The following is a 57,671-nucleotide window of genomic DNA, read 5'->3' as shown; positions in this document are numbered from 1 at the left end:
CCGCCGAACTGGGCCTGCTCACCACCGGTTCGTCGGACTACCACGGCACGAACAAGACCATCCGGCTCGGCGAGTTCACCACCGATCCGGCGCAGTTCGAGAAGCTGGTGGGCAAAGCCTCCGGCGTACCGGTGATCACCCCGTGAGACCGGTGCGCGGACTCAGCGGCATCGTCGCCGGGGGCATGGTGGTGGGCATGCTGGTGGTGGTCGGCGCCGCGGTGCTCGCCGACCGGCGCGGTTTTCCCGGCCCCGGCGGCGAATCGGTGGCCTGGCACGTGGCGGCCGCGGCGGTAGCCCTCGCGGCGCAGATCTATTCGGATCGCCATCGCGGTGCGGCCGCCTTTTCCGGGTCCATGGTGGTTTTCCTGGCTGCTGGACTATTGCTGTGGACGCAATGGTGGAGCTAGTCCCTCGCTTTGGTTGCGGGCGAATGAATTGTGCCCGAACATTTTTCTTTATGACCGAACTCGAGACGGATGTACTGGTTATCGGCGGTGGTCCCGCCGGTATCTGGGCGGCCGTCTCGGCCGCCGCGGCGGGCGTCGCCGTCGTGCTGGTCGACAAGGCGCGATGCGGGTCGAACGGGCCGACCGCGCACGGCGCGATCTCGCTGTGGCACATCCCGCCGGGCCCCGCGCGGGACGAGGCGGTCCGGCGTGGGCACGCGCACGGCGGCGGGCTGAGCGATCCGGACCTGATGCACCGCGTGCTGGAGGAGACCCATCAGCGGATCGAGCAGGTGGCGCGGTGGGGACATCGGATCGACACCGATCCGGCGGGTCCGGCCACGCGGCGGATGCACCTGGACGGCGCCGGTTACCTGCGGCGGATGCGCCGCGTGCTGAGGGATGCGGGCGTGCGCGTGCTCGATCATCATCCCGCGTTGCAGTTGCTCACCGACCGGGACGGCGTGGTGGCGGGCGCCACCGGCTTGCGTCACGACGCCGGGTTCCGGCGCTGGACCGTGCGCGCGGGCGCGGTCGTAGTGGCCACGGGCGGCTGCGCGTTCCTGTCCGGTGGCGCGGGCACCGACGTGGACACCGGCGACGGTCTGTTGTTCGCCGCGGAAGCGGGCGCCGAACTGTCCGGGATGGAGTTCTCCTGCGCCTACAGCCTGGTTCCGCAGGGGACCGCGAAGACGGCCGCACCGCGGAGTCCGGCCCTGCGGTTCGCCGCGATCTACGACGAGTCCGGCGCCGAGTTGCCGGGGCATCGCTCGGCGGCGCTGGCCGCCATCGCCGCCGGCCGCCTGGTCTTCGCCGCCTTGGACGACGGGCCTGCGGCGCCGCGCTCCCGGCCCGCGCGCCAAAGCATCGCCGACCGCGCGAAGCGGGTGCCGCTGCGTGCGGTGCTGGACGGCACCGTGCGCGGTACGGGTGGCCTGCGCGTCACCGGGCCGGAATGCGCGACGACCGTCGCGGGCCTGTTCGCCGCGGGTGATGTCGTCAGCCGCGAGCTGGTCACCGGCGCGGTGAGCGGCGTCGATGGCCTGGGCGGGGCGTGGGCGATCGCGTCCGGCGTCTGGGCGGGAGCGGGCGCGGCGAAATTCGCCCGCACGGCCGATCGCCGCGCCCCCGCGCACTCGGTGCCGGGCGCCGGGCTCAACGCGGTGGCGCGGATCGATCCGCGGGCGGTGGTCGGTCTGGTGCAGGAGCACACTCTGCCGCTGCGGCGCAGCTACTGGCGCAGCGCGGGCAGTCTGCGCGACAGCATCGGCGAACTCGACGGGATGTGGCCGGGCGCGGAATTCGACCTCGGCGGCCGGGGCACGGACCTGCTGCGGGCCCGGCAGGCCGCCGCGCTACTGGCGGTGGCGCGATGGACGAAATACAGCGCTCTGACGCGCACGGAGAGCCGGGGCATGCATCGCCGGACCGATCATCCCGGCGCGACCGACACCTGGCGGGTGCGGTTGACCTCGGGGGGAGTCCGTAGCGTGTGGGTGCGCCCGGAAGCGCCGCGCACCATGCCGCAGCAGCCTCGCGATATCGTCGCGTGACGCGGATGGCCGGACCCCGCCTCGGCCGCGCGGGCAGGTCTCACACCGGCGCCGCCCCGCGCGGTGCGACTACTCACCGCGTCCGGGCCGGAAACGGCGAGTTTCCGCTTACTTGAAGGTAATTCCCGGCCCCTAACGTTGGGTGATGGAGCGCGACACGGCCCAGAGCGTAACCGGTTTGGCAACTCGCCCACCGGACTGGCAGAATGTGTCGGATTCCTTACCTCCGCCACCGCCGGGTGAGGGAATCACGGAGGTCTCCGCCTCGCCGACGTACCGTCGCGACCCGCGAGATCGCACCGCATGTTCTGTCCGGGCCCACCCGTCCGGTTCCGCTTCGCGGATGAGTGCCGCGCCCGTCGTCGAGATACCGGTAAGCCGTGTTCGCTCGCTCGCGGCCGCCTCGAAACACAGCAGTCAGCGCACTCGATGAGCGTAGTGAAACGACTTATACCCATTACCCGGTGGTAACCGTCCCCCGGTTTAGCCCGACCTGAGCAGGAGTGAAATCGTGTCACCTGTGACTGATGCACCGAATTCCACCGCAAGCCTGTCTGAAATCACAAACGACGAAATCTTCGCGGGACATCTCGGCGGCAAGCTCTCGGTCGAACTCAGTGCTCCCCTGGAGACCCAGCGCGACCTCTCGATCGCCTACACGCCGGGTGTCGCCCAGGTCAGCCGCGCGATCGCGGAGGACGAGGCGCTGGCCAAGCGCTACACCTGGACCGATCGGCTCGTGGTCGTGGTCAGCGACGGCACCGCCGTGCTCGGCCTCGGTGACATCGGTCCGCGCGCCTCGCTGCCGGTGATGGAGGGCAAGGCGGCGCTGTTCAAGAAGTTCGCCGGGCTGGATTCGATCCCGATCGTGTTGGACACCAAGGATGTCGACGAGATCGTCGAGACGCTGATCCGCCTGCGCCCGAGCTTCGGCGCGGTGAACCTGGAGGACATCTCCGCGCCGCGCTGCTTCGAGATCGAGAAGCGCGTGATCGAGGCGCTCGACTGCCCGGTGATGCACGACGACCAGCACGGCACCGCGATCGTGGTGCTCGCGGCCCTCAACGGCGCGGCCAAGGTGCAGGGCCGCGGCATCGAAGGGCTGAAGGTCGTGGTGTCCGGCGCTGGCGCGGCCGGGGTCGCGTGCACGAACATCCTGCTCGCCGCCGGTGTCCGCGACGTCACCGTGCTCGATTCCAAGGGCATCGTCAACCGGGAGCGCGGCGACCTCAACGAGGTGAAGGCCGAGCTGGCCACCCGCACCAACCCGCGCGGCCTCACCGGCGGCGCGGCCGAGGCGCTGGCGGGCGCCGACGTGTTCCTCGGTCTGTCCGCGGGTCTGATCGCCGAGGAGCTCATCGCATCGATGGCGCCGGAGTCGATCGTGTTCGCCATGTCCAACCCGGACCCGGAGATCCACCCCGAGGTGGCACGCAAGTACGCCGCGATCGTGGCCACCGGCCGCAGCGACTTCCCGAACCAGATCAACAACGTGCTGGCGTTCCCCGGCGTCTTCAAGGGCGCGCTGGACGCGGGCGCCCGGCGGATCACCGAGGGCATGAAGATCGCCGCCGCCGACGCGATCCTCAGCGTGGTGGCCGACGAACTCGACCCGGACAAGATCGTCCCCAGCCCGCTGGACCCGCGGGTCGCGCCGGCCGTTGCCGAGGCGGTCGCGGCCGCCGCTCGCGCCGAGGGTGTCGCGTAACTTCCCACGCAGCGACGAAGGCGCCCCCGTTCGAAGTGAACGGGGGCGCCTTCGTCGTAGCACCCGATCAATGGTCTGCGCTCGCGGGCGGACCCGTCCGGCAGCAGCGGGATCAAGCCGGGGTTCGGGAGGCGCGCAACACCTCCGCGTACCCGTTGGCGACGGTCTCGGGCTTCGGGAGGTTCGCCGAACCGACGATCGAACTCTCGCCCGAGCAGGCGCCGCCTGCGGCGAGCGGGTCGGAAGCGCCGCACGCCGACAAAATCATCGCGACGGCGAGCGCCGTGGCGGCGGCGAGGACGCGGGTGGCGTGCAGCGCGAGGCGCACCACGGGGCGCCGGGGGGCGGCGGCGTCGAGAGTGCGGGTGGGTTTCACGACAGTCCTTCCGGCATGACGGCGGTGCGCGGTCTCGGCTGCGAGCGGCCGCCGGTACATTCTGGGTGTCCATACTGCCCGCTGACGGGTTTTCCCGTTGGTGTGTCGATTCGACGGAGAGTTGGTGTCGCCGGATGGTGTTGGCCGCGTCACAGCGGATGCTGGCTCGGTTGCTGGTCGTCGCTTCCGCCGCGCTGGTCGTCTCCTGCGGGAACGACGCGCAGGGGCCGTCGATCACCGTCGGCGCGGGTGATTCGGTGGAGTCGTCGGTGCTCGCCGAGATCTACGCGGGCGCCCTGGCGCGTACCGGAACACGCACCGCGGTCGCCGCGCGTCTGGGCGGCCGGGCGGACTACCTCGCCGCCCTGGACGCCGATCGGGTCCAAGTGGTCGCCGAGCACACCGGCGCGTTGTTGGCCCATTTCGACGTACCCGCGGCGGAGCAACTGCCGAAGAGGGTGGCCGAGGCGGTGAGCGCCGCACTGCCCGAGGGGCTGGTGATCTCCGACTTCGCCGACGGCGCCGATCTGCGTCCGCGGGTGCTGCTCACCGCGCAGGCGGCGGACCGGGACAAGGTGCGTTCGGTGGGCGATCTCGCGCCGCGCTGCGGCGAGTTGACCGTCGGCGTGGCGGTCACGCCCGGGCTGATTCCGTCGGGCGGGAGCGATCGCGTCCGCGGGTGCGACTTCGCCGCCACGGTGGCGTTCCCGGATCCGGCCGCGCTGCGGAAGGCGTTGCTGGACGGTCGAGTTCAGGCCGGTCTGCTGAGCGGTCCGCCCGAGTTGGCGCCCGGCGCGACCGGTGGTCTGGCGGTGCTGTCCGACGACGACTATGCGGTGCGCCCCGAGAACGTGTTGCCGCTGTTCCGGAAAGGGCTGCTGGACCAGCGCCAGATCAAGAAGCTGAACTATGTCGCGGGTGAACTGACGACGGACGAGCTGGCGGTCATGATCCGGCGCGTCCGGGACGAGGGCGCCGCGCCGGGCGACATCGCGCGCGACTGGTTGGATCAGCACGCCCTGTAGGTGGTCGCGGCCGGTCTGCCGCGCCGAGCCCGAAGTCGACCGACGACTGTGTCGCAAATCGAGCGATAGATGTCGCATCCGACACTGCCGCTGGGTGGACCCCGGGCATAGTGTTTTTGTCGAGCCCCCTGGCGAGCTTCGCGAACAGAACAGCAATACATGATCCCGTATCAGCAAAGGCGCTGGACCCGGGTCGCCGACGACGCCGACCTGGCGGCGGGAGATGGCGCAAGGCCGTCGAGAGTCACACTTCTCGGCGGCCTTTCGTCGTCTGTGCGGCAGACCATCGCGCATACGCCGAGGAGAACGCTGTGTCGCCTATCACCTGTCACGCACCCTTGCCGCGGGGTTGTTCCACGCCGTATATTCCACGTGGAATATTTAGTGTGGAGCATGTCGGCACCGGGCGATACCGTGCCGAGGCGAGCGTGGCTCGGCGTGTAATCGGCCGATGATCGAAATTCATCCAGCAAACGGAGGTCGACAGGCATGGGAGAAGGGCAGGCGCATTCATCGGTGACGCCGCTGGCCATCGCCGTGCTCGCGCTGCTCGAGGAGCGGCCCATGCACCCGTACGAGATGTTCCAGACGTTGATCGCCCGGCGGGAGGACAAGTTGGTCAAGGTGCGGCCCGGTTCGCTGTACCACACCGTGTCCCGGCTGGCCGACCAGGAATTGGTCCGCGCCGAGGGCGTCGACCGTGCGGGCAACCGGCCCGAACGCACCACCTACCGGATCACCGGGCGCGGCAGGGACGCATTGCGCAACCGGATCGCCGAGATCGTGCGACGACCCGTTCCGGAGTATCCGATTTTCCCGGTGGCGCTGGGCGAGCTGCACAACCTGCCCAAGCCGGAGGCGCTAACGCTGCTGCGCGAGCGGATCGGCGTATTGAAAGCCGAGTTGGCCGACACCGACATGTTGAGCGCATGGGCAGGCGAGCACGCCGTCCCCCGCCGCTACTGGATCGCCCTGCCCTACCTGCGGACGATGCTGGCCGCCGAACTCGCCTGGGTCGAGCAGTTCGCAGCCGAATTGGACAGCGGCGCACTCGAATGGGAGGACTTCGATCCCGAGACCGGCGCGCCCACCGGCTCCGGCGACGGGCCACCGACGGCCGCCGACCCCAGCACGACGCCACCGCTGCCGCGCGGCCGCGTGGCGAACCCCGACGCGAGTTCTACGGATAGTCCGAGTTAGGAACGAAACACATGTCCACACCACGCAATCCGTGGCCCGCGCTACTCGCGCTGGTCGTCGGCTTCTTCATGATCCTGCTGGACATGACGATCGTCGCGGTCGCCAATCCCGCGATCATGACCAGCCTGCACGCCGACATCTCCCAGGTGATCTGGGTGACCAGCGCCTACCTGCTCACCTACGCGGTGCCGCTGCTCGTCACCGGAAGGCTGGGCGACCGGTTCGGCCCCAAGAACATCTACCTGATCGGCTTGGCGGTGTTCACCGCCGCGTCGCTGTGGTGCGGCCTGTCCGGCAGTATCGGCATGCTGATCGCGGCGCGCGCCGCGCAGGGTGTCGGCGCCGCGCTGATGACGCCGCAGACCATGGCCGTGATCACCAGGACTTTCCCGCCGGACCGGCGCGGCGCCGCCATGGGCCTGTGGGGTGGCGTCGCGGGATTGGCGACGCTGGTCGGACCGATTCTCGGCGGTGTGCTGGTGGACGGTCTCGGCTGGGAGTGGATCTTCATCGTGAACGTCCCGGTCGGGGTGGTCGCGTTCGCGCTGGCGGTCTGGCTGGTGCCCGCGCTGCCGACCCACGAGCACAAGTTCGACATCCCCGGCGTACTGCTCAGCGGCGTCGGCATGTTCCTGCTGGTGTTCGGCATCCAGGAGGGCAACAGCTACGACTGGTCGTTGCGGATCTGGCTGCTGATCGGTGCGGGCCTGGTGGTGCTCGCCGTGTTCCTGGTCAACCAAGCCAGGAACAAGGGGGAGCCGTTGCTGCCGTTGAGCCTGTTCCGCGACCGCAACTTCGCGCTGTCCAATGCCGCGATCGCCGCGATGGGTGCGGCGGTGACCTCGCTGATGGTGCCGACGTACTTCTACCTGCAGGCCGTGCGGGAGATGTCGCCGACCGAGTCCGCCTTGGTCTTCGCGCCCATGGCGGTGGTGACCGGTTTCGCGGCCCCGCTGGTCGGCAAGTTCGCCGATCGGTTGCACCCGAGGATCGTGCCCACCGTCGGCTTCGGGCTGTTCGCGCTGTCGGTGTTCTGGTTCTCGGTGCTGATGGATCCGCACTCGTCGCTGGCCTGGTTCCTGGTGGCCGCCGCGCTGGCCGGTTTCGCCAACGCCTGCATCTGGGCTCCGCTGGCGGCCACCGCGACCCACAACCTGCCGGTCCAGCAGGCCGGCGCCGGCGCAGGCGTCTACAACACCACCCGCCAGGTGGGCTCGGTGCTCGGCAGTGCGGCGATCAGCGCGCTGGTGGCGGCCAGGATGACGGCCAACGGGCTGGGCGGCGGTCAGGTCGCCGAGGGCGGCGCGGGCCAAGGGCCGATACCGGAGTTCGTCAAGGATTCGTTCAGCCACGCGCTGAGCCAGTCCACGCTACTCCCCGCCGCCATCCTGGGCCTCGGCGTCGCCGCCTCGGCGATGTTCATCCGCCACGGCAAAGCCGCTCCCGTCGGCGCATCGGCTCCGGTGGAACCGGTCAAGGCCGATCTGAGCGGCTGAACCCGCGCCGATGCCCGTCCGAGAAGGTTGCCGGGCGGGCATCAGCGTGCCAGCACGCCTACCCGGGTCGATATGGGTTTACTGCCTGCCGACGCGCGACCGTTCGGAATGCCGGTCAGGCGACCTGAACGGTGACTGAGGGGTGGCCGGTGGCGCCGTCGGGAATCACGTCGCGGCGTTCGGCGGTTTGGGTTTCGCCGGTCGCGTCGGTGGCGCGGGCGCGGATGGTGTGCGGGCCGGAGGCGGCGTCCCAGTCGAAGACCCACTGGCGCCAGGTGTCGATGGACAGTTCTTCGGACAGGCGGGCCTGCTGCCAGGGACCGTTGTCGATCTGGACTTCCACGGCGCGAATGCCGCGGTGCTGCGCCCAGGCGACACCGGCGACGGTGATGCGGCCGGGTTGCAGCCGGTTGCGGGCGCGGGGTGTGTCGATGCGGGTGCCGGTCTTGATCGGGCCCAGTGCCGACCAGCCGCGGCGCGTCCAGTACGCGGTGGCACGGTCGAAGCGGGTGACCTCCAGTTCGGTCACCCATTTGGTGGCCGAGACGTAGCCGTAGAGACCTGGGACGACCAGCCGGGCGGGGTAGCCGTGCCGCACCGGCAGGGGTTCGCCGTTCATGCCGATCGCGAGCAGGGCGTCGCGTCCGTCGGTGAGCACCGCCAGGGGGGTGCCCGCGGTCCAGCCGTCGGCGCTGCGCGAGAGCACCATGTCGGCGTCGGGATGCGGTCCCGCTTCGGCGAGCAGCTGATCCATTCGGTAGCCGAGCCAGCGCGCGTTGCCGATCAGGTCGCCGCCGACCGGATTCGACACACAGGCCAGCGTGACCAAGTGTTCCTCCGCCGGACGATGCGCCAGATCCGCCCAGCTGAGCCGGATTTCGCGGTCGACCATGCCGTGGATGCGCAGCGACCAACTGTCCTTGGACACCTGGGGAACGATCAGCGCGGTATCGATCCGGTAGAAGTCGTCGTTCGGGGTGAGGTACGGCGTCAGACCGGGGACGCGAAGATCCACGCCGGGCGGGAGCGCTTCGGCGGGGGCGGACGGTTCCGGCAATCGCACCGCGGCTCGCTCACCGGAAACGTCGCTGCGCCGGGCGCCCAGCAGCCGTCCGCCGACTCCGGTGACCACGGCCAGCCCGCCTGCCACCAGCAATCCCTGCAAGACCTGCCTGCGCTCGGGAGTCGAGGATGCGCGCTCCGCGTCCGCCGAAGCCGAGCCGGTGTCGCTCTCGGCGGAGGTGCCGGACGTTTCACCGCCGCCGGTCGCGTCTCCCGAATGGCCGAAACCCTTATCGGCTCTGGGGGACGCCGAACTCTCGGTCAGGGGCACCCTCTCGGAGTCGCCGCCCGGCAGCGTCTCGCCGGTCCGACTCTCGGCAGAAGACTTTTCGATCGCGGCGTCGATGCGCCGGGTCAGTGCTCGGAGCGCGTAGATCCCCGCGGCGACGCCGACGACCGTCGCCAATGCGGCGGACAGCCCGGACCGCGACACCGCTACCCATGCCGTGATCACCCCGAACACCACGAACACCCACGACCCGGCGGCGCGGCCGGTCCGTTCGATCGCTCCGGCCGCTCCGGCGACCAGCGCGGCGATCACACCCATGATCAGGTACAACGCAGCTTTGTCGTTGGTGCCGAAAGTGGTGATCGCCCACTCCCGCAGCCAGTCGGGCGTGTGGTCGACCACGGCCGATCCGAGGACGTGCAGCGGCGCGTTGCCGGGGCCGAGGAAGGCCGCGAGCAGTTCGGCCACGCCCAGTGTCAGACCCGCCGAGACGATCCCGGCCACCACGCGCAGTCGCAGATCGGCCATGGCATCGAGACTACTGCCGGTCGGCCGCCGTGGCCGGTGACCGAGCGACGACGATCACGCCGGTTCCCCTTCGAGCGTCCCCGGCGGTGCCGATGACGAGCGCTGGACACGCGAAAGGCGCTGTCCGCGAACCACTCGCGAACAGCGCCTTTCAGCGATCAGCTCAGTTGTAGATGCCCGCCACGTCGCCGGCGTGCTGCTTCATCACGACCGCGCGCTTGAGCGACATCTTCGGAGTGAGTTCGCCGGTCTCCTGGGTCCAGTCGATGGTCAGCAGACGGATCTTCTTGATCTGCTCGGCGTGCGAGACCTTCTTGTTGGTCTCCGCCACCGCCGCGTCCACCTCGGCGATCAGGTCCGGGTTCTCGATCAGCTTCTCGATCGGGGTGTCGGCGGGCAGGTTGTTGCGGTCCTTCCAGCCGGGCAGCGCCTCCGGGTCCAGCGTGATCAGCGCGCCGATGAACGGCTGGCCGTCGCCGACCACCATCACCTGGCTGATCAGCGGGTGCGCCCGCAGCGAGTCCTCCAGCAGCGCGGGGGAGACGTTCTTGCCACCGGCGGTGACGATGATCTCCTTCTTGCGGCCGGTGATGGTGATGAAGCCGTCGCCGTCGATGGCGCCGAGGTCACCGGTCTTGAACCAGCCGTCCTCGAACGCGTCCTCGGTGGCCTCCGCGTTGCCCCAGTAACCGCTGAACACGACCGAGCCGCGCAGCAGCAGCTCGCCGTCCTCGGCGATCTTGGCGGCGTGGCCCTCGATCGGGCGGCCGACCGAGCCGACCCGGATGTGCTCCGGGGTGTTGACCGAGACGGCCGCGGTGGTCTCGGTGAGACCGTAGCCCTCGTAGATGGTCACGCCGACGCCGCGGAAGAAGTGGCCCAGCCGCGCGCCGAGCGGACCGCCGCCGGAGACGGCCGCCTCGCACTGGCCGCCGAGCGCCGCGCGCAACTTGCTGTAGACCAGCTTGTCGAACAGCGCGTGCTTGAGCTTCAGTCCGATGCCGGGGCCGCCGTTGTCGAGCGCCTCGCTCCACGCGATCGCGGTATCGGCGGCGGCGTCGAAGATCTTGCCCTTGCCGCCGTCGTGCGCCTTCTGCTTGGCGCTGTTGAACACCTTCTCGAACACCCGGGGCACCGAGAGGATGAAGTGCGGGCGGTAGCTGCCGAACTGCTCGACCAGGGTGGACCAGTCGGCGGTGTGCGCGACGATCACCTTCGCGTCGAACGCGGCGAGCGCGACGGCGCGGGCGAAGACGTGCGCCAGCGGCAGGAACATGAGGGTCTTTTTGCCCTCGGTGACGTACTTGTGCAGCGCGATCCGGTCGGACTTCGACTCCGCGTACAGGTTCGCGTGGGTCAGCATGACGCCCTTGGGGCGGCCGGTGGTGCCCGAGGTGTAGATCAGGGTGGCCGGCGACTGCGCGCCGACCTGGGCGCGGCGGTCGTGCACGACCTGGTCGTCCAAGTCGGCGCCGCGACCGGTCAGCTCGTCCAGCGCGCCCTTGTCGATCTGCAGGGTCTCCCGCAGGTCCGGCAGCGACCCGGCTTCGATCTCGTCGATCACCTTGCGGTGCTTGTCGCTGTCCACGATCAGCAGCTTGGTGGCCGAGTCCTGCAGGATCCACTTGGCCTGCTCGGCGGCCGAACTGTCGTAGATCGCGACGGTGCAGCCGCCCGCGGCCCAGATGGCGAAATCGAGGACGGCCCACTCGTAGCGCGTGGGAGCCATGATGGCGACGCGATCACCGAAGTCGAGGCCCGAGGCGATCAAGCCTTTCGCCACGCCCGTAACGGTCTTCGCGAACTCCGCGGCCGTGACGTCCTGCCAGCCGCCACTGCCGTTCGGCACGTTGAACAGCACGGTGTTCGGCGCCTGCTCGGCGTGGCGGAAGACGTTGTCGGAATTGTTCGCGTCGTCCGGAATGGTGTAGGAAGCCGGGACTTCGAACTCTCGCATCAGTGCCCTTCCACGTGGGTTTACTCGCCAGTAATCTACGACACCTGCGCCGGGGCCGTGAGGTCGACCACCGAAATCGCCTCCGTACATCACCGCAGGGTAGGGACCCGCTCGGATCTCATCCTAGTTCGCGCAGGTCCGCCGGTTGAATCGCTTCGCGCAGGAACTCCGCGAGTTCGCGCAGCGCGGCCGCCGCGGGCGCGGCCAGCGCGGCCTGCAACTGTGCGACGTGCCACAAGCCCTTGCTCTCGGTGAACCGGACGTGCACGCCCGCCGCGCGCAGCGCCGCGACCAGCACGACGCACTGGCGGTGCAGCAGTTCGCTGACGTCCACCTGCACGTAGGTCGGCGGCAGTCCGCGCAGTTCACCGGTCAGCGGGGCATAGGACGGATCGGTCGCGTCGCCGTCCCCCAGGTACGCGGCCGCGCAGGCGCGTGACCACGGCTTGTTGATCACCAGGTCGCGTTCCCGGTCCGGGATCTCGTTGGGATCGACCCATGGCGCGATCAGCCCGAGTGCCGCCGGAGTCTGCCCGTGCCGGGCGATCAGGCGTTGCGCCAGCGCGAGGGACAGACCGCCTCCCGCCGAATCACCCGAGACGGCGATCCGGCCCGGATGGAGTCCCTCGCTGGTCACGAGTTCCAGGAACGCGGCCTCGGCGTCCTCCAGCGCCGCGGGGAACGGGTGTTCCGGTGCGAGGCGGTAGTCCAGCACGTAGACCGGGTAGCCGGTGTGCCGGGCCAGCCGGGCCGCCAGCGAGCGGTGCGTCGCCAGGGAGCCGACCGCGTAGCCGCCCCCGTGGAGGTAGAGGACGGCGCCGTCGTCGGAGGTGTCCGCGAAGCCGATCCGCTCGGCGGGCCTGCCGCCGAGCCGCGCCGGCCGCACGAGCGCGCCCGCGGGCAGCAGCTGCAACCGCGAACTCACGTCGAGCAGCCTGCGCTGCGCAGCGAACGGCAACCGCTTGTTCAGCGTCACCCGGAAGATCGGATTCAGTACCGCCCGCGCGAGGGGCAGCGGAAGGTCGATGTCCCGCATCGTCGTCTCTCGAATCCCGGGATCAGGGCAGGAAGCGGCGTTCGACGTTGGCCGCGATCCGCTGGTAGCCCGACGCGGTCACCCGGACGAACAGATCCAGCAGTTTGGCCTCCCAGCCGATCAGCACCCGGCCGTGCCCCTTGCGCACGCCCTCGGTGATGGTCTGCGCCGCCATCTCCGGGGTGTGGATGGCCAGCTTCTTGTCGAACATCGACGCGGCCGACTTGCTGTCGATGCCTTCGGCGTAGGTGGCGTTGCGGGCCACCGCGGTCTTGATGCCGCCGGGATGCACGCAGGTGACCTTGACCGGATGCCGCGCGACCAGCATCTCTTGGCGCAGCGACTCGGTGAAGCCGCGCACCGCGAACTTGGCCGCGTTGTAGGCGCTCTGGCCGGGGATCGCGATCAGCCCGAACAGGCTGGAGACGTTGACGATGTGGCCGTCGCCGGACTCGATCACCATCGGCAGGAACGCTTTGGTGCCGTTGACCACGCCCCAGAAGTCGACGTCCATCACGCGCTCGAAGTCCTTGTACTCCGAGCGGATGACCTCGCCGTGGTGGGCGATGCCCGCGTTGTTGTACACCTGGTGCACGGTGCCGAAGTGCTCCTTCACCGCGTCGGCGTAGAGGATCACCGCTTCGCGTTCCACCACGTTCAGGCGGTCGGACTTCACCTGCGCGCCGAGCTGTTCGCAGCGGCGCACGGTCTCGGCCAGGCCCTCGACGTCGATATCGGACAGCGCCAGCTTGGCGCCGCGCCGGGCCAGGTTCACCGCCAGCGCACGGCCGATCCCGGAGCCCGCTCCGGTGATCACACAAACCTTGTTCTCGAAGTAAGCGTCACTGCTCACGATGCCACTGCTTTCAGATCTTCTCGGGATATGGAGATGTCGTACGCCGCCACGTCGAATTTCCTGGTCAGCCTACGGAATTCGAAGGTCCAGTCCGGCCACAGCGTGGTGTTGTTGCCGTGCTTGTCCAGGTACCAGCTCGAGCACCCGCCGGTGAGCCAGACGCTGCCGGCGAGCTTCGCCTGCAGCTCGGAGTTGTAGGCATCCTGCACGTCGCGGCGCACTTCCACGGTACGCAGGTCCAGGCGGTCGAAGGTGGCCAGCGCGTCGGCGATGTAGTTGATCTGCGACTCGATCATGTACACCATCGAGGTGTGCCCGAGGCCCACGTTCGGCCCCAGCAGGAAGAACATATTGGGGAAGTTGGCGATCGAGGAGCCCTTGTACCCCTGCTGGCCGATCTCGTCGAACACTTCCGACAGGGTGCGGCCGTCGCGGCCCGCGATGGTGTCGTAGACCGGCGAGTCGGTGACGTGAAAGCCGGTCGCCACGATCAGCGCGTCGATCTCGCGCTCGGTGCCGTCCTCGGTGACGATCGAGTTCGCGCGCACCTCGGCGATGCCGTCGGTGACCACGTCGACGTTGGGGCGCGACAGCGCGGGGTAGTAGTCGTTGGAGATCAGCATGCGCTTGCAGCCGATCCGGAAGTTCGGCGAAACCTTGGCGCGCAACTGCGGATCACGGATCTCGTAGCGCAATTTGGCTTTCGCGATGGCCTCGAACAGCTGCATCAGGGCGGGTGCCTTGGCCAGCCCGATCACCTGGGTCTCGCGCGCGGCGTAGATGGCCGCGCGGGATAGCCGCTGTAGACCGGGCACGTGCTTGAAGGCGAGTCGCTCCGCCTTCGTGTACGGGCGGTCCAGGCGCGGCAGCAGCCACGGCGCGGTGCGCTGGTAGACGTCGAGGTGGCCGACCTTCGGGGCGATGGCGGGCACGATCTGGATGGCCGAGGCTCCGGTGCCGATGATGGCGACCCGCTTGCCGGTGAGGTCGGCGTCGTGGTTCCAGCGGGCGGAGTGGAAGATCTCGCCCTCGAACTCGCCGATGCCTTTGATGTCCGGCAACGCGGGCTCGCACAGCGCGCCGACCGCCGACACCACCGTGTCGGCGGTGAAGCTGCCCTTGCTCGACTCGATCTCCCAGAGCGCCGTCTCGTTGTTCCAGCGGGCGCTGGTCACGTCGCAGTCGAAGATGTGCTTGTCGCGCACGTCGTAGCGCCGGGACACGTCCTGGATGTACTGCTGGATCTCGCCCTGCCGGGAGAACGACCGCGACCAGTTCGGGTTCAGCGCGAACGAGTACGAGTACAGGTGCGAAGGAACGTCGCAGGCCGCGCCGGGGTAGGTGTTGTCGCGCCAGGTGCCGCCGACGTCGCTGCCGCGCTCGAGCACGAGGAAATCGTTGCGACCCTGCTGGGTCAGCCGGATGGCCAGACCCAGACCCGCGAACCCGCTGCCGATGATGATCGTCCTGGCGTGGCGCGTGGGTCGGCCGGCGACAGCTTTGTCTGTAACCTTGCGACTCATGTAATCGAGCCTACGGTCCTATTGAGCGTCAGTCAACAGTGTATTGACTTCCGTTCAGTAGGATGTGGCCGTGACCAGAACGCAGGGAGACGCCCCCAAGCGCACGCGGCTCAGCCCCGACGAGCGCCGCGAGCAGCTGATCACCCTGGGCGCCAAGATGCTCGGCGAGCGCTCGATCGAGGACATCTCCGTCAGCGAGATCGCTGCCCAGGCCGGCATCTCGCGCGGCCTGCTGTTCCACTATTTCCCGACCAAGCAGGATTTCCAGTTGGCGATCGTGCACCACGCCAACGCCGAACTGCTCGAGCGCGTGGCTCCGGACCGCAGCCTCGGCCTGTTCGAGATGCTGCGCGACTCCATCGAGCGCTACATCGATTACGTCACCGAGAACCGCACCTCGTATCTGGCGCTGCTGCGCGGGCCGACCAGCGTCAGCCCTGAGCTGGCTCCGCTGGTGGACCAGACCCGCGACGCCATCATCGGCATCATCCTGGCCGAAACGCCCGCTCCGGTCGCCGAATCCGATCACCCCCGGCTGATGCTCGCCATGCGCGGGTGGATCGCGTTCGTCGAGGAATCCACGCTGACTTGGCTGCGCACCGAACCGGTGTCCCGCGAACAACTCGTCGACCTACTGGTCGAATCGTTGATCGCCATAGCCTTCTCCGTTGATCCGGCTCTGGCTTCGGCGCTGCGCGGGTGAGGTATTTCCTGCCGGGTTGGTCAAGGGAGGCGGCTCCACCGGCTTCGTCCGCTGAGGGCAGCTCATCTGTCATCCGATCGCACGTTGGGCGTCCCATGGGGTAGTCGATTGTGGCGCTGCCCACACGCCGCCCTCCATATGCCCCTGCGCTGCCAATACCCTGCTCCTACAGTGCCTTTCGATTTTGTGACGGCGAATCCGGCGCATACCGTTGTGTCGTCCATGGTGTGGGACGGCGATGGAGGCCGCCGATGTTGGTCATCAACGAACGAACGACGGCGCCGCGATCCGAACAGCGCGTGCTCGATTGGATGCGGACCTGGACCGGTCAATACGTCATTGTGGGACTGGCGGTTTCGGGGTGTTACCTACCCGATCGCGAGCGCAAGGACGAAACGCAGGAAGCCGATCTGGTCGTGCTCACGCCCAGGGCCGCGGTCGTGGTCGAGGTAAAGGGCACTGTTGCGGAAGCCACGAGCGGCGTCCTCTCCGTCCAGGCCAACGGCCGCTGGCGGCTGTCCGGTTACGCGGGCGACCCGATCCAGGTACCCGATCACGACAGCAGCCCGTTCGACCAGGTGACGCACAACGTCTCCAATCTGACCGCGCTGGTGCGCAAGCACAATGCCGAGGCGGTCGTGGACGGCCTGATCGTCGTGGTGCCGCCCGACGATTCGAACCTCACCCTGAACATCGAGTCACGCAGACGCGGTTGCGCGGTGGTGCTCGGAGCCGGGCAAGCCGACCTGCGCGCCTGGTTCCACCGCACCGCGAGCCGCAAGCTCGTCTGGACCGCCGAACGCACTCACGCCCTGCTCACCGACTTGAACCTGGGCGATCAGGTCACTATCGACGACCTGGTGGCGGATGGCTTCCCGCCGGAGCGGAAATTGCGGGCCGGGACGCTCGCGGCGCTGGAGAGCGTCACGCGAAAGGTCCCTGAACTCGAGGACAGGACGCCTGCCGAGGACTTCGACGCCGACGACGTGCCGGACGCACCAGTGGTGGATGCCGTGCCCGAGCCACCGAACGCGGTGCGACTCGCCGCGTCCGACTCGACGGGAACCGCCGGAAGCGGTGACGAGGCGCTGGTCGCGGAGGTTCAGCCGACCGCGTTGCCGTCTGCGATGCCTGCGCCGAAGCGGGCCGACGCCTCGGAACCTGATCTCGGAGAGCATGAGGGTGCGGAACCCGTGTCGTTGATGCGGTCCGACGCTGGAAGCGCAACGCAAGCCGACGGGTCGTCGTCGGCTGGGCAGCCGATCGCTGTACCGGACGGCAGCCAGGACGTGCCCGGGTTCGATTCCTCGCAGCCACCCGTTGCCGGGCCCGCCCCGGCCGAAGACCCTTTCGCGCCGGAATTCCTTGCGCCGGAGCCCATATCAAGGCTCGCGTCGTCGGGCGCGACAGCTCATTCGGATGCCCGCGAAGAAGAGCGCGGGTCGACCTCCTCCCGCGCGGACGCGCGGCCGCTCGAGCCCGGCAGCGAGGACGATCATCCGCAGCCGCCTCGCTTCGAAGGCCGACTCTCGGCGAGGTCCGCACCGGAAGAGCTCGCCGAGCCGTACTCCTACGCGACAGAACGCTTCGCTACCGGATACGTGGCATCGATACGGCCCGTCGCAGCCGAGTCCACCACGCCGGAACGAACCGAATCCGAGCCCTCGCCCGCCGAGGACGAATTCGCTTCGGCCGCACCATCGGCACCCACACCTTCTTCCTTCACGGACAATTGGTCGTCCTGGATCGAGCCTTCCCCCGACCGGCCATTGCGCCCACGTCCGCCGCAGGCCCCTTTGCCGAACCGGACCGCATCATGGTCCACACCCAGCCCCGAACCCCAGCCGGCGCGCCGAATCACGCCGACCGCTGTCCTGGAGCGCCGCCCACGGATCGCGGTTCGCGACCAGATCACCGCACTGTCCGCGCGCATCCCCGGCCGCACCGCCGAGAAATCGAAGCCACGCGGCCACCGCTCACAACAGATCGCCGCGGTGGCACTGATCGTCCTCGTCACCGGCATGCTCTGGATACTGGCGGCCTCCTGCTCGACCCCGAGCGGCGGCGCCGTCCGACCGTCCCCAGCTCCCGTGCCCACCACCGAGGCAGTTCCGCCACCGCCGGCCGCCACGGAAACCCCGGGCCGAATGAACCTGCTGCCGCTGTGCACTCCGCTGACGCCGAAGTGCTGACAATGTGCTCGGAGGCGCGGGGCCGAACCGGCCCCGCGACACCGGCGCTCCTCGTGCCCCCACCCCCGCGAGGCATCCGGACCTTCTCGGGTTGACCACGGAATCGGACGTAGCCGCGTTTCGGTGAAGTCCTTCGGCACCATCCGCCGTCCATAACGGTTGTGCGGCACGATGCAAATGAAGTGATTCACGAAGGAGTGCGATCCCGCCTGCGCGGGCCGTGCTCTACGCGCTCGTCTCGTCGCTGGTAATCGCGCGCTGATAGCCCGCGTGAATGCCCACGTCCAGACCTTGCTGTTCGGCAACGCGCACCAGCAACGACGCAAGTTGATCGCGTTCGGCGGGGGACAGCGCCGCGGTGAGGTCGGCCTCATGGCTCTGGAGCACTGGCCAGAGTTCGCCCATCAACTGGTAGGCGGCAGGGGTCGGGTGCAGTTCGTGGTTCCGGCGGTCGGTGGTGCTGCGACGCCGCTCGACCAGGCCTTTACGGTCGAGGTTGTCCAAGAGGGCGACGACGCGGCTGGGGACTACGCCGAGTTCTTCGGCCAGGGAGCGCTGGCTGCGGCCGGGGGACATGGCGATCATGCGCAGCACACCGATATCGGGGGGAGTCAGCCCCCGCGGGGCGATGCGGTCGGTGAACCGCTGGGTGGCGTGCGTGTCGATGAACAGGCGCGCTGGGCGGCCGCTGTGCTGCTGGACGACGGCGCGGTGGCTGCCGCAGTTGACCGGCTGCCATTTCGGCCCGGACAGCACGTGGTCGCCCTGGGCGAAAGCTCGACCGCCGATCGGGTCTCGTGGTTCGGGATCCTGCGCCATCTGCTCGACCTGCGCAGGCTCGTCGCCGCCATCCGGCTCACCTATCTCGCCGTCTCGGGCGCGACCACCACCCAAACGCTGACCTCGCTCCCGTTCTCGGCTTCCAGCGTCCCGACTGGGTGTTCTGCCAGCTCGGCGCCAACTACACCCAGATGCATCGGCGGCCCCGGCGGACCGCGCCTGGTCGGCCTGTCCGAGACCGAACGCAACCTGCGTATCCTCCGATCCCGCGCACCTGAATCAGCGCAGTGGATCTGGCTCACACCGACCACGGTGGACGAAGCCCGCATCGCCGCGTTCGAACCGTTCCAGCGCATCGGCATCGCCTGGGCCCGAGCCAACATCGCCGCACCTCGACCGTGCTGCACGACCTGGCCGAGTTGACCGTCGACGTGGAGAACGAAACGCTCCCCGACGGCGAGGACCCGCTACGACGGCGTCCACGCCACATTGGTAGGTCAGCAGGCCGTTGCCGCCTCGTTCGTCGCCGCGATGGCGGAATTGTGAGAGCCGCGGGGGCTTTTCGGGGTCACGGCGGTGTTGGGATCGTGGCGAGCGCAGTGTTGGCGCTAGCGTGGACCGCTATCGCTGCGGCTCCCGCTGGCGAAGAAACCGGGTCAGGGCGTTTCGCAGGCGGACAGGTAATCCAGAGTGTCCCGGCCGATGGCGGCGTGTTCCGAGCGGGGCGGTCGCCGATCAGTTCCCCCCGAGCAATTCGGATCGCCGGCCACTCCAGGTCACAACAAGCTGGTCGCGTGCGCGGCTCGCCGCGACGTACAACAGCGATCTCTCGCGCAGGTTCGCCTCATCCCGCTCCTCCTCGGGCACGCCGTGCAGGCTTGCCTTCGACGGAACATGGGCTTCATCGATTCCCGCCAGAATCACCCGCGCGAACTCCATACCCTTCGAGCGGTGCATCGTCAGCACTTGAACATGGCCAGGGACAGCCGAGCTGTCTTCGAGCGCACGGGCACTGACACCGCGTTCGGCCAGCGCTCGCACCAGTTGGCCCCGGTCGTTGACACTGCGAGTCAGCACAGCGATGGTCGACGGTTCGACGTCGGGATCGGCCAGCCATTCGTTGATCTGGCTCGCCACGACCTCGAGTTCGGCGGTAGTGGACTCACACTGCCGCAGAACGGGTTTCGGACCGCTGCGCGCGGACCGATAGTCGAGCGCGAATTCCCGGCCTTCTTCCAGGTCGTGATAGTCAGCGCCCCTCAGGACACCGACGGCGAATTCGAGGTTCTGCGCGGTAGTGCGGTAGTTGAGCGTCAATCGGCGGGAGCGGCCGACTATCTTGATGCCGAGACGGCCGAGCACCACGGGTTGGCCATAGATTCGCTGGTGGGAGTCCTCGGCGATGAACAAGTCGTTGGGGCCTTCGGCGACGAGAGCGCGCAGCATTGTCCAGTGCGTGGCATGCAGATCCTGCGCTTCATCGACAACGACGTGATCGACCAGATGCTGCAGACCGGAATCGGCTCGCTGCCGCAAGTATTCGGCCGCGATGGCCAGCACCTCGGGGAAGCTGAGCGACTCGTCCATCCGGCTGCGCCGCCGGAACGCTTCCACGAGCTTCCATACCGCGATCCGCTGCGGCCGCGACAATCGGACGCCACGACCCGGACGGGCGACCCTCGCGTACTGCTCCAGCGTGGTGAGCTGATTCGCGAGAACGACCGCGGTGTACTCATTGTCAAGGAACCACGCGCCGGCCAACCGCCGATCGAGACCGCTGTCGATGGTTTCCGCCAGCTCGCGCCATACTTTGTCTTTGTTCGTCCGCGCGGCCGGTACATCCACGCGGACTCCCAGCACGGCTTCGGTCGCGTCGCCGAGATCGTCCGCTTGGCGAAGGACGTCGTTGGCCAGTTTGTCGATGCCTTCGACGTAGACGCCCGGGTCTCCCAGTTTCTCGGCGAGCTTGATCCGCGGGTCGAGCGACAAGAGATCGGCTTCCAGATTCCTGGCCAGGATTCTGTTGAACGTCGTCAGGACGATGCGGGCCTGCGGATCGCGGGCGAGCAGGTGCCTGGCGCGGTGGATGGCCACCACGGTCTTGCCGGTGCCCGCGCCACCGGACAGGCGAAACGGCCCGCTGTAGTCCTTCTCGACATAGGTGCGCTGCTCGGGATGCAGGAAGACACGCCACGCGGCGAAGTCGCCGCCTTCGATGACCCGGCGCAGTTCCTCGCTGCCGTCGACGTAGGTGAACTGCATCTTCGAGGCGGGGCGGTCGAGTGCCTCGATGATGCGGTCGTCTTCATCGACGGTCGTATCGATCGGTGCGTCGGTGAACCGGTATTTGTCCCGGATCAGCGCGACAACCTCGTCGATGTCGGTACCGCAGGCCAGGTCCAGCAGCGCTTCGGCTTGCCAGCTGTCGATCGTCGCGGCGAGGTCGTTGAGGGCGTAGTCGTCGGCGGCGATCAAGGCTTGTTCGGCGATGGCGACATCGATGCCGAGTCGTTCGGTGAGATCGGCGAGCGTGAAACCCGCGTGCGCGAGGAAGCCGGTGGGCGCCTCGGCGGCATTCTCGACCGTTTCGGGCGCAGTGGCCGCGGCGGGGTGCGCGACGGTCTCGCTGATGATGCCTTCGAGAATGCCGTTGATCGGGTTGACGCGCAGCGTAGCGCGCTCGGCGAGGGAATTGGCGACATCGTGCGTCCAGGTCCCCATATAGACGTATGTGGTGGCACCGTCTTTCGGGTCGACGCGGAAGAGCACCGCGCGGTGGTTGAGGTCGACGCGTCCCGTCCGCACCCGGGGATCCACGGCGCCCTTGATGGGCTCGATGTGCAGACCCGGCGCGGTATCGTCGGTCTGGAGTTTGTCGAGGAAGCTGAAGACGCGTTGCACGATCGAACCGTCCAGGCCGCGTAGCGCCTTGCTCTTGTTCGCCATGACGACATTGGCCATCACATCACCCCGTTCGAGGTCAGAGCCGCGACGATCGGCGCGAGCTCGGGCGGGCAGATCGTCCACCCCTGGTCGATTATCGTTTCGGCGGCTTCCGCTCCGCCGTCGAACAGCACGCCGACCTGCGCCGCGGGCCAGGCGATGTCGATGACATCGCCGTCGTCGGTCTCCAAGCCCTGCTGCGGGAGCGGCGCGCCCGCCGACGCCAGCGCGAGGACGAGCGCACGTTCGGCCTCGGAGACGGTGTCGGCGTAGACGGCTTGCCATTCCGGCGACAGGCCGTCCAGGGAGCCGTCGGCGACGGGTTCCGGCGCCTGGCTGCCTGCGCCGAGCAGGGCCCTGGTCGTGACGAGATGAGCGTCGTGGAAACCGAACCAATTCGACAACCGCAGCCACTCCCGCCAAGAGGCTCCGTTGTCGATGCCGATGCTGTCGTCGCGATCGTCCAGGGCGAGGACCGCGGTGCTGGCGCCGGAATCAGGCCGCAGGGCTGCCGTGATTGTCAGCGCGCCGTGGTTGTAGGACCAGCAGGCGTATTCGCCTTCGGGGAGTGCGCCGGCCTTGCCGTCGAGGAGATCGAGGGCCCAGCTCGCGATGGCGGAACCATCGCCCTTGGCGCGCTTGTTCCGCAGGAACATCATCGGCAGCCATCGGCCGACGGCCGACCAGGCTTCCAGGTCGGGATCGAGAACGAATTCCAGCAGCTGCGTGATCGGGTCCGCCGTGAGCAATTTGAACAACGCCGGGCGCAGATTGCCCTGCTGCATGGTCAGTTTGGCCATGCGCTCGGTGTGCCAGGCCGGTGTGTGCGCTTCGTTCTTCTGGAACCGCCGCAGGTCTTCGTGACTGAACGACCAGACGAGCACGCCCCCGGATCGGAGGATGCCGCGCTTGCGCGCGTCGTCGGCGACTCGGTTGTTCGGAGCTACGGCGTGGAACTTGTAGCCGTCGGCGAACAGCGCGATCACCGGCACATCGGGGTCGGTGGTGCTCAGCTCGAAGTCGGGCATACTGTTGCCCATCTGCACCTGCGGCAGCAGCGTCCACCTGCGAATCTTCTTGCCGGGCACCGTGATCGTCGCGGAATTGGCGTAGGTGCCCGGCTTCTCTTGGATCGTGGCGCCCATGGTGCGGAGCCGGTTGAGGAATTCGACGTAGAACTCTCGCTCCAGCGGTGATTCACCGCTGCCTGGCGGATTGTCGGGGGTCTGTTCGGTGATCGATGCCGACCAGTGTTCCCACGACGCGGCGGCGCCTGGCTTGGCATCCAGGATCGTCTCGAGCAGCTTCATTGCGATCTTGCGCGACACCTTGTCGACTTCATGAGGAGGAGCGAACGGAAGCAGGCAATTGTGGCAAGCGAGTCGGGATTCCCTTGCGCAGGAGCAGTTCTCGACGATGCGTCGGGCAGCGTCGAGCACCGACCAGACTTTGGCGGGATCGGCGAAGTCGGCGAGGTATCCGGTGCCGCCGGGCACCGTATCGTGGATGAGCAGCGCGCGCCGGTCCGGCGCGTGCAGCGCGTCGGTGATGGTGGCGACATCCAGATGCTCGGGGGAACCGCCGATGACTTGGCGCAAGCCCAGCAGGATCGCCGCGCTCAGGCTGGGATAGGCGAACGAGTCGTACTCCATGACGCGCGGAACATGCAATAGCACCGCCTGCGTGCACAGCGTCCGGGCCAAAGCGATCTCACGAACGTGCTTCTCGTCGGCGGCCTTGCGGTATTTGCACCAACTGCGGTGCTCGTGTGGCTGGTTCTGGCCCGCGATGCGGTCGAGCTGACCGCAGCCGGAGCAGATGCGGAACAGCCCGCTGGTGGTCTCATTGCCCGCGATGATCCGCTTGCCGCCCTGCGAGGTTCGTTTGCCCATGTTGAGCCACCGGATATCTATACTGCGCAGATATTCCGCGCCGAAATCGTGATCCGTGGCGAACCAGCGTCGCGTGATGTTGTCCGGGTTGATGTCGGCGGCGGTGACGACGGTGAACATCTCGCGTTTGCGTTCGTCGCGGGCGTCGCCGATCGCCGCCTCGTCCCGGCGGACCTCGGCGGAAACCTTCGACATCTCGACCACCTGCAATCGCTGGCTCACATCGGCGATCGCGCTGGTGTGGCAACGCGGGCACTGGCTCGTCAGCGCAGTGGTCTCCCCGGTCGCGCTGATGCCCGCCCAGCCGCATTGCGGGCACAGCCGCCAGGTGTGGATGTTCGCTTCTCCCGTGCCGAGATCGATGGCGTCGATCTGCACGGCCAGGCCCTGGGCGTAGAACGTGGAGCCGGGTGCGAGTTCGGTGAGAGCGACCCGTGCCCCGCGCCGGTAGCTCTCGGTGTCGCCGTTGTACTCGTTGGTGTCCGGATCGATCCAGGTGATGCCGACATCCAACGTCACCGAGTCGTCGAGCAAGGTGTAGTTGGGCAGCACACCGTAGCGTTCGAGCACACCGACCCAGTGTTCGTTCGTGAGGTCGCTGATGTGCTTGCCGAGCAGGCGCAAGGTGCCGCGCGCGGAGCGCAGGTCGCGGCGGTCGTCGTCGGTGGCGGCGGGGGAGTTGGCGCGCCGCTCGAATTCGGGCAGCGCGGCGTCCACGGTGGTGCGCCGCTTGGTCAGTTCGGTGACGTCCCGGTTCCAGCGATGTACCGCCTGCCGCAGCTGGATGACCATCCCGCTCGGTTCACCGAGTTCGGTCGGTGTGGCCCAGGCCCGCAGATCGGCTCGCGTGTGGTCGTCGAGCAGGTCGCCGAACTGGCGGAGGAAGCCGTCGACCAGTTCGTCGGCTTTGAGGTTCGCGGTGTCGATCAGTGTCGCCATCCACGTGCCGTCGTCGAAGCTGCCGAGCACGGCGCGCGCGGCGAGCGGATCCTGTGCACCGGGCTGGCGCGCGAGCAGATCCACCACATGCGCCACGTACTGGCGTCGCAGGATCTCCTCGGCGGTGAGGAAGGTGGCGGGCGGACGCACCTCGCCCGAGATGACCGAGGTCGGATCATAGAGTTTGGGCAGGTGTTCGCCGCGCCCGCGGACGAACGCGAGGACGAGCGAGTTGCCGGTCCGGCGACCCGCACGGCCCACGCGCTGCAGATACGACGACACGGTCCGCGGCATCGATCCCAGCATCACCGTCGACAGATCGCCGATGTCGATACCCATCTCGAGGGTCGGCGTGGCGACGAGCACGTTGGGAGCGGTCGGGTCCGCGCTGCTGTGCTTGAACTTGGTCTCGTATTCCAGCCGGACATCGGTGGGCAGCAGCGAGGTGTGCTCGCGGGCGACCACCCGTTTCATTTCCGAGCCGTCGTAGAGCCTGCGGTAGAAGTTGTCCTGTTTCACAGCGCGGTGCAGCGTGCCGGGGCATCGGGTGAGCATGCATGGTGCCCCGTCGAGCTGATCGACCACGGTGATGCTGCCGGGATTGTTCGTCTGGCACACATCGCACACCAGCAGGTGCCGCCCCGCGGCGAGATCCCTGTCGGCGGGTGTGCCGACGAGTACGCCGTCTTCGCTCAATTCGTACGCGGTGAGCGACTTCTCGGTGCTCACCGTGGTCACGACGCGTTCGTCGGCGAGTACCGTGAACAGCGAGCGTGCGAGGAAAGCGCCCTCGAACGGCGAGACTTTCATGCACTGCGCCGCCCATCGGGCATACCACGAGGACGGCGCGGTGATCGGGTCGAAGCCCTCCGGGATGGTCCGCGCGCCGAGGGCGGGAAAAGCCGGAGCCGGACGGCCTTTCGGGAAGGCGGGCATGCCCTCGCCTCTCGGCCGACCGCCCCACACCCAGCGGCGGTTGGCGTCGCGCTCGACGAACTTGCGCAGCCACGCATGCCGGATGGCGCCCTGGGTGCGCATCCGCTCGACGGTGCCGCGCACCCAGTGTGTGACCGCCGTGCTGTCCGGCTCAGCGAACGCCAGTTGGTGTTCTGCCTCCGCGAGCGCCCGAGCGCCCAGCTCGGCCACGCGTCCGGGGGAGCCGAGGTCTACCTGTGCGACCACGCTGCCGGTGAGTTCAAGGGTGCGGCCCAGGCGGGACTGCAAACCGAATTCGAGGTCGATGTCGAACTGCACCCGCCGCCGCACCTTGCGCAGCGCGTCCCGCTGCCCGGCCACCGGCTTGTCGCGCTGCCAGTAGGCGATGAACTCGTCATGTTCGACGATGTCCGGGGCGAGCAGATGGTAGCGCCGGATCGGATCGTCGCCGGCCCGCTCGATCACCGCGTCACACAGTTCGGTGAGGGTCAGCATGCCGGTGCCGGAGATCTTGGAGCCCAGCGCGTTACGCAAAGTCGACCGCAGGCTCAAAGTGTGCGAGCGCGCCTGGACGAAACCGGCCCGGTGGGCGGCGTCCTGCACGCTGTCGGTGAACATGAGCGCTTTCTTCTCGCTCGCGTCGAGGTCGGCGTCGCCGAACATGCTCGACAGCGCCACCGAGAGCTGGGTGGCGATCGCGCTGCCGAGGAACCGGATGCCGTCGGCCGAGTTGCACGCCGGGCACACGTCCTTCTTCGATTCCTCCTCGGCCGCCGGACCGTGCAGCACGAGGACGGGCAGCACCCGGCCTTCCAGCACCTCGACGCTGTCCGCGTCCGGCGCCTCATCACTGATCTCGCGGTCGTCGATGCGCAGCCAGCGCAATCCCTCGACCGGGTGATCGAGCCGGCCTTCCACCTGAGCCGAGATCAACGCACGGAAACGCGACCCGCCCGCGGCGTGATGGCGACGCACGGACGCCTGATCGGGGTCAAGGCCGTTCCCGGTGGGAGCGAGGCGTACGCCCCAACCGGATCGCCCGCAGTGCCGGCAGAACAGCGCGGTCATGTAGTCGACGCTCGAGTTCTCGACGGCGCCGTCATCCGCCCAGCGGAACAGCGTCGCGGCCGACACCGCGCGATCGATGCGGGAGAGTTCCCGGACCCACAGGTGCACATCGACATTCAGCGCGGAGCGCCCGATCTCCACACGCAGATGCGACAGCGCGGCGAAGAGATACTCCAGATAGCGTTGCCGCGTGGCCTGCGCGCGCGGATTGTCCCGCTCGCCGGAGGGTGCGGGCAGGATCACCCCGGCCAACTCGGCCAGCGACACCGCTTCGGTCGCCCGCTTCAGCAGCTGAGCGAGCAAGTGATGTCGTTTCAACAGCTCGAGCTGGCCGGTCGCGCCGAGTCTGCGCAGGTCGGTCGTCGGATCGGGGTCTGCGCTCGAGTCCGTCCTTCGCTCGAAGAGGCTCGCCAGCACGGCCACGGTCAGTTGCGCGTCGCCGCGTGCAGTGGCGGCGAGCGCGTCGAGCCGGGACACAGCAGCGTCGACCGCCGGAGCGACCGGCACGATCAATCGATCCAGTGCGGTATCGCGGTCGGCCAACCATTCCTCCGGGCTGAGCCGGGTTTCGCCGACCAGTGCTTCCTCGGCGAAGATTTCGCCGAACACCGTGTGCGCGAAGTCGAGCATCGCCGTCGGCTCTGCTTTGGAGCCGAGCGTCGCGGAGGTGGCGACCGGCGTGATACGTCCGAGCGGTCGCGCCCGATCCAGGTCGGTGACCGGCGACGAAGCGGTCCAGTACGACTTCACCGCGAGCCCGAGTCGCCGCAGCAGCATCGCCACATCAGTGCCCTGCGCCCCGTCGTAGGTGTGGAACTCGTCGAGCACTACATATTGCAACGACTCCGCCGACTGCCGCCACATCGCCGCCCGATCCGGCCGCAGCAGCAGATGATCCAGCATCTTGTAGTTGGTGAGCAGAATGTCCGGCGGCGAATCGTGCATCAGCCGCCGATCGGTGATCAGCCCTTCCGCCGACACCAGCGTGCGCCCACCCGACGACTGCTCACCCGTGTAAAGACCTGCCGTCACACCCGCCAGTTCGGGATGCGTGCTGATGAGTTCGGCGAGCCGCCGTTCCTGGTCGTTGGCCAGTGCGTTCATCGGGTAGATGATCAGCGCCTTCATCCCCGCGACACCGTGTTTCTTGGCGCGCAGCACATGATCGAGGATGGGGATGAGGAACGACTCGGTCTTACCCGAGCCGGTGCCGGTGGTGACCAGAGTCGGCTGCGGACGCTGTTGGAACTTGGTCGACAGCCGTTCGAAGGCTTTCGCTTGGTGGCCGTAGGGAAGGAACTTCTTGGGCCACCAGTGCAGGTGCATTCCCCAGTTGCCGCGGGCGGGTGCGAACGGTAGGCGCAGTCGGACGTACGGGCCTTTGAACATGCCGAGTTGGGGGTGGCCGATGAAATCGGAGAGTGCGCCTTGGGCGTCGGGGTCGGTCAGGGCGAAGGTGGTGGTGAGGTAGTCGGTCAATCCTTCCCGCAGGCGGTTGGCCTGCAGGGTCGGCAGTAGGGCCCCCACGGATGCTCCTCGGATGTCGGCCGACTCGGCGGGTCGGGCGGGTACGTCAGCCCGTTGACCCCTTGTTCGCCGGTCGGGCACCCTTTCGGATGTTAGCCGACCACCGCGCGAGTCGTTCGCGATCGGTGCGGCGAGGTAGCCGAACGTCTCACCGGCGCGACGAAGCCAGCTCGGATACTCGGTCAGTAGCGTACTGACAAGCCTGTACTGATCGCTGACCTCACGGTGCCGAATGCGGGTTCTGCGGGTCCAGTGTCGCCCACAACTCATCGGTCCGCTGATCGTAGTTACTCATCCGACTCCCTACTCTGCGAGTAACTTCTCGGCAGTGATGCCAGCTCCTCGGCTATACCGGTTGACGCAACAATGATGTGCCGCCCACCGTCGTCGATCTCTGTCCGGCAAAAGGCGAACTCGATGCGTAAACACCGGTTTAGCGGCAGTTGACGTGAAGGTGTCTGGCCTACAGCGTCGGCAGTAAGGCTCCCGCGAATTTCTACTCGCTTTGGGATGCCGTCACGCGGCGGATTCGGAAAGCCAATCGTGCGCGCGCAGTTGGGTCAACGCCTCGGTGATGTGATGCTCGGTGAACAGGGAACTCTTCCGCTTGTTCCAGCCGCGAACCAACCGGATCACATCTGCCGCATCACGCACGTTCTCCCTGGTCGCTGCCCAATGAACGCTTGCGAGGAGTTCCAATCCGTACATACTGGTGAAACCCTCGGTAAGCGCGAGAACACGTGCGACACGCGCGGCAGTCTGCTGGTCGGCGGCGAGCACGGCGTCCGCTTGCCGTGCGGCCGCTTCGACCACTGCGAGTGGCTCAGCCGTCGTCACCGGGGCGCTACCGTCGCCGAAACCGACGATGAAGTGTCCTTCTATTTCCCGCAAAGTCTTGCGCAGGTTGTCCGCGTATGGTCCATAATTTCCTTTGACGAACTCTAGACGCAAATTCTCGCCGGACTGCTGCAAGAAATAGACGAGCTTTTGGACCTCGATCAATGTGGCCTCGTGGAACGATGACTCTTCGTAGGCCCGCAGCAACTTGACCACGGCAGCACGGGCGGCTGTCATGCGTGGTGCTGCGGTGCGAGTGATCATGTCAGCCGCCGGGGGCGCTCCTTCCGGTGGGTAGATCCGAATGTCGACCGATTTCTCCAGAGGTCGCAGTGCATCCCAAATCAGCGGTGCCACTTCTTTCCAATCCAATCCGCCATTTCCACAACCGAGTGGCGGTATCGCAATCGAGCGGATCTGGTACTTTTCGATTGCCGTAACCAGGTCCAGCAGACCTGATCGGATATCTTCCAGACGACTCGGTGAGCGCCAATGTCGTTTGGTGGGAAAGTTCACGATGAGCCGGGGGCCGCTCAGTGCTTCGGTCTCCCACACGAACATTTCCCCGATGCGAATCGCGTTTTCCTTGGCCGCTCGCTCGTATGCCTTGTACATCTCCGGGTAGGCGCGCTTGAACTGCAGAGCAATCCCCTTACCCATCACGCCCACCGTGTTGACCGTATTGACCAGGGCATCGACGTCTGCGCGGAGGAGGTTGCCGTGCTCCTCTCGAATCATGCCAACCTCCCTGCTCAGAAGTACCACTCTGGTTTGGCGGCGGTCCGAGTCGACCGTCCTGATGCCTCGATCAGCCGCCTGACCTCGATGTTCACCGCCTCGGTCCGCGTCGCTACACCCTGGATGCTATCCCACGCAACGTGCTCGTGGACCAGGAGTTCGGCCTGCCTGCGCTCACTCCGATCCGGGTATTCGGGCACGTCGAACCACAGTCGTTGCTCCATCAGCGCCCAATCCACGAAGCCGGTGAGCTCGGAGTCGTCAGCGGTGAAGCGGGCGTAGCTCATGACCGCATGCCGATCGCTGCCGACGACGATGTGTCCGCGCTGACGCAGCTGCTGCACACTGGTCACCAAATACACGATGCGGGTGCAGTCCGAGTTGTGGTTCGCGACGTTGCCCTTGTGGATCGCATAGAGCATGGGGCTTCGCGGTGCGAAATAGAAGGGAACGTAGTCGGCGAGGGTGCCGCCCGGACCGACGGGCACGCGCCGTTGTGCGCGGCGCGCTTTGATATGTCCATGGGCGACGGAGATCGTGGTGAGGCTCCGCTCGGACGCGAGTCTGTCGCTCCAGATACCGTGCTCGATCATCGAGGGAAGGTGTTCGAGGCGCGTGATGTGGTAAACCCAGGTCGGGTTCGGGCGAGCGGTCATTCTGCGGCGCTCCGCGCCATGATTTCCGTGGGCCACCAGTGCAGGTGCATTCCCCAGTTGCCGCGGGCGGGTGCGAACGGTAGGCGCAGTCGGACGTACGGGCCTTTGAACATGCCGAGTTGGGGGTGGCCGATGAAATCGGAGAGTGCGCCTTGGGCGTCGGGGTCGGTCAGGGCGAAGGTGGTGGTGAGGTAGTCGGTCAATCCTTCCCGCAGGCGGTTGGCCTGCAGGGTCGGCAGTAGGGCCCCCACGGATGCTCCTCGGATGTCGGCCGACTCGGCGGGTCGGGCGGGTACGTCAGCCCGTTGACCCCTTGTTCGCCGGTCGGGCACCCTTTCGGATGTTAGCCGACCACCGCGCGAGTCGTTCGCGATCGGTGTCGAGACAACCGAGCTGTCGGACGGCCGGAAACGTCCTCGGCGCCCGCGTCGATAAGCGCCGCGAGGAGGCAACTGATGGTTGTTCGTACGTGTCGATTGGTCATGGGTCTGGCCGCTGGTGCGGCGCTGCTCACTGTCGGCGGAGTCGCCGAGGCCAGCCCTGCAGTCCCTACCGCGGGCCCGGTAGCTGAGCGCTACGTCATCGAATGTTTGGAGGGAACCCCCGGGCCGGCCCGTTGGAGTGACGGCACCACCGGGTATTCCCAGTGGTGTTTCGACACCCATGGGGGCCAGGAGTACCTGGAAGAAGAATCTCGGTCGGGCGTTGCACCGGGCAACACGAGTCCCGAGGTGCAACCTGATCCGTACGGCCGCGAATACAGCTGCGACGCAGCGGGATATTGCCACTGGCCCGACGGATCTCCCGTACCAGGCGCTCAGCGGTGTGGGCGACAATGCGGCGAGCCGCCGACGTCGGGTGAGGTGCAGCAAGACTGGTGGGACTGCGTTTCGGTCAAGACAGAGGAACGATGCCGCGAGGAGTTGGGCCGCTGAGCGGAGCCGCGCACGACGATGTCATGCCGCGCTCGGGCGGCACGGGGTACGGACGGTCTCGGGAATGTTCGTCAGCGAGTTTTCGCCAACTGGAGGCGATTCTGCGCGAAAGCTCGCGCACGGCAGCAGAATCGCCGGCAGCACGAACCCGAATCGTCGGCGCAACCCCTCCTGGAGCACCATGATGACCGCGAGTTCGACCACGACCAATTCCACGCTTCCTCGACGCATCCTCGCCCGCCTGCTCAGGGAGAAGCGCGAGGCAGCCGGTGTCTCGGTGGAGGCAGCCCGCCGAGCGATCGGCGTCTCCAAACAGACGTTCTGGCGGATGGAGACCGGGCAGCCGACTCGGATCAATCCGCTGTTCATCAGCCACTTGGCGCAGATGTACCGGGTGGATGAGGAGGATGCTGAGGTGCTTCTCGGTCTTACCGAGGAGACGCAGGCTAAGGGGTGGTGGCATGCCTTCAGCGAAGCTATCCCGAAGCATTTCGACCTGTACGTCGGTCTCGAAGATGCGGCGAAGCGCTTCAGCTCCTACCACACGATGCTGCTGCCGGGCCTGCTCCAGACCGTCGACTATCGACGGGAGGTGATTTGGGCGGAGTTCCCTGGGATGCCGACCAGTGAGGTAGACCTCCGGCTCGAACTGCACGACAGGCGGCTCGAGCGGCTACACAGTGCAACGAATCCGTTGGAGTTGAACGTCATGCTGGACGAATCCGTATTACGTCGCCGAATCGGTTCGCCAGAGATCATGTCCGAGCAGCTGGGCCACCTGGTCGCCGCCGATCAGCTCCCCAACGTGACGGTACGAGTGGTCCCGCTCGATGCCCGCAGGCACAAGGGCGTCGTGACCGGCCATTTCGTTATCCTCGAGTTCCCCCGCCATCCGACGGCGAACCTCACCGACCCGCCAGTGGTGTACATCCAAGGCTTCACGGGTGCTCTCTACCTGGAAAAGCGTGACGAATTCGAGCATTACCGCGACGCGTATGCTGACCTCCGGCGTGTCGCATTGGATGAGGCCGGTAGCCGCCAGCGCATCCAAGAGATTGCAGAGGAGTGGGCTCGGTGAGTCTCGGTTTGTCGGAAGCGCATTGGTTCAAGAGCAGCCGCAGCTCAGGGAGTCAGGAGTGTGTCGAGGTCGCGCATCTGAAGGTCGGCATGGTCGGTGTCCGGGATTCGAAGGACGCCAGCGGCCCAGCGCTCGTCTTCACCCCCGCCGCGTGGGATGAATTCACCGCAGCAGTGCGGTGTGGGGGCTTCGAGCTCGCCTGATTCGGGATCGCGCCCGCGCTCCGATTGCAGGAGCGCAGGCACACCCTGACGATGTTCTCGGCCCGGTCGGCCCGCTTTCGGTACGCGCCGCCGTCCTGTCCGTCCAGAGCGGAGGCTCCGTTGCGGCCTCTTGGTCGGCCTCGGGCTGTGCGCGAGTAGCTGTAGACCACCACCTCGGCCGCACAAGAGTCCGGTGGTCTCGGCTAGTTCGTCTTGGTGTTCGTCAGGTGGCGGCCGATGTATCCGATGTAGATCTTTCCATCCTGCGACCACCGGTCCAGGTAGTACATCCGCGGACTGACCATTCCGATCTGGCCGAGCCGGAAGTGGGCCCGCATTTCGATCTGCTCGCTCGGAGAGACGTGCTTCGGGACAGGGAAGCGCCGTTCGTGGCCCCATTGCTGCATGGTCGTCGCCGATTCGCCAGGAACATGCTTCTTGATCGAGACCGTGCGATATCCGTCGGGAGTTCGCTTGAGATAGTCGTGCACGCTGCCTTGCCACCCATCGTCTTCCCTGGCGCGGATGCAGTCGCGTAGTGCCAGTACAGCTTCCCATCCGATGCGTGCGGTGGTGCCGAGCTGGTCGCGAGGGTCCAACTCGAAGCAGAACTTCGGATCACCCGTGAAGACCACTCCCTCGCTTTCCATCTCGTCGAGTCGGTCCACCAGCTCGATGTAAGAGGCGGGATAGGCGGTTATCTCGGTGGAGGAGTGGGGGATTCTGCCACATCGAAAGTTCGAACACGTCTCAGTTCCTTCCGCAGCCACCGGGACTCGTCGGAGAGACGCTGGCGTTCCTCGGACTCCAAGCCGTGTTCGATCTGCCACTTCTCGATCTCTTCACGTAGCTCGGTGACCTGGTCTTCGAGTGAGTCGAGTTGCTCCTGCTTCTGTTCGAGAAGTCGATTCGTTCGGTGCAGCGCGGCTGGATCGGCACCCGAGTTCATCCGTGCCTTGATCGATTCGAGGGTCGCTCGATCAATGGCCTCGATCCCGAAGACCTCCATCACAAGCCGTAGCGATTGCTGTGCGGTGTCTTCCGGCTGATCGATAACCCGGTCGATCTGTGTGGCCGCTTCCGCAATGGCGGGCTCCGCCGGTGGAGCCGTCTCGGCGGTTATTGGAACTTCGATGACCTGAGGCGATTCCGCTCGCGGAGTCAGGCCTTCGATCACATACTTGTTCTCGACACGGTCGAGCGTTCGGAGATACCTCAGAACGTCCGGTGGGAGTTTTCGAGTGATCGAATGACTGCGGGCGATGCGGCCGAGTAGTCGCTGGAGCGCCAACCCTGAGAGGTCGACGAGCTTGCCGATGGTCAGGTAGCGATGCCTGAGATGGTCATCGGGAGTGGCTGGGTCCGCGCCAGGCAGGAAGTTGCGGATGGTCCAAGGGGACACGGCATGCTGGTCACCCAGTACGGTCCGGAACTCCGCGGTCGCGAGCGGGTCCAGGACTGCGACTTCTGCCAGCCCGACTACCTGCTGCGTCCAGTTACCCACTGATTTGTAGAACGGGCCGAACGGCAACTTGTGATCCGAACCCGCGACGAAAATGAGACCGTGCCGGTCCGGGTCGGTCACCCGGGCGGCCAGATCTTCGACCCCGTGCACGCCGACATGCTGCGGGCTGGGGGTCAGATGCAGCGACTCGCGCGTTTGAATCGGCAGCACATTCACCAGACCAGGCGCGACTCTGGGGACGGCCACCCAGTTGTTGCGACTACTGCTGACTTGCAGGAGAAACCAACCGGCACCCCCGGACTTCGGGGCTCCGGCCGCGAACTCGGTCGTCCAGGTGCCGGTGGCGGGATCATCCTCGGTCAGCCGGAAACGCAGTAGATCGATGTCCTTGAGCGAATGCCGCACGACGGTCAGCGTGCTTCTGTCACGCTCGCGGAACCCCGGGTCGGTCAGATCGACCGGCCATTTCCTCTTGGTCGCCAGCCAGCCTTCGAACTCCCGGGTGATGATCTCCAGAGAAGATCTGTCGGCATCGAAGTGGGCGAATGACCGGTACGGGTCCTCGGAATAGGAGGACTTCTTCGGAGCAGTCCTTCGCGCCAGATGTCGCGGATTCGGCACCACAGTTACCTCTCTCGCCGCCCGTCCCGATCCGTACGCACCGGGTGCAGTTGGACGGCCGTGCCATCGGCCGTGACTCGCCAGCTACGCATTGCGTTCCTTGGCGAGTGCGGAGAAGTGCTCGTGCGCGAGCTGCATATCGCGCTCGCGGTCTACGCTGACGAAAGGTTCCTCGTAGGTGACGCCGTCGACAGTCAGTTCGGCCGGGGAGAGCCTGCCCTTCTTGCGGTACTCGGAGGCCAGCTTGGTCGGCAGCTGGCGGCCGTTGGCGTCGTACAGCGCCTCGCGTTCGTATCTTTGGAGCACGGGGAACTGGGTGCGGTAGATCGTCAGGAGCTCATCGGCGGTGATACCGAGCATGACGGCAACGATCGCGTCGATCTCGATGAGGGCTTGGCGGCGGTCGGTGGCCCGGCGGAGGGGGGTGTGCCAGGTCCAGTCGGAGTTGACCTCGTCGAGGTCGACTCTGGCGTCGGAGCTGACTCCGATGCCAGGAACCCAGGAATCTCGTTGCCATTGCTTGCTGTACAGCTCGGTCCAGAGAGGCGCATATTCCCTCACCAGGCAGTTGAGTCGAAGGGTGCGGAATATCAGTTGAGGTGCAAGAGCATGAGTGTTGGGAAAGGGAAGTTGGAGCCAAGTGGATGCTTTGATGTGGGCATTGCCAATGGCCTTGATCATGAAGTCCGCAACAAGTGAATGGCTTATACCAGCTATCACTGTCAGACTCCGATGATCCTCGCTCAGTGACAGTGTGTGCACTGCATGCACATGGGTTGGACCGGGTGGCAACAGTGCGGATTGAAGGGTTCGAACGGTTGCCGTGTCGCACATCTCCCGCCAGGCCAACCGGTAATAACGCGAACTCGGCTTTTCGTTCCAGCGTGGATACGCTGCGAGATAATCGGCCGATGGTCGCGAGACCTGGTAGTTCGTCCGGGGAATTGAGTCCTCGGACAGTGCCTGCAGGTCAATCGGCGAGTAATCGACATTGCTGCGCATCGTCGGGTTACCCTGCTGATATATCGGACAGGCCACAGTGAAATGCGGCCCCTGATAAATTACATCTTCCCAACGGGTGGGCACGTCGGACCGTGATTCGAAGTATCCCAGCTTTCGATCCGTTGTCTCATTCCAGCCCGCCGACCATTCAAAGCCGACACCGGACACGCGGCGTGCGCCAGCGATCTTTTCCAGGACCACCGCACTTGCGCGGTTGACCGGATACAGCATGCGAGCCTCGACTGCGCGCGTGCCAGGTTCGTCGATCAAGGCTGCCCATCCGGCAAGCTGAGATTCGGTGACTTCGATCACTCGCTCAGCGTGCGGGCGGACGTCCCACCTGCCATCAGGATCTTTCACACCTGGCGCGGGGCCACTGCCGTCGTGGTGAATGGAACGTGTCGCAACATCTGGGTGGTATATCGCGGCTCCCTGAATGAAGCTCACAGCGGACTCGGCGCCGTATACATGGACGCCGTACTGGCGGGTGTGATTTATCTCGGTGAACAGCTTTATTTCGTTGCGGAACTGCCAATGCCTCCGCAATCGCCGATAGCATGCAGCTCGAAAACTATTCGCACGAGCTTCCGTGAAGTGGCTTTCTGGATGAATTAGCGAGACGATTCCGGATGGGGAGGATGATCGCCATGTGCGCTCCATGAAGCACCGGTAGAGGTCTGGGCGCAATCCAGTCAACGCGGGACGGTCGACGCTTGAGCCGAGATGCTCAATCTGCCCGACTTGGTTTGTCCGTTCATTGAGAAACGTCGAGCGAATTTCGTGCAGCGACAGCATTTCAGTGAATTTGGCTTGCTTAATGCGCTCCGATGGTTTGAGTTCCAACTCCCACCACGGATCGAACTCGGCAAGCACGCTCGCCTCATCCCAATCCGGTCGTACCCACGGTGGATTACCGACCTGCAGATCGAACCCGCCACGTGCAAACACCGGCGCGAAGTCCAGTTCCCAATGGTGGAACCCCTGCGTGTTCGCGATTCCGGCCGCGACGGCCAACCAGGGAAACTCCGCAATCGCCGCATCTACCGCCTTCACCTGAGCGAAAGTCCGATCGGTGTCCTCGGCGATATCCAGCTCGAACCAGCTCAGGTCCCCTGAGATACTGGTCTGTCCATACTTCTCGAACTTCCCCGCCTTGGGTGCGATCCCGAGCAACGCCTCGAGCCCACCGACCCACTGATCCCAGTCCGGCGCCGGAACGTCGGTGGTCAACGGCCATGACCACAGCGCACACCACGCATCCATCACCCGCCGCAGACGACGATAGGCCCCGTTCTCGTTGTGCAGCACTGCCTCGATCTGCTCGCGCTCCACCACCGGCTTGTACTCGAGGGCCTCTCTGCCCCACAGGTGCAGATCGCGCCGAATCTCGGCTTCTGCGATGACCAGTCGCCGCAGCGTGAACTCCCACAGCGTCTCCACCCGTTGCGCGAGCGAGGCGAGGCGCTTGGCCATGTCCTTCGACGGCGACTTGCGAATATCGTTGCGCCACAGTCGAAGTTCTTCCCGCTTCTCCGGCGCGTACGTCTTGGCCTCGGCGGTGTCGACTACCGCACCCCACCCTTCGGCGGGCAGCAGGAAGTGGTGAATGCCTGCGCCGATCTCCTGACCGAGCGGTATGTCCTTCGGAACAGTTTTGAGCCACGCCTTCTTCGCCAGCTCATTGGGCATGTACACCGCCCGCCGCGCTCCGATGAGCGAGTTCCCGCGCCGCAGATGCAAGCCGAACCAGGGCGCTTGCAAACCCGCGACCATGGTGTCCAGCCACAGTGAGATCTCGGCGAGTTCCACGGCGGTCGCGTTCAAGTCGACCCCGTACACCTGGTGCAACGCGATGTGCGCTTTCACCTTCTGCAACTCGAACGGATACCGATCGGGTTCGATCCGTTCGTCGAGGTCTTCCTGCTTGCGCTTGAGGTATTCGGCGGCGAGCTGGCGCACGGCTTCGATGGCGAACGCACCGGAGCCGAGCGCGGGCTCGCAGATGGTGAGCTGGAGGATTTCCTCGGGGGAGGTGCGGGTGTCGTTCTGGTCCAGCAGTTCCTCGAGCGCTTGGGAGACAACGAATTTCGTCAGCACCTCGGGGGTGTAGTAAGAGGCGGACTGCTGCCGTTCGCGACCGGCGAGCCGGAAGACGAACGTGCCTTTGAGATGCCGCACCGGCTTCACCTCATGTGTCTCCGGGTCCTCGGCCCGCACGAAGTCGGATTCGGAGAGGTGGTCGGAGCGGTCCACCGGCACCACCCACGAACCCTTCTCCGGATCGCCGTTCTTGGCGACTTCGTACAGGTCCTCCTCGGCGAAGAACCCGGTGTAGGACATCAGGCCCTCGTACACCGCGCCGAGCTGGTTGATGCCGAGTTCGGCGTAGCTGATGAAACCGCGATCGGCGCCCTTGCGGGACTTGCTCTCCTTGGTGAGCAGCAGGTGCTGGAGAACCTGCTGGGTCGCTTCGTTGCCGAGGCCGACCTCATCGATGAGTGCGGTGGCCTTGGGGGAGAACAGGTCGGCGCGCAGTGGGTTGAACACCAAGCCAGGGGCCGGGTCGTCGGCGATGTTCTCCCGGACCTTGGGAGTGTGGCCGCGGTCCACCAAGTCGAACAGGCGCTTCAACGACTCGTAGAGATGGGTGCCGGTGCGGGCGCGGTGCGAGACGAGTTCGGTGAGGGTGAGGTCGCGCAGGCGGTCGAGGCCGTATCCCTCCTCGTATTCGGGCGCGCCGGTGGGCAGCACCTGCATCTCCGGGGACGCTTCCGCGTACAGCAGGAACAGGATGCGGTAGAGGAATCGCAGGGAGTGCTTGGCGAGTTCGTTGCCGTCGATGCCGTCCATGGTCAGGCCGTTTTCCCGGCGGCGGCGCACCACCTCGTTGGCGATGATCTCGATGGACAGGCGAATGCCTTCGCGCAGGTCCTTGGAGACGCCCACAGTGTGTTTGACCGAATCCTCGAGGACTCCGGTCCACCAGATATTCCCGTCCGCGTCCGGTTTCAGCGCTTGGTGGCCGAAGATCGCAGCGACCCGGTCGATCTCCCCGCCGCGCGCCTCGTGCTTGCGCTCGGCGACCACGAGCAGGTCCACGGCGAGGTAGCGGCCTTCCGCCCAGCGTTCGGCTTCGGCGAGCAGATGCCATTGCCCGGCCTGCACCACCACGAACGCCGGTGGGGTGTCCGAGCGGAACGCCGCGGAAACCGCTTTCGACACCGACTCGATCGGCTTGCCGTCCTCTGTGGCGGCGGTGATCAGCCTGCCGGTGCCCGGGTCGAGCAGATCTTCGAGCGCGGCGACCGGATTCGCTTGCAGAAAGAGCACATTCGCCACATCCGGCAGTCGCGCATCGGGTATCTCCAGCTCGGATCCCGCGCGTTCGGCAGTGAACGTGGTCAGTTCGCCCTCGTAGCCGAATGTGGCCCGCACCTGGGCGTGCGCCTTCGGAGCCGATTCGGGGCTCTCCGCGAGCGCGGCCAGAGCCGTCTGCAGGTCGCGGGCGGTGGCCAGCAAAGAGCTTCGCACGGTGGACCGGCCTTCTTTGGCTTCGGCGTCCCAAAGCTTGCGCAGCTCCATCACCTTGCCGTGGAAGGATTCCTTCACCGAGTCGGTGGTGAAATAGTGCTCGCTGATCCAGTCCTCGCCGACGACGATGGAGTCGAAAGAAGCCATGGTCACTGATCCTTTTCGGGGACGATCACGAGCAGCGGGCGCACCAACTGCTGGGTGGGGGCGAGAGATTCGGCGAGGCGCTGTTCTTCGGCGATCCGGTGCGAGAGTTTGTCCACCTTCTTCTTCTGGCTGCCGAACAACTCGAGCTGTTCGGCGCCGGAGTACCAGCGGTCGGCGCGCTGGCGCCAGGCGGCCAGGCGCTCGTGGGCCGTTCGTTCCTGCTGGTCGAGCACGATCTTCATCGACTCGGCCGCCCGCTCGACCGCGATCGGGATCAGCTGTTGCAGGCGGTGTGGGTCGGCGAGCGGGCCAGGGTTGGCGGTGCCCGGCTTCAAGCCGGTGTCGGTGAGCAGGAAATCGAGATCGAAATGCGTCTCGACCAGCGAGAACGAGGGGCGTTCCGAGTTCGGGAACACCACGGTGGCGAAGACGCGGGAGACGAGCTGACCGCGCCGGTTCATCAGCGTGCCCATCAACAACACGGTGGTCACGTCGAGCTCGCCGCGGATGGCGAAAATCTGGTTGCGGCCCAGCGCGCTGAGCGCGCGGTCGCTCGCCCAGTCCAGCACCGGGTGCAGCGGACCGAGGAAGTGCGCCTCCGGCCAGGTGGTGCCGTTGATGCCCTTGCCCTGTCTGGCCGTCCGCAGCTGGGCGTCGCCGACCTGCGGCGAAGTGGCCAGTTTCAGGCGCTCCAGCACGCGGCCGTGCTGCAAGTAGTTCTGCGGTAGTTGCCCCAGCCGCTGCCTGAGGTCTCGCGGCGGAACCAGCTCGGCGATACCGTGATTGGCGTGCACGGTCCAGTCGACGCCGCCCGCGGCGGGATCGGCATGCGGAATGTCGCAGAAGCTCGCGCGCAACGCTTCGTCCAAGAAGGTGATGTCGTCGGGGTACAGGCTCTGGCGGGGTAGTTCGGGCAGGGCGGCCGGTTCGTCGGGCTCCAGGTCGATCTGAGCGAAGAACGCGTCGATGTCGTCACCGGCGACGACCTCATCGACGGTGCGCAGCTGATCGTCGAGCGAGGTCTTGCCGGCCAGCACGTCACGAATCGCCGACTCCTCGTCGCCCACACTGTGTTTGCCCATCAGCGAGGCGACATCGCCGAGGGTGGAGTGCGCTTGGTTCTCCCGCTCCAGCAGACGCGACAGCACGCGCAGGTCGCCGGAGAAGTCGGGGTCCGACGGCTCCAGGATCAGGGAGGAGATCACCGGCGGGAACTTCTGGCCGTAGCGATCGACGCGACCGTTGCGCTGTTCGATGCGGATCAGCGACCAGGGGATGTCGTAGTGGATCAGATGGTGGCACTGGGCGTGCAGGTTCACGCCTTCGGAGGCGACATCGCCGGTGACCAGCACCCGGATCGGGGATGTCTCCAGTTTGAAGCTGTCGACGATCTCCTGCTGCTCCACATCGGACAGACCCCCGTGCAGCATGACGACGTTCTCCTGCCGCAACCCCAGCGACGCGGGCAGCAGTTCGGTGAGCCATTTCAACGTCGCGACCCGCTCGGCGAACACGACGGCGCGGGTGGGCGACGCCGCGCCGACGCCGATCTCCCGCAGCCGCTGCACCAGCGCCGCCTGCTTGCCTGCCGATTCGGTGAACGCTTTGTCGTTGAGATCGGAGAGGGTATTCAGCGCGGCCAGTTCGGCGTGCTGCGCCGGTGAGCGCGGGCCACCGTCCTTGCGAAGCTTGTCGCGGCGCTGGTTGATCGATTCCCGCAGCGCGGCCGGTGATGAGAGGAACGCCTTCGCCAGCGTCCACGGGAACAGCGCGGTGGTCTCACCCGAATACGGTGACGCGCCCGTCCGTGGATGCAGCCACACCTGCGACAGTTCGCGCGCCACAGCGTCTTCCGCGCCGGAAGGCTCCACAAGGCGATGCACCGGCTCGGCGCGTTCGGCCCAGTCGCTGCCCACCTCGGCGGCCACTTCCTCGTGATGCCGGTGCCTGCGGATCAGCAACGCCGAGACGTCTTCTTTGGTGAACGAGCCGTCCGCCGCTACCGCGGTGGGGTCCAGCAGGCGCAGCAGTTCGGCGAACGATTCCTCACGACCGTTGTGGGGGGTCGCCGATGCCAGGATCAACGCCTCGGTGTTCGGGGCCAGCACTCGGGCCAGTTCGTTGTTCATGGTGCCGACATTGGTGAGGTTGTGCGACTCGTCGATCACCACCGCGTCCCAGTGCTGGCGCTCCAAATGCGCCTTGTACCGAGGGCTTTTGAGGGTGTCGATCGAGATGATCGCGCGCTTGTAGTAGGTGAACGGGTTGCGGGTGGCCGGAAGCTTCTGGCGCACCTTCTGAATCCCCGCTGAATCCAGCCGCACGAAGGGCAGCGCGAAACGACACCACAGTTCGTGTTGCATCTGCTCCAGCACATGCTTCGGCGTGACGACGAGGATTCGCTCGCCACGTCCGCGCCGCACCAGTTCGGACAGGATCATGCCGATCTCGAGCGTCTTACCGAGGCCGACGGCGTCGGCGATCAGGATGCGCGGCCGGATGAGCCGGGGATCGAGCGCCTTGGCGACCGCGGCTCGCTGATATCCGAGTGAATCGGCGAGCATGCGTGTCGACACCGTCAGCGTTTGGTCGCCATAGGGAAAGGGCGTTTTACGCAGCAATGCTTCCAGCCACAGCCGGGAATCCCGGTAGCCCGACGACCCGTCGGGGACGACCTGAGCGGCGGCGGGGTCGAGGACCTGGATGTCGTCGAGACTCTGGTAGAAGATCGCCGTAGTGTCGGCGACGAGCTCCGATAGCCCGCGCACGCGAACCAGCCACCCGTCGGACCCTTGTTCGGCCGAAGTGACCAACCATTCCTCGTCGCGGACTACGACGATCGAACCGGGCGCGACGTGGAACGGATCACGCGCTTGCGCAAGGGTCATCGAGGGTGCTCCTGGTGGGTCGACAGCCGAAGAACTCAACTTAGTACCGTCTCCGAGACGCGCAGCGTTTCCGTCTGGGCGGGATTTCTTCGATCCCGATCAGTCCCCATCGGGCAACAGGCCGAGCTGCCTCTTGACCCGATTCGAGGCTTCGCGGACGGGGCCGCGCTGGGTGGCGACCTTGCCGTCCACCGAGAGGATGCTGTTCTGCCAGATCGTCGCGCTGCGTCGCCAGTCGATCTCGGTCGCCAGGCGCCGGTACTGGTGCAGACGCCACTCGAGATCAGGGCTCTTGCGAATCTCGTACGCGACGCGACCGATGATGACGAGACCGGTGGCGGTCATGTTCACGTACTTCTGGCGGAAGTCGGCCACCCGGTTGGCCGGGCCACCGCTGGTGGGCAGCGCGCAGATCTCCTGCCAGGGATCCAGGTGATCGGACATGGTCTCGATGAGCGTCACCGCGTCGGTGACGAGTTCGTCGCGGGCGGCCTTGTCGCCGATCAGCTGGGCGCTCTGCCGGGCCACCGAATCCTCCGCGAGCGCGTAGTCGGCGAACAGGAGTTCCTTGACGAACTGGCGGACCTGGTTGAGCAGGAACACCGACTGCGATGCCTTGGGCAGGGTCTTGGAGGTCGCGTCGACGCGGCCGCGGAAGAACCGGGTCCGGTCGACCAGATCGGCGAGAACTCCGTTGACTGGCTCGCGGGTGTTGTACACGGCGAGGAGGCTGGCCGGGATCTGCTTCGTTTGAGCGGCATCGGCGAAATCCTGATGGATGCGCTTGAGGTCGTCTTCGACGACGATCAGCACCGCGAGGCAGTCGTTCTCGAAGCCGGCTTCCAGATCGACCAGGCCGGGAATGGTGGAGCGTCCGGCGCCGTGGCCTTTGATCGCGGTGATGCGGTGCTGTCCGTCGGTGACGTAGAAGCGGACGTCGTCGCCGATCACCATGAAGCCGAGGCGGTTCTTGAAGTTGCCGCGCGGCACGTGCAACGCGGGAAGTTGCCGAGCGTTCAAGGTGACCGGCGGGAGGATGTAATCCTCGGGATTCTCGCGGACGTAGCTGTTGATGTTCTTCACGTGGTCGGTCATCAGCGGCCGGTTCGTCGTATTGGCCGGGTCGCCGCCCTTCTCGACCGACTCGGAGACGACCTGGCGGGCGAGGAAGGCGTACGGGAACGACGTCGAGATCATGGTTCGCCGTCCTTGGCGGAACACGGTGCAGGGGAATACGCGGGCGCCGGCCGACGCCGCGTCGCCGGAAGCGGCCGCTAGCGCCTTGTCCAGCCCGTCGTGCTCCTGGAGGCCGATGTGGTTGTCGGACATAGTGAAATCCTCTGTGTTTCCGGGGGTTACGCGCTGTTGATCGAAGAAATTCAGAGCTGGTGGTGCGGGCAGTAGGCGTCGATGGACGCGTCGAGGAAGGTGTACGGGTAGTCGACCGTGGCTCGCAGCTTCTCGGCCAGGACGATCTGGTTGTGCACGGAGTTGCAGTAGGCGTCGAGCCAGCGGCAGTTGGTGAGGGCGAGCCGGATGGCCGCGTCCTGGGCGCCGCAGGACTCCTCGTCGAAGTAGGACTCGCGCAGGAAGCGGTAGTCCGCGCCGCTGCGCGGCCCGCAGCCGCTGGAGGACGAGCCGCCGGCCGATCCGCTGGGCGGTGCGGCGACTGCGGGCGGCGCCAGCACGATGAGCGTGGCGGTCGCCCCGATGGCGAGCAGGGTCGCGAGCGTGCGGGTGGAGGTGAACATGGAATCCCCGTGATGGTCGTGGTGGTGCCGGGGCGCTGGCGTCGATGAGTGGGCGTTGGCGTCACGGAGGCCAGCAAGGCGAAGTAAACATACGGCTTTCGTGAAAGCAATGTCAACACGTTCATCTTTGTTGACTTTTGCTCAACAATCGAGGAAGGTAAGCGGAACAGGCCCGGATAGGAGTGGCATGCCTAAACCCGCGTTCACGGTCAGCGCCGCAGAGCTCTCCCGGCTGGCCGGCGTCACCCGCGCGACGGTGAGCAACTGGCGGCGCAGACATAGCGACTTCCCCAAGGCGGTCGGTGGCAGCGAGGCCCGGCCGTTGTTCGACCTGCATCAGGTGCGGGAATGGTTGGCGGCACGCGACATCAGGCCCGCGGAGTCGCCGATGGCCGAGTTGCGGACACTGCTGCGCGCGGACGTTACGCCGGACGATGCCTTTCGGTTCATGCGATCTTTGCGGCGCACCGAGGACGGGTGGGCATGCGCCGACCGAAACGCTGTCGACGCCGAGTTCGTGACGCGTGCGGTGCCGCTCATGGAACGGGTGAGCGCGATCGAGGGCGTCCGGGCCGCGGTCGACGCACTGGCCGATCGCGCGCTCGAGAACACCTTGGCGACAGGTGTCTATGGAACTCCCGAGCCAGTGGCGGCATTGATGGCCGAATTGATCCGCGCACCCGGGGAAAGCGCGGTGCGTAGCGTACTGGATCCGGCATGCGGCGGCGGCTCGCTGCTATCGGCCGCCGCCGAAGTTGGCGCGGTTCACCTCTACGGGCAAGATGTCGTGCCGGTGCAAGTCGAACGGGCGCGATTGACGATTCAGGCACAGGCCGATCTACAACCGCAAATTCGTCTCGGCGACAGCCTGCTCGCCGACGCGTTCGCAGACCTTCGGGTCGACGCTGTGCTCACGAATCCACCCTATGGGCAACGTGATTGGGGTGTTGCGGAGCTCGCGTTCGATACCCGCTGGGAATATGGCTTGCCACCGCGTCTGGAGTCCGAACTGGCCTGGGCGCAGCACGCGGTGGCACATCTGCGACCGGGAGGAACGGCGGTGTTGCTGCTGCCGCCGGCTGTGGCGTCGCGATCCTCGGGCCGCAAGATTCGGACCAATCTCGTCCGATCCGGTGTCCTGCGAGCGGTGATCGGGCTGATGCCGGGAGCGGCGCCGCCGTGGCACGTCGGGCTGCAGATCTGGGTTTTGAGAAGCCCCGAACCAGATGCGCGGCCCTCCGGCTCCCTGCTGTTCATCGATACCACCAGGGTGCAAGCCGAAGGGGATGGTGAGGACCGCCTCGCATGGGATGCCATCACCGGCAGCGTCGTACGTGCCTGGCGCGCATTCGACGCGGCAGCGCCTTCGCCGACCGAGCCAGGGGTCGCCGCCATCGTTCCGTGGATCGACGTACTCGACGATGCCGTGGACCTGACACCCGCCCGTTACGTCCATTCGTCACTCGACTCGGGCGCGGTGTCCGATCGGATCGACGCTGCCCTCCGACGGCTCGGTGCGGCCGGTGACGAATTCGCTGCGGCGCGAGAGATGATGGCGGGGTGGGCCGAATCGCCATCGAAGTCATGGCGCCAGGTGACCGTTGCCGATCTGGTGAACCACGGTCAATTGCAATGGATTCGGGCCCAGTCGCCGATGAAGGAGGGCGGCGCTGTGGGCGATGCGCGGCCGGTGCTCACGGCATCGGACGTCGGAGCGGGCAAACCCGCATCAGGAACGATGAGCACGGCGCAGCCGGCGGAAGCGGTGGAGATCGAACTCGGCGACGTGCTGATTCCCGCGATCCGCAGCGATCGCACGGGCGGACGGAACGTTCGCGTGGCCGGACCGGACGATGTCAGGGCCATTCGTGGTGCGCACCTGCATACGCTGCGCGTCGACCGGGAACGTCTGGATCCCTGGTTCGTGGCCGGATTCCTCACCGGCTCCGACAACGTCGCCGCGACGCGGATGTCCACAGTGCGGTTCGATCCGGCACGGCTTCGCATCCCGGTGGTGTCGTTGCCGGAGCAACAACGCTATGGGGCTCTGTTCCGTCGTTTCTTCCGGCTGCGCACCGCCGCCGCGCGAGCCGCCGAAGCGGCGGAGGATCTCGCCGATCAAGTGTTCACCGGACTCACCGCGGGGGTCCTTGTTCCGGCCGAGGGGTTCTCGAGTCCAGGCGAGTAGCGAGACGGTTCGCTCATCGGGCTGGTCCGGGGCCACGCTGCTACCGTTTTTCTGACGTGGCGAAGGAGGGGAGGCATCGACGTGACTCGTGAACCGTCCGACTACCCCGGCGATCGCGAATTCGCCGAACAAGCTCTCGACGCGGCCCTATACGACCCGAGATACCACGGGAACGACGGTGACCGGCGGTGGGCGTCGGCCGAAGGAGCGACAGCTTGGATGCGATACTGCCTCGGCCGAGCTTCCGAGACCGGGACGGTCGCGGTGCTCATGCCCGCGTCGGCGGCGACAAGTCGGCAGGCACGGGCACTGCGTAGTGTCCTACTGCGCCAGGGTGTACTCCGTGCCATCGTCTCCGGTCTCGCCTGGTGGGCGGGATCATTGGCTGTTGCGCGAGCCGGACGGTGATCGACCCGATCATGTGCTGCTCATCGACGCGACCGATGACCCAGCGGGTGCGGCAGCGGCCTGGCGGGCTTTCCGGTCGAATCCGCTACATCCCGCTGCGACGCCCTATGCCGTGCGCGTGGTGGATCGGCTCGACGAGCGCGTCGACCTCGCGCCGGCCGGATCCACCGCGGAATGGATCGACGAGTACTCCGCGCTGCGCACCATGCTCGTGCAGCAGCCGGTGGAAGCGCCGCCGCCCCTGCGGCCGAATGGTGACGCGCACAGCATGGTGTCGCTCGGCGAACTCGCCGAAGCAGGTGCGCTGAGTTTCCACCAGTCGCCGCCGACGGTGGTCGGTGACGGCGCGAAACCCATGCTGACGGTGAAGGACATCCGTCTGGGTCGTGCGCCCTCGCGTCATGGTGACGCCGATGTGCCCGGTGCCGTGATCACACGCGCGGGAGACATCGCGGTGGTTGCGAGGGAATCGGTGGTACGGCAGTGCGCGGATGACGGTGTGCTGCTCGGTCCTGGCATCGAGCTGCTGCGGGTCGACGCGAGGGTGATCGACTCCCGATTCCTCGCAGGGGTACTGCGGGCCGCGCTCACCCGTGCCGCAGGTGACAGCATCGACCTGTATGAGGTGGGCTTCGCCCGGCTTCCGTTGTCCGAACAGCGCGGATATGCCGACGCCTTCGCGAAGTTGGGCGAGCTCGAGCAGGCTTGGCATCGGCGGCGTACGGAGCTCGAACGGTTGGTGCGAATCGGCTACGAAGGGTTGTCGACCGGGCGTCTACGTCCGGGCGCCGAAAGCGCGTGATCTCGGATATCGGACCCGGTGTATCCACGGAGGTGATGGCGGTGCACCCGCAGGTTGTCGGCGATCGGTACGAGCTCGTCCGCTCGGTTGCGGCCGGCGGGATGGGGCAGGTCTATGAGGGGTTCGACCGAAACCTGAAGCGCCGGATAGCGGTGAAACTCCCGCATGTGAACCTCGATGCCGACCCCGAGTGGACCAAACGCTTCTTGCGGGAAGCGGAGGTGATGGCGAGTGTCAGCCACCCCGGAATGCCGGCGATCCATGACGCGGGAACTGTCGAGGATGATGGACATCGGCCGTTCCTCGTCATGGAATTCGTCGAGGGCGATACGTTCGAGAATCTGCTCGCCCGACACGGTCCACTGCCGATCGGAGTTGTCGCCGCCCTCGGCGCGCAGGTTGCCGCGGTCCTCGCAGCGACGCACCGGCATCGCATCTATCACCGCGACCTCAAACCATCGAATCTCATGCTCTGCCACAACGGGACCGTCAAGGTGCTCGACTTCGGGCTGGCCGTGGCCCCCGATTCCGGCCGCAGCCGCTACACCAGCACCGGGCAGACCATCGGCACGCCCGCGTTCATGGCACCCGAACAGATCGAAGCGCGTGAGGTGACGCCGCAGACCGACCTCTATGCCTTAGGGCTGATCCTGCACGAATTGCTCACCGGCGATCGCGTGATGGCGGGGGATAACCCGTTCACGGTGTGGACTAACCAAGTCTCCCGGCCTGCCCCGGACATCCGCGCCGAGCGACCCGAGATACCAGCCGATCTGGCTGGGGCCGTCATGTGCATGCTGGAGAAGAAGCCTGAGAGTCGGCCGGCGAGCGCGGGAATCGTGCACGCGGTGCTGATGCGGCACGCGACCGAACTCGGTGCCCTGGTCGATGACGCGTACAGTCCCGCACGGTTGTACGCGCTCGCGGTGAGCGCTTCATCCCAGCCGCATATGTCGACCACCACGCTCGGGCCCGCAGTGCTCGACCACCCCGCAACAGACTCATCGGCAGGCGCCATTCCGACCGATGATTTCAGCCGCGCGGATCTGCACCGGGCGATCGATCGGGCGCGTCATCTCGCCGACGAATCCCGCTACCATCCGGCGATTCGCGAATTGAAAACGGTCGTGGCGGCCGCGATCCCCCTGCTCGGCGCGCGTGACGCCGATGTGGTCGACGCCCGCGTGAAGCTCGCCGACCTGCGTGCGGAAGCGAGCAGTCACCATGAGGCCGCCGAACACTATCGCATGCTGATCGACGACCTCACCGCCGAACGCGGACCATACGACGACCAGGTCATGCACTGCCAGCGCCACCTCGCGGTCTGCCAGGTACACCTCGGCGAGCTGGACGCGGCGTGGGCTCGCTTGGAGCGGTTGCAGGTTCAGATGGAGTCGCGGTACGGGGCCGCGGACCGGCGAGTGGTGGAGTTGGGTGAAATGATCGAGGGCATTCGTCGGGCGAGATCGTGAAGGCTTGCGTGGGGCGCGCGCTGTGGACGAGCGCAGAGTTATCCCAGGTTAGGCCAATACCCGCACCGCAGTCCCCCTTCCGCCGACGTGCAGTCCTCTCCCACAGCCCAGTATGCGTCACATCTTCCTCCGCGCGCTTCGAACTCGTAACGACCTCCGGGCGGATAGGGTGCCCCCTTCTGGTGGAGCACGGACCCTCATCGGCACTCGATGATAGATCGCGACATGCGGCGGCGCGCAGTTCTGGTGGTCGATTTCGGCGGTGGAAACCACGCCGATGGCGGGGTGGGAGCCGACTACGGTTCGCGGGTCGGTCACGGTGGTGACTCGGACTCTGAGGGCATGGGTTGGCTGTGCGACCCGGAGAGCGAAACCGTGAATGGACGAGCTACATGGATGGTCTGACCGGGATCACGGGAGGGCCCAAATGCGATACCGCGAGGCTGCCCGCCCGGGCGGACATGTAGTACCTCCCAGGTCAAGACGGGGGAGGTACTACGCACACCGGCCCTGCTGCCCGGACGAGGCCGGGCTGCTGGCCAAGGCGATCCACGTCCTACACGACTGCGCGCGTCAAGATGCTGCATGGTCATGAAAGCTCGACAGTCTCAACGCAATCCGCCCTCCGGTCGAACTGCGACGCGATCGGGTAGATTCTCCCGTCATGACCGCTGGGGGATACGAGACCAAGCTTCAGATTTCGCAGCTCAGTTTGGCTGTTCAGCGTGACTACGTTCCACATGTCCATCGGAACGGTTCGGAGAACACCAAGCAGCTGTTGTCGCGGGGTTTGGCCGCGATGGCTGTTCGGATCTTGACCGGCTCCGACGTCCGAGAGGCAGCCGAATGCGGCACAGACGGAAGCCAGGACGATGGCATCGATGCGATCGCTGTACACCCGGATGGCAGTACGATCTATCTGGTCCAGGCAAAGTGGCACGACAACGGGAATAAGGTCATTGACGTCTCCGAGGCGCACAAGATGCTGGATGGCCTGGACTGCCTGAGGGAAGGCCGCTTTCATCGTGAGAACAAGCGTGCCGCAGCGATGTTGCCACAACTCCGCCCCCTTTTGAATAAGCCCGGTGTTTCGGTTGTTCTCGTAGTTGCTGCAACATCTGATCGGAATATCGACGACAATGTCGAGGAGGTCTTCGCTAGAAGGCTTGCTGGTCCGGGCTTCATCACCAAGAAGCAAATTCGCCTCCGCGATTTCCATCGACAAATTGTTCTGGAGTCCCAAACAAGATCACCCAGCGTTGAAGCCAGTCTCTACGGTTGGCGGCAAGTTATGGGACCGTACCGGGCGATCTACGGAAGGATATCCGCTGGTGCCCTCGCGGAATGGTATGAACGCTACGGAACGAAACTCTTCGATGAAAACCTTCGCACCTCACTGGGTGTGACCGACATAAACGAATCAATATACCGAACCCTCCTCGATGAGCCAAAAAAGTTCTGGTATCTGCACAATGGACTGACTATCCTTTGTGAGGATTGGCCGCAAGCGCCGGGCATATCGGGCGACGAGACATTCTTCCGCTTCACAAATGTCAGTATCGTCAATGGCGCTCAAACGGTTACGCAGATACACCGGGCTCGCAAAGACAATCCGGAAGCTGTAGCAATAGCTCAGGTCGCCGTCCGATTCATTGCACTGGCGGATTGTCCTGAAGGGTTCGGCTCGACTGTGACTTTCGCGGCAAATTCACAAAATAGGATCTATTCGCGGGACTACCTTGCGCTGGAGCCTAATCAGATTCGCCTACGCGACGACTTCCGACTCACCTATGACATGGAGTATATACTCCGTAGTACAGACCACCTATCACCTGGCAGACGTGAATGTTCGGTGGTGGAGGCTGTCGCGGCCATGGCCTGTGCAGAGTCCGCTGAGTTGGCCTGCGTGGCAAAGACGGAGATAAGCAGAATCTGGGAGTCGACGAAAGCGGCGCTCTACCGAGGGCTGTTCAATTCACGTACTTCTGTTGTGGAGGTATGGCGACGAATCCAGGTCCTTCGCTTGGTTGAAAATACCCTAGGCGAGGTCGACGCATCATGTGACGAACGCATGAAAACTGTTGCAGTGCATGGGAATCGGCTGATCACCCACGCAGTATTCCAAATGCTGGATAGTTCGACGATTGCCCATGTCGACGCGGACTGGTCGCCCCAGCTCGGAAGAGTGGGCTTCCTGACGAATTGTGTCCTGAAGGCTTTGACCGATCAGATCAACATGTACATGCCCGCCGATCTTTCCAAGAATAATCAGCAAAAAGTCGCCAAAAAACTTCATCAACCAGAGAGTGCAGAAAATATTGTGCGGCTCGCCTTGAAGCGCGTTGATCACATCGAGCTGGAGTCGGCATCGGATCCTGCGCAGCAGGGACCATCCAGTGCGGAGCCGGTGTTCGTCTTGCAGGCACGAGGAGCATTGGCACACGGACGGCGTTGTGATGGCGGATTCCTAGTTCTGAAGGGTTCTACTGCATCGGCTGGTGATACTCCCTCACTAGCACCGCGCTACCGGGATACCAGACAAAATTTCTTGGATTCGTTGGTGTTCGTCCCTCATGACGGAAAATTGCTTCTCAATCGAGACGAGCTATTTGATTCGGCGTCAGATGCTGCGAACGTAATGAAAGGTGTGCAAACCAACGGACCCATCGGGTGGCATACCGTCGACGGAAAGTCCTATAAGGAACTCTCGAGAGTAGATATTGTCGAAAGTCGGTCGCAGCCGTAACTCGTAGCAAGCGTTATCCTGCATACTCCGACGATCATTCCTGTCGGTCCGATGGTTGAGCGGGATTAGCCCGGCGTGATCCCCCGTCGACGACTGTGGTTTAAAAATCCGATGTCGCTGCGGTTGAGTCCAGCAGAGTGGTGTACGAGCGGACGCCAGCAATGTCTGAGCGTGTCGTAGCCGGATAGAGGACGGTCACCGCGTGATCCTTCAAGAGACCGACCAAAGTCACTCGAAGGAGAACCACGCGATGACCGCTGTCCAGCCTATCGGCCCCTCGAAGATGCTGTCTGATCAACTCGCCGTCGCGAGTCCTGATCTGCTGCGCAGCATGATGTCGACGTTCATCCAGGCGTTGATGAGCGCCGAGGCCGACGCGGTCTGCGGTGCCGGCTACGGCGAACGCTCCACCGAGCGGGTCAACTCCCGCAACGGTTACCGCCACCACGACTTCGACACTCGTGTCGGCACGACGTCGCTGTCCCGAAGCTGCGATCCGGCAGCTATTTCCCGGACTGGCTGCTCGAACGCCGCAAACGCGCCGAACGCGCACTCACCTCGGTCGTGGCGACCTGTTATCTGCTCGGCGTCTCGACACGCCGGATGGAGAAGCTGGTGGAATCGCTTGGCGTGACGAAGCTTTCCAAATCCCAGGTCTCCCTCATGGCAGCCGAGCTCGACGCCCAGGTCGTGGCGTCCGCTGGGTCATTGCCCAACGCTGTCGGTGCAGTGGCGACCGTATAAGCGGCCCGGCAGTCACAACCGACCTGCTTACGACGCGCCGGTCAACCACTTTCGAACGCGGCCGGACATCGATTTCTCGCGTCGTCGTGCTCGAAGGGCGGGGCTGAGCCAGCTGGGCAATGGTTCTCGCGTGGCAAGCCAGGTCTGTGGCACCCCGGCGATTCGACCGGGGCGGGAGCCGGTGCCGGCGTAGGCAGCGACGATTCCGCCGACAATGGCGCTCGTGGTGTCGATGTCTCCGTCTGCCGCGATACATGTGGTGATCGCAGCTGGGTAATCGGTCAGATGCGTCGCCGCGACCCACATCGTGAAGGGCACCGTGTTCTGTGCGGTGACCAGAGATCCGTTACCGAGTTCCTCCGCTGCCTGCTCGGCGGAGGCTCCGAGCAGCGTGCGAGCACGGCGGATCAGTCGGCTGGTCTCACCGTCGTCGAGGCGGTCGAGGACAGCGGTGATGAATTCCTCTGCTGTCGGCTGCGTCCCGAGCAGGCGGGCATGAGCGGCCTGACCGGCCGCGAGTGCCACCGCGACAGCGCCGAGGACTCCTTCGGGATGCAGATGCGTCACCTGCGCCGACCGAACAACCTCGGCGACAATTGTTTCCGGATCTCCGGCGTAGAAGGCGCCCAGCGGGGCGACTCGCATGGCCGCGCCGTTGCCACAGGATCCTTGGTGGTCGAAAGCGGCTCCGGCTGCTTGCCGCCAGTGCACGCCGTCGCGGATGCGACGCAATGTGTCGACCGCGAGGAAGCCGTAGTCACGGCGCGGATCGAACCGTCGCGCGAAAGCGGCGGCAAGCCGATCCTGATCGATTCGACCGTGATCGGAGAGTTCGGCGACTACGGTGCAGGCCATTTCGGTGTCATCGGTCCACCCCCACTGCCGGGTAGCAAGATCTCCTGCCCGAAGATCCGATATCGCCCGGCCCATGATGGGGAATTCCGCACCCAGCGCGTCTCCCACGGACAGCCCGTCGAGTGAATCGAGCATCAAGTCGATATGCATCGCGTCCGATGGTAGCCATGCCGAATGGGCGGCGCGACCCCACTTCCGATGCGATCGGCCGCATAACCATTGCCTCTTGCCACCGCATTCTATCGTCATTCGGCCGGTGTATTACCAATGGTAGCATTAGTAGCATGGGTGGTAGCAAGAAGTACTCGATCAGTCTCCCTGAAGACCTTGCCGAGCAGGCTCGGGCCTATGTCGGCCCGGGTGGCTTCTCCGCCTACGTCGCCGAGGCGTTGGAGCAGCGTGTCGCGATGGACAAGCTCGGTGAGCTGGTGGCCGATTTCGAGAAGGACAACGAGCCGCTGACACGTGCGGAGATCGATCAGGCGCGGGCGGAATTGGGTTTCGAGCGGCGTCGTCGTGGTTCGCGCGGATCGGCTGCCTGATGCCGGATGTGCTGTTTCTCGACAGTGAAGGGCTGTCGATGCTGTATCGGAAGAATCGCCGAATGCTCGCATGGGTGCAGGCGGCCAAAGAGGACGGCGTGCGCGTGGCGACCACGGCGATGACGACAGTGGAAGCCGACTACAACAAAGTGCATCCGGCCCGGATCGCCTGGACTCTGTCACAGATTGATGTGCACGCCGTCACCCGTGAGTTGGCCGCGCAGGGTGCCGCACTGTTGCGGGAACACGGGCTGAGCGGCCACAAGTACGCGATCGATGCCGTTCTCGCGGCAACCGCTCGCTCGGTTCGCGGGCTGGTCACGGTGGTGACATCGGACCCTGAGGATATGGCCTTGCTGTGCGGCACAGAGATCGAGATAGTGAAGGTGTAGACGCGTTGTAGCTGTGGACAGCGGATCGGGATTCGATTCGGGAAGCTTGCGAGGCAACGGTTCTGCCCCACACTTCTTCGCTACGACAGCGAGACTCGGTTGGGCGCCATCAGCCGTCATGCCGCGAAAACGCGAACGCCGGGCTGGGTCGCTCTCTCTGATAGAGCGATCCAGCCCGGCGTCAGTTCAGCAACCTAACTCGTCGGCTCGAACGCCTCCGCGATGATCTCCGCCTGTTCCACCGCGTGCACCTTGCTGGACCCCGAGGACGGGGCCGACATGGCGCGGCGGGAGATGCGGCGGAGTTTGCCGAGGCGGTCGGGGAGGACCTCCGGGAGGTTGAGGCCGAAGAAAGGCCAAGCGCCCTGGTTGGCCGGTTCCTCCTGGACCCAGGCGAGGTCGGTGGCGTTGGGGTAGCCGCTGAGTGCCTCGTTCAGGCGGTAGGTGGGCAGCGGGTAGAGCTGCTCGATGCGGACGATGGCCACGTCTTCGCGCTTCTGCTTGGCCTTCTCGGCCGCGAGCTCGTAATAGAGCTTGCCGCTGGTCAGCAGGATGCGCTTGACCTTGGCGCGGTCGCCGACGCCCTGCTCGTAGGCGGGCTCGTCGAAGACCGAGCGGAACTTGCTCTCGGTGAAGTCCTTCAGGTCCGAGACCACGGCCTTGTTGCGCAGCATCGACTTCGGGGTGAAGACGATCAGCGGGCGGCGGATGCCGTCGAGTGCGTGGCGGCGCAGCAGGTGGAAGTAGTTGGCCGGGGTGGACGGCACCGCGACGGTCATCGAGCCCTCCGCGCACAGCTGGAGGAAGCGCTCGATGCGGCCGGAGGTGTGGTCCGGGCCTTGGCCCTCGTGGCCGTGCGGCAGCAGCAGCACGACGTCGGAGAGCTGGCCCCACTTGGCCTCACCGGAGGAGATGAACTCGTCGATGATCGACTGCGCGCCGTTGACGAAGTCACCGAACTGCGCTTCCCACAGCACCAGCGCGTTGGGGTTGCCCAGGGAGTAGCCGTATTCGAACCCGACGGCGGCGAATTCGCTCAGCGCCGAGTCGTGCACGGCGAACCAGCCCGGGTTCTCGCTGCCGATGTTGTGCAGCGGGGTGTACTCCTCGGCGGTCTTGCGGTCGATGATCACCGCGTGCCGCTGGGTGAACGTGCCGCGGCGGGAGTCCTGGCCGGTCAGGCGCACCGCGCGGCCCTCGTCGATCAGCGTGCCGAAGGCGAGCAGTTCGGCGAAGGCCCAGTCGACCTTGCCCTCGTAGGCCATCTCGCGGCGCTTCTCCAGCACCGGCTTGACGCGCGGGTGCACGTTGAAGCCATCGGGCACGTGCAGGAACGCGTCACCGATGCGTTGCAGGATGTGCTTGTCCACGGCCGTCACCACCGACGCGGGCACCGGCTGGTCGCCTTCGACCGACTCGCTCGGCCCTGGCGAGTACTTCTCCAGCTCGCGGACCTCGTTGAACACCCGCTCCAGCTGGCCCTGGTAGTCGCGCAGCGCGTCCTCGGCCTCTTTCAGCGAGATGTCGCCACGGCCGATCAGGCTCTCGGTGTAGGCCTTGCGGACCGAGCGTTTGGTGTCGATGACGTCGTACATGTACGGCTGGGTCATCGACGGGTCGTCGCCCTCGTTGTGGCCGCGACGGCGGTAGCAGATCATGTCGATGACGACGTCCTTGCGGAACTTCTGCCGGAAGTCGACCGCCAGGCGCGCCACCCAGTCGCATGCCTCCGGGTCGTCGCCGTTGACGTGGAAGATCGGCGCGCCGATGAACTTCGCGATGTCGGTGGAGTACTCGGTGGAGCGGCTGTTCTCCGGCGCGGTGGTGAAGCCGATCTGGTTGTTCACCACGATGTGGATGGTGCCGCCGACCCGGTAGCCGCGCAGGCCACCCAGGTTCAGCGTCTCGGCGACCACGCCCTGACCGGCGAACGCGGCGTCGCCGTGCAGCATCAGCGGCACGACCGAGTAGCCCTCCGGCCCGTCGCCCTTGTCCAGCAGATCCTGCTTGGCGCGGACCAGGCCCTCCAGGACCGGGTCGACCGCCTCCAGGTGCGAGGGGTTGGCGGTGAGCGAGACCTCGATCTCGTTGTCACCGAACATCTGCAGGTAGGTGCCCTGCGCGCCGAGGTGGTACTTCACGTCGCCGGAGCCGTGGGTGGCGGCCGGGTTCATGTTGCCCTCGAACTCGGTGAAGATCTTCGAGTACGGCTTGCCGACGATGTTGGCCAGCACGTTGAGCCGGCCGCGGTGCGGCATGCCGATGATGACCTCGTCGAGGCTGTGCTCGGCGCACTGGTCGATCACCGCGTCCATCATCGGGATGACGGCCTCGGCGCCTTCCAGTGAGAAGCGCTTCTGCCCGACGTACTTGGTCTGCAGGAAGGTCTCGAAGGCCTCCGCGGCGTTCAGCCGGTTCAGGATGTACTTCTGCTGCGCGACGGTGGGCTTGGCGTGCTTCTGCTCGACCCGCTCCTGGATCCACTGCAGCTGCTCGGGATCGAGGATGTGGGTGTACTCGACGCCGACATGGCGGCAGTACGCGTCGCGCAGGATCGACAGCACGTCGCGCAGCTTCATCTGCTCCTGGCCGTGGAAGCCCGCCACGTTGAACGTGCGGTCGAGGTCCCACAGGGTCAGGCCGTGCTGGGTGACGTCCAGGTCCGGGTGGCTGCGGAACTTGTCCTTGACCAGCCGCAGCGGATCGGTGTCGGCCATCAGGTGACCGCGGTTGCGGTAGGCCGCGATCATCTCCAGCACGCGCGCGCTCTTGTCGACGCCGCGTTCGCGGACGTCCTTGCGCCAGCGGACCGGCTCGTAAGGCACGCCGAGGCCGTGGAAGATCTCGTCGAAGAAATCGTCGGAGATCAGCAGCTGGTGGATGGTGCGCAGGAAGTCGCCCGACTCCGCGCCCTGGATGATGCGGTGGTCATAGGTGGAGGTGAGCGTCATCAGCTTGCCGACGCCCAATTCGGCGATGCGCTCATCGCTCATGCCCTGGAACTCGGCGGGGTACTCCATCGCGCCCGCGCCGATGATCGCGCCCTGACCGTTCATCAGGCGGGGCACCGAGTGCACGGTGCCGATGGTGCCCGGGTTGGTCAGCGAGATGGTGACGCCGGAGAAGTCCTCGGCGGTGAGCTTGCCGTCGCGGGCGCGGCGGACGATGTCCTCGTAGGCGGTGTGGAACTGCCCGAAGGTCATCGCCTCGCAGCCCTTGATGGCCGCGACCACCAGCGACCGATTGCCGTCCTTGCCGGGCAGGTCGATGGCGAGGCCGAGGTTGGTGTGCGCGGGGGTGACCGCGTGCGGCTTGCCGTCGACCTCGGCGTAGTGCCGGTTCATGTTCGGGAAGGCCTTGACCGCCTGCACGATGGCGTAGCCGAGCAGGTGGGTGAAGGAGATCTTCCCGCCCCTGGTGCGGGCGAGGTGGTTGTTGATGACCAAACGGTTGTCGATCATCAGCTTGGCCGGGATGGCGCGCACGCTGGTCGCGGTCGGGATGCTCAGCGAAGCGGCCATGTTCTTGGCCACCGCCGCCGCGGCGCCGCGCAGCACCTTGGACTGGTCGGTGGCGGTGTCGGCCTGCTTGGGGCCGGAGGTCGGCGCGGCGTTCGAGGTCGGCGCCGGCGTGGTCTGGGGGGTGCGCGCGGTCGCCGCGGCGGGCTTGGCGGCGGCGGGGGCGGGCTTGGCG

General features: G+C 66.0%; 38 protein-coding genes and 1 pseudogene (1 of these 39 running past the window's edge). 19 read left to right on the top strand and 20 right to left on the bottom strand.

The window, feature by feature from the left end:
• The 4 genes from ON27_RS22445 to ON27_RS22430 all read left to right on the top strand — a co-directional run.
• On the top strand, positions 1-146 hold the 3' end of the coding sequence (locus ON27_RS22445; RefSeq protein WP_043731243.1) for a PHP domain-containing protein. Its footprint begins 709 nt before the window's first position; the window shows 146 of its 855 coding nt (coding positions 710-855); the start codon falls outside the window, past its left edge; its stop codon occupies positions 144-146.
• Between the two features lie 5 nt (positions 147-151).
• Positions 152-409, top strand: coding sequence for a hypothetical protein (locus ON27_RS22440; RefSeq protein WP_306306957.1), 258 nt, complete (start codon positions 152-154; stop codon positions 407-409).
• Between the two features lie 50 nt (positions 410-459).
• Positions 460-2,001, top strand: a complete 1,542-nt coding sequence (locus ON27_RS22435) for an FAD-binding protein (protein ID WP_043731236.1) — start codon at positions 460-462, stop codon at positions 1,999-2,001.
• Positions 2,002-2,512: 511 nt separating this feature from the next.
• A complete protein-coding gene (locus ON27_RS22430; RefSeq protein WP_043731232.1) occupies positions 2,513-3,709 on the top strand; it encodes an NAD(P)-dependent malic enzyme in 1,197 nt (398 codons plus the stop codon).
• Between the two features lie 112 nt (positions 3,710-3,821).
• Here ON27_RS22430 and ON27_RS45885 read toward each other — a convergent pair whose 3' ends face one another.
• Positions 3,822-4,085 carry a hypothetical protein gene (locus tag ON27_RS45885; protein WP_043731228.1) on the bottom strand — a complete coding sequence of 88 codons (264 nt, stop codon included), beginning with the start codon at positions 4,083-4,085 and terminating at the stop codon, positions 3,822-3,824.
• Positions 4,086-4,219: 134 nt separating this feature from the next.
• On the opposite strand from ON27_RS45885, the gene ON27_RS22420 reads away from it, so the two are divergent.
• The 3 genes from ON27_RS22420 (at position 4,220) to ON27_RS22410 (ending at position 7,806) form a co-directional block, all read left to right on the top strand.
• The gene (locus ON27_RS22420) at positions 4,220-5,110 is read left to right on the top strand and encodes a glycine betaine ABC transporter substrate-binding protein (protein WP_043731225.1); all 891 of its coding nucleotides are present in this window, start codon (positions 4,220-4,222) and stop codon (positions 5,108-5,110) included.
• Positions 5,111-5,599: 489 nt separating this feature from the next.
• Positions 5,600-6,310, top strand: coding sequence for a PadR family transcriptional regulator (locus ON27_RS22415; protein ID WP_083887737.1), 711 nt, complete (start codon positions 5,600-5,602; stop codon positions 6,308-6,310).
• Positions 6,311-6,321: 11 nt separating this feature from the next.
• Positions 6,322-7,806, top strand: a complete 1,485-nt coding sequence (locus ON27_RS22410) for a DHA2 family efflux MFS transporter permease subunit (protein WP_043731220.1) — start codon at positions 6,322-6,324, stop codon at positions 7,804-7,806.
• A gap of 115 nt (positions 7,807-7,921) precedes the next feature.
• On the opposite strand, the gene ON27_RS22405 is transcribed toward ON27_RS22410, so the two are convergent.
• From ON27_RS22405 to ON27_RS22385, 5 genes are all read right to left on the bottom strand, one after another.
• Positions 7,922-9,625, bottom strand: a complete 1,704-nt coding sequence (locus tag ON27_RS22405) for a molybdopterin-dependent oxidoreductase (RefSeq protein WP_043731216.1) — start codon at positions 9,623-9,625, stop codon at positions 7,922-7,924.
• 163 nt (positions 9,626-9,788) lie between these two features.
• On the bottom strand, positions 9,789-11,582 hold the full coding sequence (locus tag ON27_RS22400) for an AMP-dependent synthetase/ligase (RefSeq protein ID WP_043731212.1): 1,794 nt from the start codon (positions 11,580-11,582) through the stop codon (positions 9,789-9,791).
• Positions 11,583-11,700: 118 nt separating this feature from the next.
• Positions 11,701-12,618 carry an alpha/beta hydrolase gene (locus ON27_RS22395; protein WP_043731208.1) on the bottom strand — a complete coding sequence of 306 codons (918 nt, stop codon included), beginning with the start codon at positions 12,616-12,618 and terminating at the stop codon, positions 11,701-11,703.
• A gap of 22 nt (positions 12,619-12,640) precedes the next feature.
• The gene (locus ON27_RS22390) at positions 12,641-13,471 is read right to left on the bottom strand and encodes an SDR family NAD(P)-dependent oxidoreductase (RefSeq protein ID WP_043731205.1); all 831 of its coding nucleotides are present in this window, start codon (positions 13,469-13,471) and stop codon (positions 12,641-12,643) included.
• Positions 13,468-14,997 carry a flavin-containing monooxygenase gene (locus ON27_RS22385; protein WP_043731203.1) on the bottom strand — a complete coding sequence of 510 codons (1,530 nt, stop codon included), beginning with the start codon at positions 14,995-14,997 and terminating at the stop codon, positions 13,468-13,470. Before ON27_RS22385 ends, ON27_RS22390 begins: the two co-directional genes overlap by 4 nt.
• A gap of 70 nt (positions 14,998-15,067) precedes the next feature.
• Here ON27_RS22385 and ON27_RS22380 point away from each other — a divergent pair, with 70 nt between their 5' ends.
• Together ON27_RS22380 and ON27_RS22375 are read left to right on the top strand one after the other, a co-directional pair.
• Positions 15,068-15,700, top strand: a complete 633-nt coding sequence (locus ON27_RS22380; RefSeq protein WP_043731270.1) for a TetR/AcrR family transcriptional regulator — start codon at positions 15,068-15,070, stop codon at positions 15,698-15,700.
• A 251-nt stretch (positions 15,701-15,951) separates the two neighbouring features.
• Positions 15,952-17,892 (top strand): NERD domain-containing protein, encoded by a 1,941-nt coding sequence (locus tag ON27_RS22375; RefSeq protein ID WP_043731201.1) that lies wholly within the window; start codon positions 15,952-15,954, stop codon positions 17,890-17,892.
• A gap of 225 nt (positions 17,893-18,117) precedes the next feature.
• Here ON27_RS22375 and ON27_RS22370 read toward each other — a convergent pair whose 3' ends face one another.
• Positions 18,118-18,648: a MarR family winged helix-turn-helix transcriptional regulator gene (locus ON27_RS22370; protein WP_245560053.1), complete on the bottom strand. Its 531-nt coding sequence runs from the start codon at positions 18,646-18,648 to the stop codon at positions 18,118-18,120.
• On the opposite strand from ON27_RS22370, the gene ON27_RS43940 reads away from it, so the two are divergent.
• On the top strand, positions 18,649-19,095 hold the full coding sequence (locus ON27_RS43940) for a hypothetical protein (RefSeq protein WP_043731198.1): 447 nt from the start codon (positions 18,649-18,651) through the stop codon (positions 19,093-19,095).
• A 312-nt stretch (positions 19,096-19,407) separates the two neighbouring features.
• Here ON27_RS43940 and ON27_RS22360 read toward each other — a convergent pair whose 3' ends face one another.
• The 5 genes from ON27_RS22360 to ON27_RS22340 all read right to left on the bottom strand — a co-directional run bounded on the left by ON27_RS22360 (position 19,408) and on the right by ON27_RS22340 (position 30,459).
• A complete protein-coding gene (locus ON27_RS22360) occupies positions 19,408-21,633 on the bottom strand; it encodes a 3'-5' exonuclease (protein WP_043731263.1) in 2,226 nt (741 codons plus the stop codon).
• A complete protein-coding gene (locus tag ON27_RS22355) occupies positions 21,633-28,247 on the bottom strand; it encodes a DEAD/DEAH box helicase (protein ID WP_245560052.1) in 6,615 nt (2,204 codons plus the stop codon). The genes ON27_RS22360 and ON27_RS22355 overlap by 1 nt, the downstream gene beginning before the upstream one ends.
• Before the next feature lie 246 nt (positions 28,248-28,493).
• Positions 28,494-29,552, bottom strand: a complete 1,059-nt coding sequence (gene darG / locus ON27_RS22350; RefSeq protein WP_043731190.1) for a type II toxin-antitoxin system antitoxin DNA ADP-ribosyl glycohydrolase DarG — start codon at positions 29,550-29,552, stop codon at positions 28,494-28,496.
• A gap of 14 nt (positions 29,553-29,566) precedes the next feature.
• Positions 29,567-30,208, bottom strand: a complete 642-nt coding sequence (gene darT, locus ON27_RS22345; RefSeq protein WP_043731186.1) for a type II toxin-antitoxin system toxin DNA ADP-ribosyl transferase DarT — start codon at positions 30,206-30,208, stop codon at positions 29,567-29,569.
• A complete protein-coding gene (locus ON27_RS22340; protein WP_043731183.1) occupies positions 30,205-30,459 on the bottom strand; it encodes a hypothetical protein in 255 nt (84 codons plus the stop codon). The genes darT and ON27_RS22340 overlap by 4 nt, the downstream gene beginning before the upstream one ends.
• Positions 30,460-31,207: 748 nt before the next feature.
• On the opposite strand from ON27_RS22340, the gene ON27_RS22335 reads away from it, so the two are divergent.
• The gene (locus ON27_RS22335; protein WP_245560051.1) at positions 31,208-32,221 is read left to right on the top strand and encodes a helix-turn-helix domain-containing protein; all 1,014 of its coding nucleotides are present in this window, start codon (positions 31,208-31,210) and stop codon (positions 32,219-32,221) included.
• Positions 32,218-32,424, top strand: coding sequence for a DUF397 domain-containing protein (locus ON27_RS22330; RefSeq protein ID WP_043731256.1), 207 nt, complete (start codon positions 32,218-32,220; stop codon positions 32,422-32,424). The genes ON27_RS22335 and ON27_RS22330 overlap by 4 nt, the downstream gene beginning before the upstream one ends.
• A 203-nt stretch (positions 32,425-32,627) precedes the next feature.
• On the opposite strand, the gene ON27_RS22325 is transcribed toward ON27_RS22330, so the two are convergent.
• From ON27_RS22325 to ON27_RS22300, 6 genes are all read right to left on the bottom strand, one after another.
• Entirely contained in the window at positions 32,628-33,092 is a 465-nt protein-coding gene (locus tag ON27_RS22325) for a hypothetical protein (protein WP_043731179.1), read from the bottom strand.
• A gap of 29 nt (positions 33,093-33,121) precedes the next feature.
• Entirely contained in the window at positions 33,122-34,105 is a 984-nt protein-coding gene (locus tag ON27_RS22320; protein ID WP_157227279.1) for a hypothetical protein, read from the bottom strand.
• Between the two features lie 489 nt (positions 34,106-34,594).
• Positions 34,595-39,190, bottom strand: a complete 4,596-nt coding sequence (locus ON27_RS22315) for a DNA methyltransferase (protein WP_043731174.1) — start codon at positions 39,188-39,190, stop codon at positions 34,595-34,597.
• Between the two features lie 2 nt (positions 39,191-39,192).
• A complete protein-coding gene (locus tag ON27_RS22310; RefSeq protein WP_043731170.1) occupies positions 39,193-42,078 on the bottom strand; it encodes a helicase-related protein in 2,886 nt (961 codons plus the stop codon).
• Positions 42,079-42,177: 99 nt separating this feature from the next.
• On the bottom strand, positions 42,178-43,407 hold the full coding sequence (locus tag ON27_RS22305) for a DNA sulfur modification protein DndB (RefSeq protein ID WP_043731167.1): 1,230 nt from the start codon (positions 43,405-43,407) through the stop codon (positions 42,178-42,180).
• Between the two features lie 50 nt (positions 43,408-43,457).
• Positions 43,458-43,829, bottom strand: a complete 372-nt coding sequence (locus tag ON27_RS22300; protein ID WP_043731162.1) for a DUF732 domain-containing protein — start codon at positions 43,827-43,829, stop codon at positions 43,458-43,460.
• A gap of 187 nt (positions 43,830-44,016) precedes the next feature.
• Between ON27_RS22300 and ON27_RS22295 the strand changes: the two genes are divergently transcribed.
• The 5 genes and pseudogenes from ON27_RS22295 to ON27_RS22270 form a co-directional block, all read left to right on the top strand.
• Positions 44,017-46,017, top strand: coding sequence for an N-6 DNA methylase (locus ON27_RS22295; RefSeq protein ID WP_043731159.1), 2,001 nt, complete (start codon positions 44,017-44,019; stop codon positions 46,015-46,017).
• A gap of 388 nt (positions 46,018-46,405) precedes the next feature.
• Positions 46,406-47,227, top strand: coding sequence for a hypothetical protein (locus ON27_RS22290; protein ID WP_157227278.1), 822 nt, complete (start codon positions 46,406-46,408; stop codon positions 47,225-47,227).
• Between the two features lie 35 nt (positions 47,228-47,262).
• Positions 47,263-48,699, top strand: a complete 1,437-nt coding sequence (locus ON27_RS22285) for a serine/threonine-protein kinase (protein ID WP_043731253.1) — start codon at positions 47,263-47,265, stop codon at positions 48,697-48,699.
• Between the two features lie 664 nt (positions 48,700-49,363).
• Entirely contained in the window at positions 49,364-51,445 is a 2,082-nt protein-coding gene (locus ON27_RS41440) for an AIPR family protein (RefSeq protein WP_083887735.1), read from the top strand.
• A 250-nt stretch (positions 51,446-51,695) separates the two neighbouring features.
• Positions 51,696-52,141 (top strand): annotated as a pseudogene (locus ON27_RS22270) (transposase); the annotation flags it as partial.
• A 75-nt stretch (positions 52,142-52,216) separates the two neighbouring features.
• Here ON27_RS22270 and ON27_RS22265 read toward each other — a convergent pair.
• Positions 52,217-53,194 carry an ADP-ribosylglycohydrolase family protein gene (locus ON27_RS22265; protein WP_051046888.1) on the bottom strand — a complete coding sequence of 326 codons (978 nt, stop codon included), beginning with the start codon at positions 53,192-53,194 and terminating at the stop codon, positions 52,217-52,219.
• Between the two features lie 134 nt (positions 53,195-53,328).
• On the opposite strand from ON27_RS22265, the gene ON27_RS22260 reads away from it, so the two are divergent.
• Positions 53,329-53,586: a hypothetical protein gene (locus tag ON27_RS22260; protein ID WP_043731146.1), complete on the top strand. Its 258-nt coding sequence runs from the start codon at positions 53,329-53,331 to the stop codon at positions 53,584-53,586.
• Positions 53,586-53,978: a PIN domain-containing protein gene (locus ON27_RS22255; protein WP_043731143.1), complete on the top strand. Its 393-nt coding sequence runs from the start codon at positions 53,586-53,588 to the stop codon at positions 53,976-53,978. The genes ON27_RS22260 and ON27_RS22255 overlap by 1 nt, the downstream gene beginning before the upstream one ends.
• Positions 53,979-54,172: 194 nt before the next feature.
• Here ON27_RS22255 and ON27_RS22250 read toward each other — a convergent pair.
• Positions 54,173-57,671: multifunctional oxoglutarate decarboxylase/oxoglutarate dehydrogenase thiamine pyrophosphate-binding subunit/dihydrolipoyllysine-residue succinyltransferase subunit (locus ON27_RS22250; protein WP_043731140.1), on the bottom strand; the 3,499-nt coding region annotated here is incomplete at its 5' end.

The sequence above is a fragment of the Nocardia asiatica NBRC 100129 genome (assembly GCF_000308415.1).
Classification (GTDB): domain Bacteria; phylum Actinomycetota; class Actinomycetes; order Mycobacteriales; family Mycobacteriaceae; genus Nocardia; species Nocardia asiatica.
Note: the sequence above shows the minus strand (reverse complement) of the source record. Positions and strands in the feature narration are given on the sequence as shown.

Bases quoted from the DNA above. Each gene is read 5' to 3' on its own strand.
- ON27_RS22435 (WP_043731236.1), top strand. From the start codon at position 460: ATGACCGAACTCGAGACGGATGTACTGGTTATCGGCGGTGGTCCCGCC.
- ON27_RS22420 (WP_043731225.1), top strand. From the start codon at position 4,220: ATGGTGTTGGCCGCGTCACAGCGGATGCTGGCTCGGTTGCTGGTCGTC.
- ON27_RS22415 (WP_083887737.1), top strand. From the start codon at position 5,600: ATGGGAGAAGGGCAGGCGCATTCATCGGTGACGCCGCTGGCCATCGCC.
- ON27_RS22410 (WP_043731220.1), top strand. From the start codon at position 6,322: ATGTCCACACCACGCAATCCGTGGCCCGCGCTACTCGCGCTGGTCGTC.
- ON27_RS22405 (WP_043731216.1), bottom strand. From the start codon at position 9,625: ATGGCCGATCTGCGACTGCGCGTGGTGGCCGGGATCGTCTCGGCGGGT.
- ON27_RS22400 (WP_043731212.1), bottom strand. From the start codon at position 11,582: ATGCGAGAGTTCGAAGTCCCGGCTTCCTACACCATTCCGGACGACGCG.
- ON27_RS22395 (WP_043731208.1), bottom strand. From the start codon at position 12,618: ATGCGGGACATCGACCTTCCGCTGCCCCTCGCGCGGGCGGTACTGAAT.
- ON27_RS22385 (WP_043731203.1), bottom strand. From the start codon at position 14,997: ATGAGTCGCAAGGTTACAGACAAAGCTGTCGCCGGCCGACCCACGCGC.
- ON27_RS22375 (WP_043731201.1), top strand. From the start codon at position 15,952: ATGTTGGTCATCAACGAACGAACGACGGCGCCGCGATCCGAACAGCGC.
- ON27_RS22360 (WP_043731263.1), bottom strand. From the start codon at position 21,633: ATGGCCAATGTCGTCATGGCGAACAAGAGCAAGGCGCTACGCGGCCTG.
- ON27_RS22355 (WP_245560052.1), bottom strand. From the start codon at position 28,247: ATGAGTTGTGGGCGACACTGGACCCGCAGAACCCGCATTCGGCACCGT.
- darG (WP_043731190.1), bottom strand. From the start codon at position 29,552: ATGATTCGAGAGGAGCACGGCAACCTCCTCCGCGCAGACGTCGATGCC.
- darT (WP_043731186.1), bottom strand. From the start codon at position 30,208: ATGACCGCTCGCCCGAACCCGACCTGGGTTTACCACATCACGCGCCTC.
- ON27_RS22335 (WP_245560051.1), top strand. From the start codon at position 31,208: ATGTTCGTCAGCGAGTTTTCGCCAACTGGAGGCGATTCTGCGCGAAAG.
- ON27_RS22315 (WP_043731174.1), bottom strand. From the start codon at position 39,190: ATGGCTTCTTTCGACTCCATCGTCGTCGGCGAGGACTGGATCAGCGAG.
- ON27_RS22310 (WP_043731170.1), bottom strand. From the start codon at position 42,078: ATGACCCTTGCGCAAGCGCGTGATCCGTTCCACGTCGCGCCCGGTTCG.
- ON27_RS22305 (WP_043731167.1), bottom strand. From the start codon at position 43,407: ATGTCCGACAACCACATCGGCCTCCAGGAGCACGACGGGCTGGACAAG.
- ON27_RS22300 (WP_043731162.1), bottom strand. From the start codon at position 43,829: ATGTTCACCTCCACCCGCACGCTCGCGACCCTGCTCGCCATCGGGGCG.
- ON27_RS22295 (WP_043731159.1), top strand. From the start codon at position 44,017: ATGCCTAAACCCGCGTTCACGGTCAGCGCCGCAGAGCTCTCCCGGCTG.
- ON27_RS22285 (WP_043731253.1), top strand. From the start codon at position 47,263: ATGGCGGTGCACCCGCAGGTTGTCGGCGATCGGTACGAGCTCGTCCGC.
- ON27_RS41440 (WP_083887735.1), top strand. From the start codon at position 49,364: ATGACCGCTGGGGGATACGAGACCAAGCTTCAGATTTCGCAGCTCAGT.
- ON27_RS22265 (WP_051046888.1), bottom strand. From the start codon at position 53,194: ATGCATATCGACTTGATGCTCGATTCACTCGACGGGCTGTCCGTGGGA.
- ON27_RS22260 (WP_043731146.1), top strand. From the start codon at position 53,329: ATGGGTGGTAGCAAGAAGTACTCGATCAGTCTCCCTGAAGACCTTGCC.
- ON27_RS22255 (WP_043731143.1), top strand. From the start codon at position 53,586: ATGCCGGATGTGCTGTTTCTCGACAGTGAAGGGCTGTCGATGCTGTAT.